Here is a 43,433-nt window from a genome sequence, read left to right as displayed (position 1 = left end):
AGAAGAAACTGCCCTTTTTTTTATTTTTTTAATCATTTCCTCAGGCCACTAAAAAAACCATGGGTTTATCAGTGGCCTCGGCTAGAGCAGGGGTGAGATCCCGGAGTGCAAATGCACGAGGAAGCTCACCAGCTCCCCACGGAAAGCGAAGTATATTTCAGGAACGGAATACCTAACACCGCATCCTAGGAGTTATAATGCTTTTGCCCTAGCCCATCCATAAAATGATTGAATTAATTCGATTAAATGGGCAGCTGTTCATGCTGAATGTCTTGTTAATAGAACAAATAGAAGCATTTCCAGATACAACAATTACGCTAGTCAGCGGAAAAAAAATTGTTGTTAAAAATGATTTGAAAGAAGTCTACTCACTAATTAACCAAAGGTACAAAGAAATTGGTCTTATATCGATTTATAAAGGTTTGGAGGGCTCATGATTGTTTAAAAATAAGCTCATTAATATCATGCTTATCATTTTAATTGCCTTAACTTTAATTGGTGTGATTACGCTGGTCTTGTTTAATCATTTTACAAATCAGCCTGAAGCCAATGCTGAGCCTACGATTGATGAAATTATTGCCCAGTCCTATGTAACTGAAGAAATTACGACAAACTTATTATCAAATGATTTTGTACGTACTCAGTTCCATATTCACGTAGATAGCAAAAAAGCGTTGCAAGAAATTCAGAAGCGTGATTTTCAAGTGGAAAACATTATTCTTAGAACGTTATCTGGTAAAAAATCTCCGGATCTTGCCGGCTCTGCTGGGATCGAAGAGCTTGAAGCAGAAATAAAGGAACAAATTAATCAATTATTACAAGAGGGCTCGGTTGTTCAAGTGTATACCACAAGCTGGGTCATTCAATAATCAACTCCCACTAAATCTATTATAAAGGTCGATAGATTTGCGGGATGATAGATTTATAAAGAAACGTTAGATAGCTGTTTTAAGGAATGGAGAGGTGAGGCTCTTGGCTGACATTTTATCGCAAGGTGAGATTGATGCTCTGTTATCGGCACTTTCTACTGGAGAAATGGATGCTGATGAACTCAAAAAAGAAGAGACGGAAAAGAAAGTTAAAGTGTACGATTTCAAACGAGCCCTGCGCTTTTCTAAAGATCAAGTTCGTAGTTTAACTCGTATCCATGAAAATTTTGCAAGATTGTTAACCACTTATTTTTCGGCTCAACTTAGGACGTTTGTTCAAATATCCGTGGCATCCGTTGATCAGCTGCCATATGAAGAATTTATCCGTGCGATCCCAAAAATGACCATCTTAAATGTATTTGAACCGTATCCGTTAGAAGGACGTTTATTGATGGAAGTGAACCCTAATGTAGCATATGCCATGCTGGACAGGTTATTAGGCGGGAAGGGCATCAGTATTAACAAAATAGAAAATTTAACTGAAATAGAAACGAGAATCATGTCACAATTGTTTCAACGTACATTAGACAGCTTTGAGGAAGCTTGGAGCAGCGTGGTTGAAATGGATCCTGTGATGGAGGAGATCGAGGTTAACCCTCAATTTCTTCAAATGGTTTCACCAAATGAAACGGTTGTTGTCATCTCCTTATCAACAACTATTTCAGAAACATCAGGCATGATTAATATTTGTTTGCCGCATGTTGTTCTTGAGGAAGTGCTCCCTAAGCTTTCTGTTCACTATTGGATGCAAGAGAAGAAGAAACAACATCAGCCAGGTGAAAAAGAAGCGATTGAAGCAAAAATTAAAAAGGCACCATTACTTATTCAATCAGAGCTTGGACGCTCGGAAATAACGATAAATGAATTTCTGCAATTAGGTGAAGGAGACGTCATTGAGTTAGATCAATTAATCAATGAGCCTCTTCTTGTAACGGTTGAAGGCGAGAAGAAATTCTATGCTCAGCCAGGGAAAATGAAAAATAAAATGGCCGTTCAAGTGACGGATGTAATTGAGGAGGCAGAAGATGATGAATGACGACATGCTGTCCCAAGACGAAATAAACGAACTGCTAAAAGGTATCGGTAATGATGATGAAACAAAAGAAGAAGAAACGAAAGAAGAAATTGAAACATCACCATCATCATCCACTTCGTTAAATGTAAATGATTATTTATCGGATATTGAACAAGATGCCTTAGGAGAGATCGGAAATATTTCTTTTGGCAGTGCTGCTACAGCGTTATCAACACTATTAAACCAAAAAGTAGAAATTACGACACCTACTCTTACTTTAGTAGAAAGCAAAGAACTGCCGGCCGAATTTCCACAGCCTCATGTAGCGGTTCATGTTGAGTATACTGAAGGTTTTGAAGGAATGAACCTGCTTGTCATAAAAACAGGGGATGCGGCCATCATTGCTGATTTAATGCTTGGAGGAGACGGCACAAATCCTGCTAGTGATCTTTCAGACATGCATGTGAGTGCAGTGCAAGAAGCAATGAACCAAATGATGGGCTCCGCTTCGACTTCAATGTCGACTGTATTTAATAAACGCGTAGATATTTCTCCGCCAGGCATTGATTTAATGGATTTAAAACATAATGTAGGCACGTCAAATGTGCCAGAAGATCAAATTTTAGTAAAAATCTCATTCCGTTTAAAAATCGGAGAGTTAATTGATTCAAATATTATGCAGCTCGTTACGGTTACATTTGCCAAACGTTTAGTAGATGATTTAATGAATCCAGCTCCAATAGATGGAGATTTCCTAGGTGAAGAGGTTATTCCAGAAATGCCTGCTAATGAGCCACCTGCCGAAAAGTCTGAGGTTCATTCACGCCGAAGCGAGATGCCGCAAAATGATCGATCTCATCATGTGGATCAATCTTTTGAACAACCAATCCATGAAAGAACTAGAGAACAACAGCATATTGGCTCTGGCATGCACGGAGGCAGGGAAGTAGATGTGCAGCCTGCAGCTTTCTCTCATTTTGAACCACAGCCTCTGTCAAACCATGAATCTAAAAACTTAAGTATGCTGTTAGATATTCCTCTTCAAGTAACCGTTGAATTAGGTCGGACGAAGCGCTCTATTAAAGAGATTTTAGAGCTAGGTCAAGGATCCATTATTGAGTTAGATAAACTTGCTGGAGAACCGGTTGATATTTTAGTGAATCAAAAGCTTATCGCTAAAGGCGAAGTTGTTGTTATTGAAGAGAGTTTTGGTGTTCGGGTGACAGACATTGTCAGCCAGGAAGATCGTATTCGTAATTTAAAATAATTGTTGGAAATGAGGAGACCGTAATGGCACACAAAGTATTAATCGTTGATGATGCAGCGTTTATGCGCATGATGATTAAAGATATTCTTACCAAAAATGGATTTGATGTAGTGGGGGAAGCGAATGACGGTGCTCAAGCTGTCGAGAAGTATGAAGAGCTATCACCTGATCTTGTCACGATGGACATCACGATGCCTGAAATGGATGGGATTACATCATTGAAAGAAATCAAAAAAATTGATCCAAATGCAAAAGTAATCATGTGTTCTGCAATGGGTCAACAAGCAATGGTCATTGATGCGATCCAAGCGGGGGCTAAAGATTTTATTGTTAAACCTTTCCAAGCGGACCGCGTGCTAGAGGCAATAAAGAAAACACTTGGATAATTGGATTAGGAAAGTAAATGAGGTGTCACCTAGTATGTGCAAGAAGGTGTTAGCTTCTCTCCTAGCAGCTTCTTTAGTTGCATTTACGGCAGGAGAGGCAGAGGCAGAAAGTCAAAATGAAAATCGGTCGGTTCAAGAAGCCATTCAGGAAGCTCGTGAAGGAATTAATCAAGAAGAGCCTTCAACTGAAATTCCGGACGAAGAGAATATCGAGCAAAGTGACCAGCAAGATAGTGGATCCTTGCAAGAAACCGAAGCAAGTGAGATGAATAACGAGCAAGACGAAATGATTGGTTTGACAGATCAAAATCCATTTTTAATGTTCATACAAATGATTGCAGCTCTCGTTTTTGTTGTCTTCTTAATTTATATGCTTCTGCGGTTTGTAAATAAAAGAACCCAGTCATTTAGATCGACTAAATTGCTGCACAATATTGGCGGTGTTCCTCTTGGCGGCAACCGCTCTGTTCAATTAGTAAAAGTAGGAGATCGTCTTCTTGTCGTAGGTGTAGGGGAATCCATTCAATTATTGAAAGAACTTGATGACCCAAAAGAGGTTGAAACGTTTGTTCAAATGCAAGAACAACAATACGAGCAATTTGAGCAGCCTCTTACAAAAGCATTAGGTAAGGTCAATCGTTTGTGGAATAGAGAGTCTCATTCTCCACCAGCTGCAAATGATAATCAAGAAGCTTTTAAGGCCTTATTAGGTAAACAGTTAAAAGACGTTTCAAAGTCTCAAAAAGAGATTCATGATGCAGTTAGGGAGAGAGATAAATGATGGTTGACCAACTTATAATGCCTGTTATTACTCAAATCCCGGGACTTGATCTTGATTTCTTATCAGAGGAGCCAGCGAACGTTGCTACGACCATTCAGCTGCTTATCGTGCTGACTGTCTTATCGCTTGCACCAGGCATTTTGATTCTAATGACCAGTTTTACAAGAATTGTGATTGTCCTTTCATTTGTCAGACAAGGCTTGGCCACTCAATCCATGCCGCCAAACCAAGTCCTGATTGGACTAGCTCTATTTTTAACGTTTTTCATTATGGCTCCAATATTTGCTGAGGTGAACGAACAAGCACTTACACCGTTTCTTGAAGGGGAGCTCACCCAAGAGCAAGCATTAGAGCAAGCAGCGGTGCCGATGAAAGAATTTATGGCCAAGCATACGAGGGAAAAAGACCTTGCCTTGTTTATGGGGTATGCTGGGATGGATCGTCCTGAGTCATTAGATGATATTCCGTTGACAGCCTTAATTCCTGCTTTCGCGATAAGTGAATTAAAAACGGCTTTTCAAATTGGATTTTTAATATTCGTTCCTTTTCTCGTAATCGATATGATTGTAGCGAGTGTATTAATGTCTATGGGGATGATGATGCTTCCTCCTGTTATGATTGCTCTACCGTTTAAAATTTTACTGTTTGTACTTGTAGATGGTTGGTATTTAATTGTTCAATCACTACTGCTTAGCTTCAGTTAGGATGTGTTCTTAATGAGTTCTGAATTTGTCATAAGCATGGCGGAAAATGGTGTCTGGACAGTACTGATTGTAGCTGGTCCGCTTTTAATCGTTGCATTGGGGTTAGGGCTTTTAGTTAGTATCTTTCAAGCAACCACCCAAATACAGGAACAGACATTAGCTTTCATACCTAAAATTGTCGGGGTCCTTGCATCACTTGTTATTTTTGGTCCGTGGATGCTTTCACAGGTAACAAACTTTGCTTACCAAATATTTAGCAATCTCCACCGGTTTATCGGATAATGGTTGAATTTATTAACCTTCTTCCGGCTTTTTTGTTAGTGTTTGTTCGAGTTCTTGCCTTCTTTTCGGTGCTGCCTATTTACGGCCACAGGTCCATCCCTACGACTCATAAAATAGGACTAGCTCTTATGCTTAGCTGGATTATGATCTTTACATTAGATACACCTGAGGTTTTAATTGACGCTACATTTTTCTTGCTTGTGATTAAAGAAATTTTAGTCGGGCTTAGCGTTGGGCTGATTGCGATGATTTTATTGTATGCCGTACAAGTAGCAGGCGGATTTATTGATTTTAATATGGGATTTATGATTGCTAACGTGGTCGACCCTCAAACAGGAGCGCAGTCTCCATTAATAGGTGGGTATCTATATACGTTTGCTCTATTATTCTTGCTTGCCGTAAATGGACATCATTTATTGTTAGATGGAATTTTTTACAGCTATCAGTTCGTGCCAATGGATCAAGTTTTTCTGCCGTTTGGACAAGAAAACATCGTCCATTATATCGCAACAACCTTCAATGCGATGTTTATCATTGCATTTCAGATGGCTTTTCCGATTGTCGGCTCTTTGTTTCTAGTTGATGTTGCACTTGGGATGGTGTCACGAGCTGTACCGCAAATGAACGTGTTCGTGGTTGGGATGCCGCTGAAAATTTTAGTCGGTTTGCCGCTTCTAATCGTTTATATGTCTGTATTTATTATGGTCGTACAAAAATTATTTGATCAAATGGTGCTCGCAATGCGAACGCTGCTGCAATTATTAGGAGGAGCATAATGGCTTTTCTACGGATGAATCTGCAATTTTTTGCAGATGAAAAAACAGAAAAAGCAACACCTAAAAAAAGGCAGGATTCAAGAAAAAAAGGACAGGTTGCTAAAAGTACAGATGTTAATACAGCTATTATTCTTCTTTTAGTCTTTTTATTTTTATGGTTTTTTGGAGGAGCCATCATAGGATCTACGTTGATGGATTTAATGAAGCATGTGTTTCAAACGTATCTATTAATGGATGTCACTCCAAGAAGTTTTGAAGCCATGTTTAAAGAAATTGTGATGGAAGCGGCCGTTGTGTTACTTCCAATTATGCTTGTGGCAATGGTTGCTGGGGTAGCGGCGAGCTACATTCAAGTCGGTCCATTATTTACAACTGATCCGCTTAAAATGAAGCTCAGTAAAATTGATCCCATCAAAGGATTTAAAAGAATCTTTTCTGTACGAGCTATTGTTGAATTGCTGAAATCCTTATTAAAAATAGCTTTTGCTGGTGTGGTCGTATTCGTTATTCTGTGGTTTAACTTAGAAGATGTGCTGTTGCTAAGTCAAAAAGCGGTTGCTGATGGATTTTATGTCATTGCCCAGCTGACCGCATTAATGGGTGTAGCTGTTGCTGTCTTGCTTCTGTTTCTATCAATCCCTGATTATCTCTATCAGAAATATGACCATGAAAAGCAAATTAAAATGTCCAAAAAGGATATTAAAGATGAGCACAAAAACATGGAAGGGGACCCGAGGATCAAATCAAAGCGTAAGCAAAAGCAAATGGAAATGGCGATGCAGAGAATGATGCAGGAAGTCCCTAATGCAGATGTCGTTATCACAAACCCGACTCATTATGCAATTGCCTTAAAATATGATGAGGAAAAAGCGGATGCTCCGATTATTGTTGCTAAAGGTGTAGATTATGTAGCCCAGAAAATTAAAGGGATCGCAAGTGAACATGACGTGGTGCTGGTTGAAAATAAGCCGCTTGCACGGGCTCTGTATGCCAACGCTGACATAGGAGAACAAGTGCCGGAAGATATGTTTAAAGCTGTAGCCGAGGTGCTTGCTTATGTGTATCGTTTGAAAAACAAGCAAGTGAATTAAATTTGTATGAAAGTTAGGAGAGAAGTTTTGTGAGGCCAAGAGACTTATCGGTATTACTGGGCGTTATTTTAATTGTCGTTATGCTCATTATTCCATTACCACCAGGGATACTGGACTTTTTAATTATTATAAATATTTCTCTTGCGCTCATTATCATTTTAGTTGCAATGAGTACAAATGATTCACTGCAATTTTCGATTTTCCCGACCTTATTATTACTCGTCACTTTATTCCGCCTAGGACTAAATGTTTCTACGACGAGGTCTATTTTAGGTAATGCAGAAGCAGGAAATGTTATCGACACATTTGGTAACTATGTGGTAGGCGGAAACGCCCTTGTCGGGTTTGTAGTCTTTTTAATCTTGATTATTATTCAGTTTGTGGTTATTACCAAAGGGGCTGAACGTGTATCAGAGGTTGGAGCTAGATTCACTTTAGATGCGATGCCTGGTAAACAAATGAGTATTGATGCTGATTTAAATGCAGGAATGATTTCTGATGCTGAAGCAAAAGGCCGTCGTGAGCGTATTGAAAAAGAAGCTGATTTTTACGGGGCGATGGATGGTGCGAGTAAATTTGTAAAAGGTGATGCGATTGCAGGTATTGTAATTGTTATCATTAATATGATTTTTGGTCTTGTTATTGGGATGATGCAGATGGGAATGGATCTTGGAACTGCAGCAACGACGTATACCCTTTTAACAGTAGGTGACGGTCTAGTCAGTCAAATACCAGCCCTGTTAATTTCTACAGCAACAGGTATTATTGTCACACGTGCCGCCTCAGATGGTAACTTGAGCCAAGATTTAACGAAACAATTATTTGCCTTTCCGAAAATGCTTTACGTAGCTGCAGGGACGATTTTCTTATTAGGGGTAGCAACACCGATTGATAAGTTTGTAACGTTTACGGTGGCTGCGCTGCTTGCCTTTGGGGCCTTTCAACTATCTAGGATAGAGAAGGGCTCCGTTGAAGAGGAAGAAACAGAAGAAACGGAAGAAGAAAAAGATGATATGAAATCACCAGAAAGTGTGGTTTCCCTTCTGCAGATTGATCCGATTGAATTCGAGTTTGGCTACGGTTTAATTCCGCTTGCGGATGCAAATCAGGGCGGGGATTTGCTTGATCGAGTTGTCATGATCAGAAGGCAGATGGCACTAGAACTCGGTATGATCGTTCCGGTTATTCGGATTCGTGATAATATACAGCTTCAGCCAAACGAGTACACGATTAAAATAAAGGGTAATGAAGTAGCAAAAGGTGACCTTTTACTCGACCACTATATGGCGATGAGTCCTGGTGTAGAGGATGAATCAATTGTTGGTGTGGATACAGTCGAGCCAGCATTTGGTCTGCCGGCTCTCTGGATTGGTGAAGAAATGAAAGAACAAGCGGAACTCTCAGGCTATACCGTAGTCGACCCGCCTTCTGTCGTTTCCACCCATTTAACAGAAGTGATCAAACGCCATGCCCATGAATTATTAGGTCGTCAAGAAACGAAACAGCTTGTTGAACATCTACAAGAAACGTATCCTGCTTTAGTGGAAGAAGTGACGCCAAATACATTATCTACTGGAGAAGTACAAAAGGTTCTGACCAATTTATTAAAAGAAAACATTTCGATTCGTAATTTGCCGATTATTTTTGAAACATTGGCTGATTACGGGCAGATGACAAAAGATATGGATCTCGTTACAGAGTATGTAAGACAGTCTTTATCACGGCAGATTTCTAGGCAGTTTACAACTCCAGGGGAACCTCTCTATGTCATCACGTTAAGTGGAAGTGTAGAAAAGAAAGTTGCTGATGGAGTTCAGCAGACCGAGCATGGAAATTTCTTGTCAATGGATCCTAATGTATCGCAGCAGATCTTAGAATCAGCTGCCGGTGAAGCTGACCGTCTTCAAGGAATGGGCCAAGTGCCTGTCATTCTTTGTTCCCCTGCTGTCAGAATGTATGTGAGACAATTATTAGAACGCTATCTTCCGCATGTGCCGGTCCTTTCTTATAACGAATTAGAAGCAAATGTAGAAGTTCAAAGTGTTGGAGTGGTGAATGCAGAATGAAAATAAAAAAATATACAGCAGCCTCTATGCACGAAGCTATGAAACTAATTCGAGCAGAACTAGGTGATGAAGCGGTTATTTTAAGTTCAAAAGAGGTAGAGTCGGGCGGATTTCTAGGCTTCTTTACAAAGAAGAAACTTGAAGTTGTAGCAGCCATTGACCCAATGCCTGACCATAAACCGGCAAATAGAAATGAGGTAAGAAGAGCACCTGCTGTCTCTCTACAAGTAGAGAGGAATATACAACCAACCGAGAAAGCAGGACGTTCTGATGAAGATCTAGTCAGAGAAGTGAATGAATTAAAAAAGTTGATAAAAGAAATAAAGCCTGCTCAACCGCTGCCTGAACAAGAATATCCTCTGCCCTTTCAAACAATAGAGAACCAACTAAAAGGGCAGGGAGTTTCACGCTCCATACGTGCTGAAATTTTAGGAACTCTCCTTAACGAATGGTATAAAAAGCCGGAAGAAGATAGAGATCCTAAAGCTTTACTGAATCAAACAGCAGAATGGCTGAAAAAAGAGCTGTCCATATTACCTGTAGGCGGCCTTCGCTTTGAAAAGAAAATCATTAATATTGTAGGCCCAACAGGGGTAGGCAAGACAACAACTATTGCGAAAATAGCCGCAGAATGTGTGTTGAAACAACACAAAAAAGTAGCTCTTATCACAACCGATACCTATCGAATTGCAGCGGTCGAACAATTGAAAACATACGCTAAGATTTTGAATATCCCGATAGAAGTCGCTTATTCAATAGAAGATTTTAAAAAAGCGAAGGACTTATATAAGCATTATGATGTGATTCTCGTTGATTCTGCAGGAAGAAATTTTAGAAATAAACTTTATGTTGAAGAGTTGTCTAAAGTCATGGACTTTACTGAAGAGGCAGAAACTCTTCTTGTTTTAGCCTTGACTTCTAAATATGAGGATATGAAGCAGATCATTGCTCAATTCTCCCTGCTTCCTATTAAACAAGTTATTTTTACAAAACAAGATGAAACCTCGTCATACGGTGCCTATATTAATGTTCCGCTAGAATTTGGCTTAGGTGCAGCTTATATTACCAATGGTCAAAATGTACCAGATGATATGAAAGAAGCAACGATCGAACAATTAATTGAACCCGTATTAAAGGAAGCTGAACATGAATGATCAAGCAGAAAGCTTACGACGCATTGTAAGTCATTCGGGAGGGCCGGGTGCTAAAGTAGTCGCTATAGTAAGTGGAAAAGGCGGCGTAGGGAAGTCGAATGTATGTCTTAATTTTGCTCTTAGTTTAATTAAACTTGATAAAAAAGTAGCTATTATTGATTTAGATATTGGAATGGGCAATCTTGATATCTTAATGGGAATGCAATCAAAACGAACGATTGTTGATCTGCTGAAGAGTGAATGGACGATTTGGGATATTATTGAGAAAGGTCCAGAAAATTTATCTTATTTAGCAGGAGGTTCAGGTTTTTCTGAATTGATAGAGCTTAAAACGGAGGACATGGAACGCTTCCTGACTCAATTAAAAGCATTAGAGACGGAATATGACTATATATTTCTTGATATGGGGGCAGGTGTGACAAAGGAAGGCTTGAAGTTTATTCTTGCCGCTCATGAAGTGATGGTTGTGACAACTCCTGAACCTACGGCTATGACCGATGCTTATGCCATGATTAAATACATCTATTTAGAAGATGAGACAAAAGAAATAATGGTGATTGTTAATCGATGTGAAACAAGCCGAGAAGGAGAACAAACGGCAAGTAACTTTAAAAGAGTAACAAAAGAGTTTCTAAAAAAAGAAATTAGTGTACTTGGAAGCCTTCCAGACGACCGCTCTGTCAGCCGAGCGGTCAAAGCACAAAAACCGTTCGTTCACTTCGATACAAAATCGAATATATCAAAAGCTATGAGGGAAATGGTTTTACGTTATACAGGTACAAAAAGACCTAAACCCAGCTATTCTTTTAGTCAACTTATTAGAGGACTAAAACGAAAAATAGTCGATTAATGAAAATGCACTTAATGATAATGAACAATAATGAATTATACAATAACGAAAATAAACAACGAAAAATAAACAACGAAATGATCAATAACGCGATGAAAGAGCGCAGGAAGACAGTCCATATGAAAGAGAGAGGTGATCATATGGTAGAGCAGATCAACGTTTTGGTAGTAGATGATTCTGCATTTATGAGAAAAGTAATCAGCGATATGTTGACTAAAGACCCCCATATTCATGTTGTAGGTACAGCAAGGAATGGAAAAGAAGCCCTCACAAAACGTGTGTCTCTTGCTCCGGATGTCATTACCTTAGATGTCGAAATGCCTGTAATGGATGGGATATCGACACTTAAACAATTAATGAAGCATGATCCTATTCCTGTGGTTATGATCAGCAGTTTAACAAAAGAAGGGGCTCTTCAAACGCTTCTTGCTATGGAGCTTGGTGCTGTAGATTTTGTTGCAAAAACGTCAGGAGCTATATCCCTAGATCTGCATGTGATTGAAAAAGAAATTGTGCAGAAAGTAAAGCTCGCGAGTCAAGCAAACCTCATGAATAACACAAGTAAGCGCCATATTCAGCAAATGCCTTCAAACCGTCCTTTTGTGATTAAGCACTCAACAAGCAGCAATAAAAAAGTTATTGCTATTGGAACATCCACTGGCGGACCTAAGGCATTAAAGGAAGTATTAACAAACCTGCCCAAAGAAATTGATGCACCGATTGTCATTGTTCAGCATATGCCAAGCGGATTTACACAATCTTTAGCCCAACGTTTAGATACGCTTTCTCACATTGATGTGAAAGAGGCCGCTAGCGGGGACATCCTTCGAAATGGAACTGCCTATATTGCACCTGGTGGTTCTCATATGGAAATAATGAAAACGGGTCAAGCGTATTCTATTCACCTGCATAAAGGTGACATGAGAAGAGGGCATAGACCTTCAGTGGATGTCTTATTTGAATCACTAGCGAAGTTTCCAGACTTACAAAAAATTGCCGTTATTATGACAGGCATGGGTTCTGACGGCAAAGCAGGTTTAGAGAAGTTAAAAGAAACCGGCCTGTGTTTTTCTCTTGCTGAATCGGTTCGTACATCGGTTGTATACGGGATGCCTAAAGCAGCAATCGAAGCACAGTTAATTGATGAAATAAGTGATCTTGATAACATAAGTGACCATATTATGCGTCAGCTTAATCATTTTAGGTGAAGGGGAGTTATCTATTGGGTGAATTGAGAGATCTAAATCAGCTTAAGCCATTTCATTTAGATGTGTTAAAGGAAATTGGGAATATTGGGGCTGGTCATGCAGCGACTTCGCTTTCTACATTATTAAAACGCAAAATAGATATGAAGGTTCCTAATGTTAGAGTGGTTCCTCTGCAGGAATTACCTGATCAAGTTGGAGGAGCAGAGGCTGAGGTAGCTGCTATTTTTTTGCGAATTGAAGGCGATGCACCAGGCAGCATGTTTTTTTTATCAGCGATCGACCAAGCCGAGCGCTTAATTCGATCACTTATTGAAAACGAGGATTTTCAATTAAAGCAGCCTCCGTTTGATCAAATTGGACTGTCTGCTCTTCAAGAAGTAGGAAATATCCTCTCAGGCTCTTATCTTTCATCGTTAGCAGACTTTACTAAACTTAATCTTCAGCCTACGGTACCTGGTTTAAGTATCGATATGGTCGGAGCAGTATTAAATTATGGTCTGATGTCTATCTCTGAAGTGAGTGACCATGCGCTGGTCATCGATACTCATATAACAGAAGCGGACAATGAGAGTGAAGAAACATCAGGTCATTTCTTTCTATTGCCAGACCCTGACTCATTTCAGGTGATCTTTAAAGCTTTAGGGGTGGACGTTGATGAGTGAGGTAATCAAAGTGGGGATGGCAGATCTAAAGCTTGCCGCACCGCCCAATACAATACGCACCTCTGGATTAGGGTCTTGTGTAGGTGTGGTCATCTATGATGAAATGACAAATATTTCAGGCATGGCCCATGTGATGCTCCCTGATTCAAGTCAATCAAAACAAGTAACTTTAAATACAGCAAAATATGCAGATACAGCGATTAAAGAATTGTTTAACAAAATGATCGCTGAAGGGGCACGATCTTACTCTCTTAAAGCCAAGATGGCGGGCGGTGCTCAGATGTTTACTTTCCAAAGCGGCAGTGATGTGATGAGAATTGGACCAAGAAACGTGGAAGCAGTTAAGCATGCATTAAAACAATTAAGGATCCCAGTATTGGCGAGTGATGTCGGGGGGAAAAGCGGGAGAACAATTGAGTTTGATCCTGTTTCAAAAAAGTTACATATAAGAACTGTCAATCAGGGGACGGTGGCCATTTAGAACACATTTAACGAAGTGAGTTTGATTGGGATGAATGGAATGTAGTGATAGGAGGGACAAATGATGGCACGTGTATCTACTAATGAAAATCAGAAAATTTGGGATAAGTGGTTAACAAGCCGAGACTTAGAAGCTTGTGATGAATTAATTCGTTTATACATGCCGATTGTGAACTATCATGTACAACGAATCTCTGTAGGCCTTCCTAAGAATGTCTCAAAAGATGATCTTACGAGCCATGGAATGTTAGGTTTATATGATGCGCTAGAAAAGTTCAATCCCAATCGCGATCTCAAATTTGATACATACGCATCGTTTCGTGTGCGTGGTGCGATAATAGATGGTTTACGTAAAGAGGATTGGCTTCCGAGGTCGATGCGTGAAAAAATTAAACGGGTAGAAGCATGTATCCAGCAATTAGAACAAGAGTTTGGAAGAAATGTGAGTGCAAAAGAAGTTGGAGTTAAGTTAGACATGCCTGAAGAAGAAGTCTATCAAATCATGAATGAACACTATTTATCTAATTTACTATCAATCGATGAACGAACAAATGATTCCGACCGAAGCGACTCAAATAACAGTGCCTCTTATTCTGCAACGCTTGTTGACAAACAAACAAAAACACCTGAAGAAAGCCTGATGTTTGAAGCGGTGAAAGAGGAATTAATAAAAGGCATCAATCGCCTATCTGAAAATGAAAAGCTGGTTATTAGTCTATTCTATTTTGACGAACTAACGTTAACTGAAATAGGCCATATTTTAAATTTATCGACATCAAGAATTTCGCAAATTCATTCAAAGGCACTTTTCAGGATGAATCAGCTCATCAACAAATAATCCTTACATGAAATCACTCGTTATTGGGGGCGGGTCAATGTTAGAAATGGATGATTATTTTAAAATAGACGTCTCAACCGATAAAATGCAGGCGCACTTGATCCAAACAAAAGAAAGAAATGAAGAGGATCATCTCACTAGAGACGAGTTAGAGGAATGGTTAAAAGAGTACGGTGTTACCCATGGTCTGATTGAAGAGTCCCTCCTATTACTTATAAATGGGGAAACGGTAACATCTCCTCTAAAAGTTGCAGCAGGGCGTCCGGCTGTGAATGGAAATCATGCCTATTTAAAAGCACTTTTCCATTCATATGAGACCACAAATGATGATGGCTTAGGGACAGTCAACCTGCGTGATGTTATCGATATTGAGTCAGTGACATCGGGAGAGAAGATCGCTTGTAAAATAGCAGCAACAGACGGGGTCAATGGAGTGAACATTTTTGGTGAAGAGCTAAAAGCAGTTCCTGGCAGAGACTTTGTTTTACGTAAGGGTAAAAATACTCGTGTGGATGAGACAGAACAAGCGGTCTATTCTTTAATAAATGGTCAAGTCAGTATGAGCGAGAAGCAAGTTCACGTGTATCCTATATTTGAAGTCAAAGGTGATGTTGACATGAAAATTGGAAACATCACCTTTGTTGGTAACGTTATCATAAATGGAAATGTACCAACTGGGTTTAGTGTACAAGCTGATGGAGATATAAGAGTAAGAGGAACAGTAGAGGGAGCACGCCTTCTTGCAGGGGGCTCGATCTATGTAGGAGCAGGAATTGTCGGGCAGCATAAAAGTTTTCTTAAAGCTGGGCAGGATATACAAACTACTTTTATCAATGAAGGGGAAGTAGAAGCTGATGGAACGATAGAAGTCACTCAAGCCATTTTGCACAGCTCAAGTATTGCCGGCAGGTCCATTATCTGTACAAAGGGAAAAGGAAATATTGTCGGAGGAACGGTATCTGCAGGAGAAGAGATCCGGGCTAAAACGATAGGCAATGCGATGCAGACAAAAACCTCGCTGTATATAGGAATGAATGCACGGCTTATGAATAAGCAGAAAGCAGCTGAGAGTAATCAAAAAAAGGCCCAAGACGAGTTGGTGAAACTAGGTAAACTGCTAAAAGTGTATATGGACAAGCATAAAACCAAGCCTCTTGCCGGAAAAGAGAAGATCTTAATGCTTAGAGTTCAGCATTCCTTTAGAGCTGCTAAAGAATTATTAGATCAATCAACTGACGAGCTTGAATCTTATGGAGTTTCAGAAGAAAGGCAGCGGCAGGGAGCCGTATATGTGCAGCAGACAATCTATCCGAATGTCGATATTCATTTTGGTAAGTACCGCAGAAAGCTTGTAGCTCCGCATCAATATGCTAGAATTTCTTTAATAGATCGTGAGATTACGATTGCAAGTCTTTAAGGAGATGACGACATGAGTATAAAGCCTATTGAAGTACAAGGTTCCTTTCCGCAATCTCAAAAGACAGGAAAACTTCAAGAACAAATGCAGCAAAGAGGCCAAGTTTCTCAGGAAATTATCGGTCAACAGCTAGAAGCGGAAGATCGTTTAAAGCGTAAGCAAGTAACGAAAACACAGGAGTCAGAGAAAAGTAAACTTCAAAAAGAGCGAGATCAAAGCAATAAAGATAAGAAAAAGAAGAATAATGAAAATGATCATAATCAAAAAGTTGCAAACAACCAAAGTGATGAGGTTGAGCCAAATAATTCTCATCCTTATAAAGGGAAATTTATTGATTTTTCGGGTTGACCATTCTATCGATCATGCTGTTTTGTCTTCATGTAAATGAAAGGAAAGGTTCTAGATGGTATATATATTAACGATCAGCTTGCTGCTGCACGGCTTAACGATCCTGTGGATGATGACATTAGCCAAAAAAATAAGCGTTGGGCCACCTTCTGGTCATACTGACAATGAAAAAGTAAAAAGGGAAATAGAGGATTTACTTTTTGCCTACACTTCTGAGATGAAAGAAGAGAATGAACGGCTGCTGCATGAAATAAAGCAGTTAAAAGAGGCGTCTTCTCCTGGGGGAAACAAAAGCAAAGGGGAAAAAAACGAGCAAGGTCAGTCAACCTCTCTTCAGCAAGATAAAAGGGATGGGGAAACATTTAAAAGCCGGGATGATCACCCTCAAATTAAGAAGCCTGTAAATACTGAGCAGGAAAAAGATCCGTTCCTAGACGGAAAATACAAAGACTATCTTCCACCTTCACCTTCATCTAATGAAGAATCAGCAGCGATTTTTGAGCAGTCTGACACGGCAAATGTATTGATGCTGTCAAAAAGAGGGCTAACTGCCGAACAAATTGCCAAACAACTTCAATTAGGCAAAGGGGAAGTAGAACTTATTTTGAAATTTTATCGCTAAAAAAGTTGGAATAACTTGCAACAAGGCATTGGATGTGGTATATTAATCCACGGTGTTAATCACACACGCCTCTAATTTAAGCGTTGGTGCTGCATTTGCAGTCTCGTTTAAAGATGATGAGAGCGGAGGACAAAAAAACCATTTATTGAAGGAGGTGTTTGATGTGGCAGTAATCTCCATGAAACAATTACTAGAAGCTGGGGTACACTTCGGTCACCAGACTCGTCGCTGGAACCCAAAAATGGATCGCTACATCTTCACAGAACGTAACGGAATTTATATCATTGATCTTCAAAAGACAGTGAAAAAAGTTGAGCAAGCGTACAACTTTGTACGCGACTTAGCAGCTGACGGAGGAAAAATCCTTTTCGTTGGTACTAAAAAACAAGCTCAAGACTCAGTGAAAGAAGAAGCTGAGCGTTGTGGCATGTACTACATCAACCAACGTTGGTTAGGTGGTACTCTTACTAACTTTGAAACAATCCAAAAACGTATTACTCGTCTTAAGAATCTAGAGAAGATGCAAGAAGACGGCACGTTTGATGTTCTTCCTAAGAAAGAAGTAATTCTTCTTAAGAAAGAAATGGATCGTCTTGAAAAGTTCTTAGGCGGTATTAAAGACATGCAAGGAATTCCAGATGCACTATTCGTTATCGACCCACGTAAAGAGCGCATTGCAATTGCGGAAGCTCACAAGCTGAATATCCCAATTGTTGCGATTGTAGATACGAACTGTGATCCAGATGAAATTGACTATGTAATCCCTGGTAACGATGATGCAATTCGTGCAGTAAAACTTCTTACTGGTAAAATGGCGGATGCAGTGATCGAAGCTACTTCAGGTGAGGAAGAAGAAGTAGTTGCTGAAGAAACAACTACTGCTTAATTTCATTTGATCAAAAAGGGTGGTGAAGGGGATGACCCTTTGCCACTTTTTTTTACGAAATAAGAACATGACATACATAAGGACAAGCTTTGATGTTTGTTCTCTTGGCATGTGTGACATACTGACAATTTAAGGAGGCGTTTTGACATGGCAGTAACAGCAGCAATGGTAAAAGAATTACGTGAAAAAACAGGCGCAGGTATGATGGATTGTAAGAAAGCTTTAACAGAAGTAGATGGAGATATGGAAAAAGCAATTGACCTACTTCGTGAAAAAGGTATTGCAAAAGCTGCTAAAAAAGCAGATCGTGTAGCTGCAGAAGGTCTTACAGTAGTTAAAGCTGAAGGAAATAAAGCAGTAATCGTTGAAGTTAACTCTGAGACAGATTTCGTTGCTAAAAACGAAAACTTCCAAAAGTTAGTTCAAGAATTAGCTGATCACGTATTGACTCAAACTCCGGCTTCTGTTGAAGAAGCAATGGGTCAACCTTTCAAAGGTGAAGGCCAAACTGTACAAGAGTACATCAATGCGTCAATCGCTAAAATTGGTGAGAAGATCTCTCTTCGCCGCTTTGAAGTAGTTGAGAAAACAGATGCTGACGTATTTGGTGAGTACCTGCACATGGGAGGTCGTATCGGAGTTCTTTCTGTAGTAGGAGACTCAACTGATGCTGATCTTGCAAAAGATATCTCTATGCACGTAGCTGCTATCAACCCTACGTACGTTTCTCGTGATGAAGTATCACAAGAAGAAGTTAACCGTGAGCGTGAAGTATTAAAGCAGCAAGCATTAAACGAAGGTAAGCCAGAGAACATTGTAGAAAAAATGGTTGAAGGCCGCCTAAGCAAATACTTCGAGCAAGTTTGTTTGCTTGATCAGCCTTTCGTTAAAGATGGCGATCAAAAAGTAGGTAAATATGTACAAAACAAAAATGCTTCTGTTAAATCATTCATCCGTTATGAAGTTGGAGAAGGTATGGAGAAGCGTGAAGATAACTTCGCAGAAGAGGTTATGTCACAAGTTAAAAAGTAATCCAGCTAAGAGGGGGCACACTGTGTCCCTTTTTTCAAGAGGTTGTAAGTAATGGTATATTTAATAATGTCCATAAAATAGATTGGCAAAATCATGCCTGAAATCTTTTATTGAGTATTAAAACGAGTGTTTAAGTAAAAGAAAAGTCTACACGTCTTGTGTTGATGGAGGTTGTCATGCAAAAATTTAATCGAGTTGTATTAAAGCTAAGCGGGGAAGCATTAGCAGGAGAATTAGGATATGGAATTGACCCCACAGTCATCCAATCTGTAGCTAAGCAAGTAAAAGAAATTATTGAGCTTGATGTAGAAGTCGCTGTCGTTGTCGGCGGTGGAAACATCTGGCGTGGAATGGCTGGAAGTGCTAAGGGCATGGACCGTGCTACAGCTGATTATATGGGAATGCTTGCGACAGTAATGAACTCATTAGCTCTTCAGGATAGTTTAGAGGATATTGGTGTTGAGTCGCGTGTTCAAACTTCTATTGAAATGAGACAGGTAGCTGAACCGTATATTCGCCGTAAAGCGATTCGTCATTTAGAGAAAAAACGTGTAGTTATTTTTGCTGCAGGAACTGGCAACCCATACTTCTCTACAGATACAACAGCTGCTCTTCGTGCTGCGGAAATTGAAGCAGAAGTTATTCTTATGGCTAAAAATAATGTAGACGGGGTATACAGTGCAGACCCTTCTGTAGATGAAAATGCTAAAAAATATTCAAGTATTTCTTATATGGATGTTTTAAAAGAGGGCTTAGCGGTGATGGATACAACAGCATCATCTTTATGCATGGATAACAATATTCCACTTGTAGTCTTCTCTATTATGGAAGAGGGCAATATTAAGAAGGCCGTACTCGGTGAAAAAATCGGAACTATTGTAAGGGGGAACTCATAATGTCAGCAGAAATTATGCAAGATGCAAAAGAGCGTATGACCAAAGCAATTGAATCATTAAACCGTGAATTAGCAAAGCTTCGTGCCGGACGTGCGAACCCTGCTCTTCTAGATCGTGTAACAGTTGAGTATTATGGTGCAGAAACACCACTAAACCAACTAGCTACTATTACTGTACCTGAAGCTCGCTTGTTAATGATTCAACCATTTGATAAAACTTCAATGAATGATATTGAGCGTGCGATTCAAAAAGCAGACCTAGGCTTAACACCTTCAAATGATGGTACAGTTATCCGTATTGCGATTCCTCCATTAACGGAAGAACGCCGTCGCGAACTGGTAAAGTTGGTTAAAAAGTCAGCAGAAGAAGGAAAAGTAGCTGTTCGTAATGTTCGTCGTGATGTGAATGATGACTTGAAGAAGCTGCAAAAAGACGGGGAAATGACAGAAGATGAACTTCGCCGTTATACAGATGATGTTCAAAAGCTGACAGATAAACATATTTCTGATATTGATGCAGTGGCAGATAAGAAAGAAAAAGAAATCATGGAAGTCTAAGCAGTTTCAAGGTAAAATAGATGATGTATAAGACCCTCTTATTTTATAGGGGGTTTTTTACACGTTCTTATTAGTATAGTTATGAGCTAGCTGTGATTAGGATATGCTGGTAAGAGCTTAACCTGCTTCAATTTAGATGGAGGGCATTTGAATGCTGGAAAAATTTTCGAAATGGAAATCAAACCTTACACCTACAAAAACAGACGGTGAATTAGAATTAGACCCGGCTGCCGTTCCTAGGCATGTAGCCATTATTATGGACGGAAATGGCCGTTGGGCAAAGCAAAAAGGACTTCCTAGAATTGCTGGACACCGTGAAGGAATGAAAGTAGTAAACAAAATTGTTCGTCGGGCCAATGAATTAGGTGTTGAAGTCTTGACATTATACGCATTTTCAACAGAAAACTGGAAGCGTCCTAAAACGGAAGTAGATTATTTAATGAAGCTGCCAGAACGCTTTTTAGGCATGGAGCTTCCTAAGCTTATGGAAGAAAACGTGAAGGTGCGTTTAATGGGAAGTCTTGATCACCTTCCTGAACATACGCTGCGTGCTGTTAATAAAGCAGTACATGAAACGAAAGACAATACAGGCCTTATTTTAAATTTTGCTCTCAACTACGGGAGTCGTTTTGAAATGGTAGAAGCAATGAAAGAGATTGCCCTGAAAGTAGAAAAGGGCGAGCTAAAGCCAAGTGATATTGACGAGAAGGTCATTGAATCAAACCTTATGACAGCAGATTTAAAAGATCCGGATTTATTAATTCGGACAAGCGGTGAAATTAGATTGAGCAATTTTATGCTTTGGCAGGTTGCCTATAGTGAATTCTGGTTTACCGATGTCCTGTGGCCTGATTTTAATGAAGAACATTTTACAGAAGCCGTTTCTGTATATCAAAAGAGAGCAAGGCGTTTTGGAGGAGTTTAGAGGGGGGCGTATTAAATGAAGCAAAGAATAATTACGGGTGTGATTGGTGCGATCGTTTTTCTTAGCATGGTCATTCTCGGAGGTTGGTTTTTTTCTATCTTCATTTCTCTCGTCGCCTCAGTGGCAATGGTAGAACTCTTAAAAATGAAAAAAATTGCACCTTTATCTTTAATGGGATTAGTTAGTCTTGCCTCAATGTGGCTGTTGCTTGTGCCTACATCTTGGTTTGATCAATTAATTCCAATTACATACACAAAAGTAGAAACGTTTATATTCTTAATTTTAGTCCTATTAATGTTTACGGTCTTAACGAAAAACAGCTTTACATTTGACGAGGTTGGCTTTGTCATCTTATCATCGGTTTATGTAGGGTTTGGCTTTCACTTTCTAATTTTGACACGTGATATTCCGGATATTGGAATGCATTTAGTATTCTTTGTATTATTTATTATTTGGGCAACAGATTCTGGTGCCTACTTTGCGGGAAGGTCTTTTGGGAAGCATAAACTTTGGCCTGATATTAGCCCTAAAAAGACGATAGAGGGGTCCATTGGCGGAATCCTTACAGCGCTCGTGATAGGCTCTGTTTTTTACAGCTTTTTCCCAATCTTCCCTAACTATTTAACAGCATTATTCATTATTTTAATCGCCTCTACCTTTGGACAGCTTGGCGACTTAGTTGAATCAGCACTTAAAAGACATTACGCTGTAAAAGACTCAGGAAACGTGCTGCCTGGACATGGCGGGATCCTAGACCGTTTTGACAGCTTGATTTATGTGATGCCTATTTTGCATTTACTGCAGCTGATTTAACATCTTTATGATATACATAGGAAAAAGAATGGTGATAATTTAGATAGTAGGTGAGTATGTTGAAGAAGATTAGTTTATTAGGTGCAACAGGTTCTATAGGAACACAAACTCTTGATGTGATCAAACACCATTCTGATCAATTTTCACTTATTGCGATGTCTGTTGGGCGTAACATAAACCTTGCGCTCGATCAAATCAATATGTTTAAACCATCGATTGTCTCTGTAATGACAAAAGAGGATGCACAAAAACTACAGCATCAAATATCTGATGAGATTAAAGTCGTATATGGTGAAGAAGGATTGATTGAAGTAGCTGCCAATAACGAAGCAGATATTTTAGTCAATGCAGTGATAGGCAGTGTAGGGCTCGCTCCTACATTAAAAGCAATCGAAGCAGGTAAGACAATTGCGATTGCAAATAAAGAGACATTAGTCACAGCAGGACATATTGTAACAGATGCGGCCAAAAAACATGAGGTGCCTCTCTTACCAGTTGATAGTGAGCATTCAGCTATTTTTCAAGCATTAAATGGTGAGAGTTCATCAGAGATTGATCGTCTTATTTTAACGGCCTCAGGCGGAAGTTTCCGTGACAAAACAAGAGACGAGCTTAATGGAGTGACAGTAGAGGAAGCTCTTAATCACCCTAATTGGTCAATGGGAGCTAAGATTACCATTGATTCGGCAACCATGATGAATAAAGGGCTAGAAGTCATTGAGGCGCACTGGCTGTTTGATATTGCTTACGACAATATTGATGTAGTCCTTCATAAAGAAAGCATTATTCATTCAATGGTTGAGTTTGTTGATAGAAGCGTCATTGCCCAGCTAGGGACACCAGATATGAAAGTGCCCATTCAATATGCGCTGACCTACCCAAACCGACTAGAAGCTTCTAACAGTGAACAATTAAATCTGTGGGAGATTGGAACGCTGAACTTTTCCAAACTAGATACAGAACGTTATCGCTGCATGAAGTTTGCTTATGAAGCGGGAAGAATCGGCGGGACGATGCCAACGGTTTTAAATGCTGCAAATGAAGAAGCAGTAGCTGCCTTTCTAGATGGTAAAATTACATTTCTAGACATAGAAGATCAGATTGAACAAGCTCTAGAGCGGCACGAAAAAATTAATCACCCGACACTTGATGTGATTAAAGAAGTAGATCGTGAGACGAGAAAGTTTATCCACTCGTTACGTAATTAAATAAAGTGGAGGTTAGTCATTTGAATACATTAATCTCGTTTATAGTAGTATTTGGCCTGCTTGTTTTTATCCACGAGTGGGGGCACTTGTATTTTGCAAAACGTGCAGGGATCTTATGCCGAGAATTTGCGATCGGTTTTGGTCCTAAATTATTTTCCTTTAAACGGAATGAGACTGTTTATACCATCCGTATGCTGCCGCTTGGTGGATTTGTTCGTATGGCTGGAGAAGACCCCGAAATGATTGATATTAAGCCCGGCTATGAAATAGGGCTTGTATTTAACGGCAGGCAGGAAGTTTCACAAATTATTATTAATAATAAATCAAAACACCCTGAAGCAAAGGTTGTGCAAGTAGAAAAGATTGATTTAGAGCACGAATTATTTGTTCAGGCATACGATGATGATGAACTTGTCCGCTATAAAGTGAATGAGAAAGCGGTTTTGGTTCAAGATGAGCAGCCAACACAAATTGCTCCTTGGAATCGTCAATTCGGCTCGAAATCAGTAGGGCAGCGTGCCTTAGCGATTTTTGCAGGTCCAATGATGAACTTTGTTTTAGCCTTTGTATTGCTAGCAGCACTTGCATTAATGCAAGGTATCCCAGTTGATCGTGCAGAAGTTGGGGAAATTATGGAAGGCGGTGCAGCTGAGGAGGCTGGACTTGTTGAAGGTGATCAAGTAACGAGTATCGAGAATACTCCAGTAGATACGTGGGAAGAGATGACAACAATCATCCAACAAAACCCAAATGAGTCTATTACGTTTACTGTTGTCAGGAATGGACAAACGGAATCCATTGCCGTAACTCCGAATGAGCGAGTCGGACAAATGGGTGATGCGGAAGGGTTTATAGGTGTAACACAGCCTCGAGAGTTTTCCGTCATTGGTTCTTTAACATTTGGTGTAACGCAAACATACTTGTTTATGACAATGATCTTTGAAGTACTTGGATTATTAGTTACAGGTCAGTTCTCGCTTGATTATGTAGCAGGGCCAGTTGGGATTTATAATTACACCGGTGAAGCCGCAGCTCTTGGAATTTTCGTATTAATGCAATGGGCAGCTGCCTTAAGTGTTAACTTAGGAATTATTAATTTGCTGCCGATTCCTGCAATGGACGGCGGACGGCTAGTGTTTATTGGGTTAGAAGGACTGAGAGGCAAGCCGATTGATCCGCAAAAAGAAGGAATGGTTCACCTTGTAGGGTTTGCTCTTCTTTTCTTATTAGTTATTTTTGTAACATGGAACGATATAAACCGTTTGTTTATGTAAAGTAGACACGGGTTGGATTGCATAGTTGATTAGGAAAGGATTTTGAATATGAGACAACGTTCACTTTTATTACCGACTTTACGTGATGTACCAGCAGATGCAGATATTATTAGTCATCAACTGATGCTACGTGCAGGGATGATTCGTCAAATTGCTGCAGGTGTATATAGTTATTTGCCACTAGCAAAACGAGTACTGCATAAAGTTGAATCTATTGTACGTGAGGAAATGGATGCTGCCGGAGCGCAAGAATTAACCATGCCGACGATGCATCCTGCTGAACTATGGCAAGAGACTGGCAGATGGGATAAAATGGGCGGAGAATTAATGCGCCTTAAAGATCGTCATGATCGTGACTTTGCGCTTGGACCGACTCATGAAGAAGTCATTACAAGCATTTTACGTGACAGTATCAGCTCTTATAAAAAGCTGCCTGTGAATCTATATCAAATTCAAACAAAATTCCGTGATGAGCGCCGTCCTCGTTTTGGACTGCTGCGCGGCAGAGAATTTATGATGAAGGATGCTTATTCTTTCCACGCAACACCTGAGAGTCTAGATGAGGCATATAAGGAAATGTATGATGCTTATTCAAGAATCTTCTCACGTGCAGGGTTGACATTCCGCCCTGTTATAGCTGATTCAGGTGCGATTGGCGGCAAAGACACACATGAGTTTATGGCGCTTGCTGATGTGGGAGAAGATACGATTGCTTACTCCGATGAGTCTGATTATGCAGCAAACATTGAGATGGCTGCAGTTAAGGTTAGCTATACTAAGCCGGCAGCAGAAGCAGAAGACTGTGCTAAGGTAGAGACAGGTTCAGCGAAGACGATTGAAGAAGTTTCAAGTGCACTTAGTATACCTGAAGATCAAATTATTAAAACATTGCTCGTTTCTATTGATGAGGAATGGGTTCTTGTATTGCTTAGAGGTGACCACGAATTAAACGACATTAAGTTAAAGCATGAACTGTCAGCAGGCGCGATCCGTTTTGCTGAAGCTTCTGAAGTAGCAGACATTCTTTCTGCTACTGTAGGTAATATTGGCCCAATCGGTGCAGACGGTGTGAAAATTATCGCAGATCACGCAGTTTCGGCAATGGTGAATGCGGTTTGTGGCGCAAATGAAGAAAACTACCACTTCACAGGTGTAACGGCTGATCGAGATTTCAAGGTTGATCAATATGCAGACCTGCGCTTTATTAAAGAGGGAGACCCTTCTCCGTGCGGCAAGGGAACCATTCGTTTCGCTCAAGGCATCGAAGTTGGACAAGTCTTCAAATTAGGAACGGTCTATTCTGAGGCAATGAATGCAACCATCCTTGATGAAAATGGGAAAACGCAGCCTATGATTATGGGATGTTACGGGGTAGGGGTTTCTCGTACTGTTGCTGCCATTATTGAACAGCATCATGATGAAAACGGAATCGTATGGCCGCCGTCAGTTGCCCCTTACGATGTTCACCTGCTCACGTTAAATAGTAAGAATGCTGAACAGAGCGAGCTATCTGAAGAACTTTACCAGTCGCTTAAGAAAGCTGGATTTGATGTACTTTATGATGATCGTCCTGAGCGAGCTGGAGTAAAGTTCAAAGACTCAGATTTAATCGGAATTCCGCTTCGTGTATCTGTTGGAAAACGCGCTGCTGAAGGTATCGTTGAAGTAAAGATCCGCAAGACAGGTGAAGTCATTGAAGTAGCTGTAGCCGATTTAGCTGAAGAACTTAAGACTCAGCAAAAAAAACTTGAAGAATTATATCAATAAATAAAAGATATATAAGGTGAGGTATCTCAATTAGAGGTACCTTCTCTTTTATGCAAGGTTTATTTAGCAGGGGGGAGAAAAATGTCTCAAGATGAACAGCTAAGAAAAGAGCGATTTCAATTACTCCTTTCACAATTACAATTCCCTGAAGAAGTAATACATGGGGTATTTAAGGATGGGAAGATTCGTAAATTAACGATTTTAAAAGAAAAACGAACATGGCATTTTCATATAGAGCTTCCTCTTTTAATTCCTGCTCATTTATATGAGCTGTTTGAACAAAAGTTAAAGGAAACGTTTACTCATATTGCGACAATCGGCTTTACATTTTATTATGACAGGTGTGAGCCAAGTCAGAGTGACTGGGAGCAGTATTGGCCGATGGTCGTTTCTCGTCTGCAAGCAGTATCCGATGGATTGCGTTCATTACTCTCAAATCAGAGCCCTCGTTTTGATGGGAAACGCTTGGAGATTAATGTACGCAATGAAACAGAAGCTGTCGCCCTAAAGCGAAAATTACAAGATCCCTTAAGGGAAAGTCTCGTATCACTAAGTCTTCCAAACGTGGGCTTTGAGCCTGCTATAAAAGAATCTAAACAAGAATTTCAAAAGTTTGTCGAGCAGCGCGAGCAAGAAGACCACTCTAAAGTAGTAGAAGCCATTTTAGAAAAGAAGAAAATGGAGCAAAAAAGTGATGAACTTGATGGGAAAGATCTTGTATTGGGCTATCCAATTAAGGATGATCCTATACCGCTTGAGGCCATTGTCGATGAGGAACGCAGAGTAACGGTTCAAGGGTATGTGTTCGACGCAGAAACTAGAGAATTGCGCAGCGGACGTACATTGCTCACCTTTAAAATTACAGACTATACTGATTCCATCATGGTAAAGATCTTCTCACGGGATAAAGAGGACATCCCGCTTCTTCAAGCTGTTAAAAAAGGCATGTGGATGAAAGTTCGCGGCGGTGTACAAAATGATACATTCGTTAGAGACCTGGTTATGATTGCTAATGACTTCAATCAGATTAAACCTGCTGAGCGTACTGATAATGCAGCTGAGGAAGAAAAAAGAGTAGAGTTACATCTTCATACGACAATGAGTCAGATGGATGGCATGACATCAGCCGGCAAATATGTTGAGCAGGCAGCCAAATGGGGTCACCCTGCTATCGCCATTACAGACCATGGGGTAGTTCAGTCTTTCCCAGAAGCATACGGGGCAGGAAAGAAACATGGCATTAAAGTGCTCTACGGGGTAGAAGCAAATATTGTCGATGACGGAGTTCCGATTGCTTATAACGAAGCGAATCGTGAGCTGATGACCGAGGAATACGTTGTTTTTGACGTAGAAACGACTGGGTTGTCTGCTGTTTATAATACAATCATTGAGCTAGCTGCTGTTAAAATCAAAAACGGGGAAATCATTGACCGGTTTGAATCATTCGCCGACCCACACGAGCCATTAACCAATACAATCATTGAATTAACAGGTATTACAGATGATATGGTAAAAGGCCAGCCTGAAGTGGGAGAGGTATTGAAAGATTTTCATGAATTTGTGGGGGATGCCACTCTAGTAGCTCATAATGCTAGTTTTGATATGGGATTCTTGAATGTAGGCTACCAAAAAATCGGGCTGGGAGACGCGAAAAATCCTGTTATCGATACATTAGAGTTAGGGAGATTCCTATATCCAGAGCTTAAAAACCACCGACTAAATACTCTATGTAAGAAGTTCGATATTGAACTCGTCAGTCATCACCGCGCAATCTATGATGCAGAAGCGACAGGGTATTTATTATGGAAGATGGTTCGAGATGCAAACGAGCGGAATGTCACTCATCATGACCAATTAAATAATCATATGGGGCAAGGTAATTTTACAAGACAGCGTCCGTCCCATTGTACGATCCTAGCTCAAACGCAAGAAGGCTTGAAAAATTTATACCAATTAGTTTCAATGTCTCATGTTGAATACTTCTTCAGAACACCTCGTATTCCAAGGTCGCAGCTGCAAAAACATCGTAAGGGATTGTTGATTGGTACCGCGTGTGATAAAGGAGAAGTGTTTGAAGGGATGATGCAAAAATCTCCTGAAGAAGTAGAGGAGATTGCGAAGTTCTATGATTATTTAGAAATTCAGCCTCTAGAAAATTATCAGCATTTAATTGAGAAAGAACTAGTTAAAAACGATGAATCGTTAAAAGAAATTGTTTCAAATATTGTTGAATTAGGCGAAAAACTTGATAAACCGGTTGTGGCAACGGGTAATGCGCATTATTTGAACAAAGAAGACGCGATCTACCGTAAGATTTTGATTGCATCGCAAGGAGGAGCGAACCCGCTGAATAAGCAGACGTTGCCCCCTGTTCATTTTAAAACAACCGACGAAATGATCGATGCCTTTGCCTTTTTAGGGGATGAGAAAGCCAAAAAAGTTGTCGTGGAAAACACACAAAAAGTGGCTGATTTAGTTGAAGAAATCCATCCTATTCCAGATCAATTGTATACACCGAAAATTGAGGGTGCGGATGATGAGATCAGAGAAATGAGCTATTCTCGTGCTCGTAGTATTTACGGGGATGATCTGCCGGAAATTGTAGAGGCGAGGATTGAAAAAGAATTAAAAAGTATTATCGGCCACGGATTTGCGGTTATTTACCTTATTTCACAAAAGCTGGTTAAAAAATCATTAATTGATGGATATCTTGTAGGTTCTCGTGGTTCTGTCGGATCTTCATTTGTTGCAACAATGACTGAAATTACTGAAGTGAATCCACTCCCGCCGCATTATGTGTGTCCTAACTGCCAGCATTCCTATTTCTTTAACGATGGTTCAGTTGGTTCAGGATTTGACCTTCCTGATAAAGATTGTCCTGAATGCGGCACGGCATATGTGAAAGATGGACAAGACATCCCGTTTGAAACCTTCCTTGGATTTAAAGGAGATAAAGTACCAGATATCGATCTTAACTTCTCAGGGGCATATCAGCCTAGAGCCCACCATTATACGAAAGAATTATTTGGTGAGGAGTATGTGTACCGTGCAGGAACAATCGGTACCGTTGCTGAAAAGACAGCTTATGGGTATGTCAAAGGATATCAAGGAGATCATGATCTGCATATGAGAGGCGCAGAAATTGATCGGCTTGTATCAGGCTGTACAGGAGTGAAGCGGACGAGCGGGCAGCACCCGGGTGGTATTATTGTTGTACCAGATTACATGGATATTTATGATTTCACACCGATTCAGTTCCCTGCAGACGATAAGACTGCTGAGTGGAAAACGACTCACTTTGATTTCCATTCCATTCATGATAATCTGCTGAAACTTGATATTCTCGGACACGATGATCCGACGGTTATACGAATGCTTCAAGACCTTTCAGGAATAGACCCGAAAACAATCCCTACCGATGATCCTGAAGTCATGAAGATATTCAGCGGTCCTGATGTGCTTGGAGTGACAGAAGATCAAATTTTGTGTAAAACAGGCACCCTTGGCATTCCTGAATTTGGGACGAGATTCGTTCGTCAAATGCTTGAAGAGACGAAGCCTAGCACATTTTCAGAGCTGGTGCAGATCTCAGGACTTTCTCACGGGACGGATGTTTGGCTAAATAATGCCAATGAGTTGATCTATAACGGTACATGTGAGCTTAAAGATGTAATTGGATGTCGTGATGACATTATGGTCTATCTTATTTACAAAGGACTAGAACCATCTCTTGCTTTTAAGATCATGGAGTTTGTACGGAAAGGTAAAGGCCTCCAGCCGGAATGGGTGGAGGAAATGAAAAAGCACGATGTGCCTGATTGGTATATCGGCTCATGTACAAAGATTAAATACATGTTCCCTAAAGCCCATGCAGCAGCCTATGTATTAATGGCTGTGCGGATTGCTTATTTCAAGGTGCATCACCCTATACTTTATTATGCTTCTTATTTTACGGTGCGAGCAGATGATTTTGATCTTGATACAATGATCAAAGGCTCAACTGCTATTAAAGCGAAAATTGAAGAGATTAATGCTAAAGGACTTGATGCTTCACCAAAAGAAAAGGCAGTCTTAACCGTTCTAGAACTGGCATTAGAAATGTGTGAACGAGGCTTTTCATTTAAGAAAGTGGATCTGTACGAATCAAGTGCCACAGAGTTTATTGTTGATGGGACTAGCCTGCTTCCGCCGTTTAACGCAATGACCGGAGTTGGTACAAATGCTGCCCTGAATATTGTGAAGGCAAGAGAGGGTGGCGAATTCCTCTCAAAAGAAGATCTGCAGCAAAAAGCACGTTTAACAAAGACTGTGCTTGAACATCTTGATGATCACGGCTGCTTAGCTGGCATGCCTGATTCCAATCAGCTTTCCTTATTCTAGTTTCCTTGTTCAACTATCAGGCGCAAAAGCTGATCTGACGCTATCTAGAGACACAGAGTAAGTTGCAAACAGCTAGAGAGTATGATATCCTTGTTATGGTAATACTTAGAATACGGAACCTAAAAAGAGTGGGGAAACCCACTCTTTCGTTTTCGTTTAGACCTATATTTATGAATCGTTTCTCTTAAATAACAGGATGTAAAGTAACCTTTATTTATATAGATGGGTAAGATCAAGGAGGGTATGAATTGAGTAAGAAAGTAACGGACATCGTAGCAGAATTAGTGACACCACTATTGGACGAGCTAAACTTAGAGCTAGTAGATGTTGAATTTAAAAAGGAAGGACCTAACTGGTTTCTTAGAGTCTTTATTGATTCAGATACAGGTGTTGATTTAGAGGATTGCGGGAAAGTAAGTGAACAATTAAGCGAAAAACTTGATGAAATGGATCCAATCCCACAAGCTTATTTCCTTGAAGTATCTTCTCCTGGGGCTGAGAGACCTTTAAAGAAAGTAAAAGATCTCGAAAAAGCAGTTGGGAAAAATGTTCATGTTACTACGTACGAACCAGTTGATGGAGAAAAGGCATTCGAAGGGATGCTTCAATCTTTTGACGGCGAAGTATTAACTATTGAAGTCAAAATAAAAACACGGAAGAAATCATATGAAATTCCGTACGATAAGGTAGCAAACGCTCGTTTAGCTATTATTTTCTAAAATGATATTTTTTGTGGAAGTTGAAAGGGGGATGTTCCATTCATGAATAGTGAATTTATGGATGCGTTAACGACATTAGAGAAAGAAAAAGGTATAAGTAAGGAAGTTATTATTGAGGCGATTGAGGCTGCACTTATTTCAGGGTACAAACGTAATTTCAGCCAGGCACAAAATGTTCGCGTGGACGTCAACCGCGATAACGGAAGTATCCGTGTATTTGCACGCAAAACGATTGTGGAGGAAGTGTTTGATGCACGTCTTGAAATCTCATTAGACGAGGCTAAATCAATCAACCCTAATTACGAAGTGGATGATGTCGTTGAGATTGAAGTGACACCAAAAGACTTCGGCCGTATTGCTGCGCAAACAGCTAAGCAGGTGGTCACGCAACGTGTACGTGAAGCTGAAAGAGGCATCATTTATTCTGACTTCATTGATCGTGAAGAAGACATCATGACAGGAATTGTGCAACGCCAAGACCATCGCTTCATTTATGTAGATTTAGGCAAGGTTGAAGCACTTCTTCCTTTAAATGAACAAATGCCCAATGAAACCTACAAGCATAATGACCGCATCAAAGCGTTTATTACAAAAGTAGAAAAAACAACAAAAGGACCACAAATTTTAATCTCACGTACACACCCTGGCCTCTTAAAACGTTTATTTGAGCTTGAAGTGCCTGAGATTTATGATGGAACTGTGGAAATTAAATCTGTCTCTCGTGAAGCTGGTGATCGTTCTAAGATTGCTGTACATGCAGAGAATCCAGAAGTTGATCCAGTAGGCTCGTGTGTAGGACCTCGCGGACAGCGTGTACAAACAATTGTAGATGAATTAAAAGGCGAGAAAATTGATATTGTCCGCTGGTCAGAAGATCCAGTTGAATATGTAGCAAATGCACTTAGTCCATCTAAGGTTGTCAAAGTAAACGTGAATGAAGAAGAAAAGATGACTCAGGTTATTGTACCGGATTATCAACTATCACTAGCAATTGGCAAGCGCGGACAAAATGCACGCTTAGCAGCTAAACTGACAGGCTGGAAGATTGATATTAAGAGTGAGTCAGAAGCAAGAGAGTTAGGTCTTTTAAATGAGGAAGACAGTTCTACTTCTGAATATGAAGACCCAGCAAGTGAAGAAGCATTTGTTCCTGATGTAGAAGATTACAACGAAGAGTAAGAAGAAGGAGACGGGGCCAATGAAACAGCGCAAAGTTCCTCTCAGAAAATGCATTGTTACTCAAGAAATGAGACCGAAGTCCGAACTTGTTCGGATTGTTCGTACGCCTGAAGGTGAGGTTGAGCTTGATCTTACAGGGAAGAAAAATGGGCGAGGTGCTTACCTTAGTAACAGTGAAGAATGCTTTATGGAAGCTAAAAAGAAAGACAGCTTATCTAGACACCTTCAAGTGAAACTTACCGAAGAACAGTACGATCAGCTAGAAATTGAGCGTAAAAAGGGGCGTAAGTAGATGACCTCAAAGCAGCCGAAGTGGATTTCACTTCTTGGGCTATGCGCTCGTGCAAGGCAGTTAGTAACTGGGGAAGAGCTCGTCATTAAAGATGTACGCAGCCGGTCAGTAAGGTTGGTACTGCTCTCAAATGATGCAGCTGAACAGACAAAGAAAAAGATATTGGACAAATGTGGCTATTATTCAATTCCAGTTCGAATTGTGAGCGATCGAACTACACTTGGAAATGCGATCGGTAAGGCAGAACGAGTGGTAGTGGGGATAAAAGATCCAGGATTCGCTAAGAAAATGACCGCATTATTGGACCAATAATTGTGGAGGTACGTATATGAGCAAAATGAGAATATATGAATACGCAAAAGAGAAGAACGTTCCTAGTAAAGATGTCATTGAAAAATTGAAATCAATGGATGTATCTGTTTCGAATCATATGTCCTACATTGATGATGCGGCTATTGCTAAATTAGAAGGCAAGCCGGCTCCTGCGAAGACTGAAGCAAAAAAAGAAAAGCCTGCAAAACCAGCAGGTAAGCAACAAGGGAAGGCTACTAATCATATGAATAATAATAATAATAACAACAACAAGAAAAAAGGCAATAACAGACCTAATCAGCAGCAAAATCGCGGTAAGCAGCAAAATAAGCGTCATGACAAACCACGTCAAGAGCCGCCAAAGCCAAAACCATTACCAGAGAAGATTACTTTTGTGGAATCATTATCAGTTGCAGAGCTTGCTAAAGCATTAGGCAAAGAGCCTTCTGAGCTGATCAAAAAACTGATGGCGCTTGGTGTGATGGCAACGATTAACCAAGAGCTTGATAAAGATACAATCGAGCTGATCGCGGGTGATTACGGAGTAGCGGTTGAAGAAGAGATTGTTGTAGATAAAATTGACCTAGATAGTTATGTGGAAGAAGAAAAAGAGGAAGACTTAAAAGAACGTCCTCCAGTTGTTACAATTATGGGTCACGTTGACCATGGTAAAACAACCTTGCTTGACTCTATCCGAAACACTAAAGTAACAGCAGGGGAAGCTGGCGGGATTACTCAGCATATCGGTGCCTATCAAATTGAAACAGACGGCAAACCGATTACATTCCTTGATACTCCTGGTCACGCAGCATTTACAACAATGCGTGCGCGCGGAGCTCAAGTAACAGATATTACGATTCTTGTCGTAGCGGCAGATGACGGTGTAATGCCGCAAACAAAAGAAGCAATCAGTCATGCCAAGGCTGCTGGTGTGCCAATCATTGTTGCTGTGAATAAAATGGATAAGGAAGCCGCTAATCCAGACCGTGTAATGCAAGAATTAACAGAGTATGAACTTGTTCCTGAAGCTTGGGGCGGAGATACGATTTTCGTTAATGTTTCAGCATTAAATGGTCAGGGTATTGATGAACTATTAGAAATGGTTCTACTAGTAGCAGAAGTGGCTGAATTAAAAGCGAACCCAGACAGAATGGCTCGTGGAACCGTTGTTGAAGCTGAGCTTGATAAAGGCCGCGGGGCAGTAGCTACTTTATTAGTACAAAATGGAACACTTAATGTCGGTGACCCCATTGTTGTAGGGAACTCATTTGGACGTGTTCGTGCAATGGTTAACGACTTAGGACGTCGCGTGAAAACCGCAGGACCTTCTGCTCCAGTTGAAATTACTGGACTTAATGAAGTTCCTCAAGCTGGTGATCAGTTCCAAGTATTTGAAGATGAAAAAACTGCCCGTCAAATTGGTGAAGCACGTATGAGCCGTCAACGCGAAGAAAACCGTGCTGAGAACTCTAAAGTCAGCCTTGATGATTTATTTAATCAAATTCAGCAAGGTGAAGTAAAAGATATTAATATCATTATCAAAGCGGATGTTCAAGGTTCGGTTGAAGCGATGCGCGGTTCATTAGAGAAAATCGATGTAGAAGGTGTTAAAGTAAATATTATCCATACGGGTGTAGGTGCCATTACAGAATCTGATATTATTCTTGCATCAGCATCAAATGCGATTGTTATTGGCTTTAATGTACGTCCTGATGGAGGAGCTAAGCGTACTGCTGAAGTTGAAAAAGTAGATATCCGCTTACACCGTGTAATCTATAATGCAATCGATGAAATTGAATCAGCGATGAAAGGAATGCTTGATCCTGAGTTTGAAGAAAAAGTCATTGGTCAAGTTGAAATCCGTACAACGTTTAAAGTATCTAAAGTGGGTACAATCGCTGGTGCTTATGTTACAGAAGGTAAAATTTCACGCGATTCAACTGTACGTTTAATTCGTGATGGGATTGTCATCTATGAAGGAGCTATTAATGCGCTTAAACGTTTCAAAGATGATGCTAAAGAAGTAGCAGCCGGTTACGAGTGCGGTATTACTCTAGAGAAGTTTAATGACATCAAAGAAGGCGATGTGATTGAGGCTTACGTTATGGAGGAAATCGAACGTAAATGATCATCGGTTCAGTCCGTTGCGAGCTTCTAATTTACGACGTGCATTCACTTAAAGAAAAACGTTCTGTGCTAAAAAGTCTTCAAACTAGATTAAAGCAGCGTTTCAACCTAGCAGTAGCAGAAACCAATTTTCAAGATGTATGGCAGCGTGCAGAGCTCTCGATAGTGACTGTTTCAAATCAGAAAGTGATTTGTGAGCGAGAGCTTGAGCGGGCACTTAAATTCATTGATATTGAATCAGAGGCTGAGCGCACGTTGACAACATATGAGTGGTTATAATCGTATAAACAGAGGTGAACAACTATGAGTAACGTTCGAGCACATCGTGTAGGAGAACAAATGAAAAAAGAGCTAAGTGATATTATTATGCGGGAGTTGAAAGATCCTCGTATCAGTTTTGTCACAATTACTGGGGTAGATGTAACAGGCGACCTGCAGCAAGCGAAAGTATTCATTACCGTTCTTGGAGACGATGAACAAAAAGAATCCACATTAAAAGGACTTTCTAAAGCAAAAGGATTTATTCGTTCGGAGATTGGAAAGAGAATCCGCCTGCGTAAAACACCAGAAATTACGTTTGAATTTGATGAGTCCATCGAATACGGAAATCGAATTGAAACATTGATTAATGATTTAAACAAATAACGACTTAAATAAATAAGTTCAGCGTTTTATTAGAATGCTGCTAAGAGGATAGGGGGCGCATGCTCTCTATCCTCTTTCGCCTTTGAGAATAAGAGCAAGGAGTACGATAATGAATAATATTGAAGGAATTTTACCGTTATTAAAACCTGCAGGGATGACATCTCATGATTGCGTCATGAAAATCCGCAGACTTTATCAAACAAAAAAAGTAGGCCATACAGGAACACTTGATCCAGATGTCGTAGGGGTCCTCCCTATATGTATCGGCAAGGCGACAAAGGTGGCTCAATACATGTCCGATTACTCTAAAACGTATGTAGGAGAAGTAACCATTGGTATTTCGACGACTACAGAAGATGCAAGCGGAGAAGTAGTTGAGACAAAGGATGTTAATAAGCCTTGGTCTAAAGAGGACATCATCGCCCTGTTAGACTCCTTTAAAGGAGAGATTACTCAAATCCCTCCGATGTATTCAGCGGTTAAAGTTAATGGTAAGAAATTGTATGAATATGCAAGAGCTAATCAAACGGTTGAACGGCCAAAAAGGAAGGTCAGGATTCATCGATTAGAGTTAACTAGCGATCTAATCTTAAATGAAACATCAAACACATTTTCTTTCTCTTTTGAAGTGGAATGCAGTAAAGGGACGTATGTACGAACACTTGCAGTTGATTTGGGAAAAGCTTTGGGATTTCCTGCGCATATGTCCTATCTAAAGCGGACAGCTTCTGGACCCTTCACAATGGAGGTATGCACCTCTCTTTCTGAGCTTGAAGAAATGGAGGGCGTAGATGAGCGTGTTAAAGTGTTAAGGCCGTTAGATGAAGCAATTGCTCATCTCCCTATGCTCATTGTAGATAAAGAGGTAGAACAGCTGATAAAGTACGGATCCGTTTTACAAGAAGAAAAAGGGTTAGATGAAATGCGGTTTACCGTATATAATGGACAAGGGGAATGCTTAGCCATTTATCAAAAGCATCCTACTAAGGCTGGATTAATTAAGCCGGAAAAAATGATCTGGACAAGTTAGTTTACCTGAAGTAAAGCAGAAAAAGGGGAATTATGATGGATACGATTTATTTGCATCACCCAATTGAAGCGAATACCTTAAAAAAACGTCCAATTGTGCTGGCACTTGGATATTTTGATGGGGTTCATATTGGACATAAAAAAGTAATTGAAACTGCCTGCAGGCAAGCTGCTAAGCTGGGTGTGGAAGCAGCTGTTATGACCTTCCACCCACATCCAAAAGAGGTGCTGCGAAAAGAAGCACACCCTATGCCTTACCTCACTCCGCTTCCGTTAAAGGAAAAGAAAATTGCTGAGCTTGGTGTGGATACACTTTATGTTGTTAACTTCACTAAAGAGTTTGCGTCTTTAACGCCTCAACAATTTGTTGATGATTATATTATTTCTCTAGATGCTGTACATGTAGTAGCTGGCTTTGACTTTACATATGGTTCTCTTGGCAAAGGGACGATGGAAACCTTAGTCTTTCATTCCAGGAATAAATTTGACCAAACCACTGTCAGCAAAGTAGAACAAGGCGACATCAAAATCAGTTCTACAAAGATTAGGGAGCTGATTGAGGAGGGCAGTGTAGAGAAGATTCCTGCTTATCTAGGAGAGCCTTACTATGTTTTAGGGGAAGTGGTCGATGGTGATAAGCGCGGCCGCACCATTGGTTTCCCAACAGCTAATGTAGCAGCAATTGACCGGATGAAGATACCTAAAACCGGGGTATATGCCGTACGTTTTCAAGTAAAGGGGGATTGGTACAACGGAGTATGTAATATTGGCTATAAACCTACGTTTAATCAAGAAAGAAAAGAGCCAACGATCGAAGTAAATATTTTTGAATTTAACCAAGATATTTACGGGGAACAGGCTGTGGTCGTTTTTGAACGCAGAATAAGGGCTGAGAAAAAATTTAATGAGATCAATGAATTGATCTCACAGATTAAAAAAGATAAAGAAGAAGCGATTGAATATTTTGCTGAAAAAAGCTGTTAAGTTTCTTGCATTCTGAAGCTGAACGTTGTATAGTAAGGGTTGTACTTCAGGTACACATCCGTTTCGTGGCAGAGCGACTCACCGACGCTTGCTAGGGAATAGGAGATTATTTAAAGGGAGGTGAATAGGATGGCATTAACACAAGAGCGCAAGAACGAGCTAATTGCTGAGTTCAAAACTCATGATACTGACACTGGTTCTCCAGAGGTTCAAGTAGCTATCCTTACTGAGCAAATCAACACATTAAACGAGCACTTACGTACTCACAAGAAGGATCACCATTCACGTCGTGGTCTTTTAAAGATGGTTGGTCAACGTCGTAACTTGTTAACGTATCTACGTAACAAAGATGTTACACGTTACCGTAACCTTGTTGACAAGCTTGGCTTACGTCGATAAGTTATGATGAAAGCGGGAAGATTTCCCGCTTTTTTCTACATTTATAAGTGTTGGAAAATGATCCCTACATCACATCGATATGTAGGGTCTTTACATAACAGAGCCTATAACCCCGAGATTTGCCATTGACTCTTTTATTTTTCACATAAATCGGTAATAATAAGAAAAGAATGAATAATTTTAGTGTACGAGAGGAGTACGCGTAATGGAACAAGAAAGACAAATTTTTTCAATTGACTGGGCAGGCCGTGAACTAACGGTAGAAACAGGTCAATTTGCTAAACAAGCAAATGGAGCAGTACTTGTTCGTTATGGTGATACAGCTGTATTATCAACAGTAACCGCTTCAAAAGAACCAAAAAACTTGAACTTCTTTCCGCTTACTGTAAACTACGAAGAGCGTTTATATGCAGCAGGAAAAATCCCAGGAGGCTTTATTAAGCGTGAAGGCCGTCCTAGTGAAAAAGCGATCTTAGCGAGCCGCCTAATTGATCGACCAATCCGCCCTCTTTTCCCTGATGGCTTCCGTAACGAAGTTCAGGTAATCAGTATTGTTATGAGTGTGGATCAAAACTGTTCGTCTGAAATGGCTGCGATGATCGGTTCATCTTTAGCATTATCGATCTCAGACATTCCATTTGACGGACCAATTGCCGGTGTTACGGTTGGACGTAAAGATGGCGAACTGATCATTAACCCAACAACTGAACAGCTAGAAGAAAGTGATATTGATCTAGTAGTAGCGGGTACAAAAGATGCAATCAACATGGTTGAAGCAGGGGCCGATGAGGTGCCTGAAGAAACGATGCTTGAAGCGATTATGTACGGTCACGATGAAATTAAACGCTTAGTGACTTTCCAAGAAGAAGTAGTACAAGCTGTAGGAAAAGAGAAAAAAGAAATCCAGCTTAAACAAGTTGATGCTGAGCTTGAGTCTGCTGTTCGCAATTTAGCTGAAGCAGATCTTAAAAAAGCGGTTCAAGTCCAAGAAAAGCATGAACGTCAAGAAGCGATTGATGCTGTGATGAAGCCTATTATTGAGAAGTATGAAGAAGAGCAAGAAGAGCTTGTAGGCGATGTACGAGAAGTTCTTCAAAAAGTAGTAAAAGAAGAAGTCCGCCGTTTAATTACGGTTGAAAAAGTGCGTCCAGATGGCCGTGCGATTGATGAGATTCGTCCCCTAGCTTCACAAGTTGATCTATTGCCTCGTACACATGGATCAGGTCTTTTTACAAGAGGACAAACTCAAGCGTTAAGCATTTGTACACTAGGTGCACTTGGCGATGTGCAGATTCTTGACGGACTTGGTATTGAAGAGTCTAAACGCTTTATGCACCATTACAACTTCCCGCAATTTAGTGTAGGGGAAACAGGACCGATCCGTGGACCGGGCCGTCGTGAAATTGGTCACGGTGCTTTAGGTGAACGTGCCCTTGAACCGATCATTCCAAGTGAAAATGACTTCCCATACACAATTCGTCTTGTGTCAGAAGTTCTTGAATCAAATGGTTCAACTTCTCAAGCGAGTATTTGTGCAAGTACTTTAGCAATGATGGATGCTGGTGTACCTATTAAAGCACCGGTAGCGGGTATTGCGATGGGTCTTGTCAAACAAGGAGATCACATTTCCGTTTTAACTGATATTCAAGGTATGGAAGATGCTCTTGGAGACATGGACTTTAAAGTAGCTGGTACTAAAGAGGGCGTAACGGCTCTGCAAATGGATATTAAGATCTCTGGTATTAACCGTGAAGTTCTTGAGCAGGCTCTTGAACAGGCTAAGCGCGGCCGTATGGTTATTTTAGATAATATGTTATCTGCAATCAGCGAATCTCGCAGTGAGTTATCTGAGTATGCTCCTAAAATCATGACAATGCATGTGAATCCAGATAAGATTCGCGATGTTATTGGACCAAGCGGTAAGATGATCAACAAGATTATTGAAGAAACTGGTGTCAAAATTGATATCGAACAAGATGGTACAGTTTACATCTCTTCAGTAGACAGTAAAATGAACGAACAAGCTCGTAAAATTATCGAAGACATTGTTCGTGAAGTTGAAGTTGGTCAAACGTACCTTGGTAAAGTAAAACGTATTGAAAAGTTTGGAGCGTTTGTTGAGCTGTTTAAAGGGAAAGATGGCCTTGTTCATATTTCTCAACTAGCTGAGGAACGTATTAATAAAGTAGAAGATGTCGTAAGTATTGGCGATGAAATTTTAGTTCGGGTAACTGAAATTGATAACCAAGGACGAGTGAACCTGTCTCGTAAAGTCATCTTAAAAGAAGAAAAAGAAAAACAAGAACAAGCAGGAAAATAAGATGAAGGAGACAAGGATGATCTTGTCTCTTTTTTAGTCGTTGCAGATTGACTTTACTTCCTTAGTTAAATAAGGGTATTAGGAAGCTTGTTCTATCAACCTTCTTTATTGCATAGGATGCCAATAGAAGGAGGATTGATTAGAATGAAAAAGTTTGTATCTGTGTTATTTCTAGGCTTCTGTTTACTGGTTATTTCTTTTGGAGCGGTGCAAAATCCGTTCTCTTTGCAATACATAAATGAATTAAAGCAAGATACAATGACGGTTATGAAGCAGCAAGATCCTCTTTATGAAGAAATTAAGATGAATAAAGAACAATTTGAAGAAGATGCGATAGATGCTAGGGTGGATCCGGTCTGGAAGGCTCTCCCTGGCTACAACGGGTTAAAGGTTGACGTTGGTGCCTCCTATGATAAGATGAAGAAGCTGGGAACATTTAATGAAGATAGGCTTGTATTTAAGGAAACAGCACCAGCGGTTCATTTAGAGGACCTGCCTCCTACACCTATTTATAAAGGGAATGAAAATAAGCCCATGGTCAGTTTTTTAGTGAATGTGGCATGGGGAAATGAGTATATTCCTGAAATGTTAAAGGTGATGAAGGATTATGGTGTGAAGTCGACCTTTTTTTTAGATGGATCTTGGGTTAAAAACAATCCAAAAATGGCTACAATGATACTAGAACAAGGTCATGAAATAGGAAATCATGCATACTCGCATCCTGATATGAAATCACTAACTACCGAAAGAGTAAATGAAGAATTACAAAAAACAAATGATGTCATACTTGCTACGTTAGATGTTACACCTAAGTGGTTTGCCCCGCCTAGCGGAAGTTATTCTCAAAGAGTGGTAGATCAAGCTCGTGCTCATGGAATGATGACCATCCTATGGTCAGTTGATACTGTAGATTGGAAAAAACCACATCCTGATGAAATGGTCAATCGTGTTCTAAATAAAGTACATCCTGGAGCGATGGTATTGATGCATCCAACCGAGCCTACAGCGGCCGGGCTCAAGGAGATGATCGAAGGGATTCAAGCGAAAGGGCTTGAACTTGGTACGGTTTCAGAATTAATGAGTGAGACAAGAATTCATAATGGTGTAACCCTGGATGACTAATTTTAGGGGGATATAGTTTGATACAAAAGATTGAATTAGATAATGGTGTACGAATTATGGCAGAGGCAATTCCGACGGTTAGGTCTGTTTCTATCGGAGTATGGATAGGAACAGGTTCTCGTTATGAAGAAGTGCATGAGAATGGTATTTCCCATTTTTTAGAGCACATGTTCTTTAAAGGGACAAAGAAGCGTAGTGCAGCAGATATTGCCGAGGCATTTGATAAAATCGGCGGGCAAGTGAATGCATTTACGTCAAAAGAATATACGTGCTATTATGCAAAAGTGCTGGATGAGCATGCGCCGATTGCTGTAGATGTATTATCGGACATGTTCTTCAACTCTGAATTTGAGGCGAAAGAGCTTCAAAAAGAAAGAAATGTCGTGCTTGAAGAAATAAAGATGGTGGATGATACTCCTGATGATATTGTACATGATCTCTTAAGTAAGGCGGCTTATGGTGAACATTCATTAGGTTATCCTATTTTAGGAACACAAGATACTCTTAAAACATTCGATGAAGAGGCGCTTCGTTCTTACATGGACCGTTACTATACTGGAGACCATGTGGTCATTTCTATTGCAGGAAATATAACGGATGAGGTCATACAATCGATTAAAGATATTTTCAAAGAGGTTAAACCTACAAGTTATCAATATGAAGCCAGTGCACCACGCTTTCAATCAGAGTTGATTACACGTAAAAAGGAAACGGAACAAGCACATCTATGTCTTGCTTATCCTGGTTTAGAAATTGGCAATAAAGATGTCTATTCCTTAATTCTGCTAAATAACTTACTAGGAGGCAGCATGAGCAGCCGCCTGTTCCAAGAAATTAGAGAAAAACGTGGATTATGTTATTCCGTATTTTCTTACCATTCCTCTTATCAAGACAGCGGTATGTTGACAGTCTATGCAGGTACGGCATTAGAGCAATTAGATGAGCTGGTAGTTGCCCTTAACCAGACAACAAGCCGCCTGTGTGAAGCAGGAATGAATGAAAAAGAACTTCAGAATGGGAAAGAACAATTAAAAGGAAGCTTAATGCTAAGTTTAGAAAGTACAAATTCAAGAATGAGCAGAAACGGTAAAAATGAGCTGATGTTAAAGCGTCATCGCACGTTAGACGATATTTTAGCTGAGATCAATAATGTTACATTAGAAAATGTTAATCGTCTTGCTCAAACACTGCTTTCCACTGAACCTGCCATTTCACTTATTAGTTCAACCGGAGAGGTTCCTAAATCGTTAAGAGCCTAAGCGAGATAGACCAGCTATATATAGCTGGTCTATTTTAATTTCCGTTCTCATACACTATCATAAACCCCTAGAGAACGGAGGGAGAGCATGCGGCTAAGTGAGATCAGCAATAAAGAAATCATTGATTACCAAAAAGGAGAACGCATGGGAATCCTAGGTCAGACAGACCTTCTGATTAATGAGGAAACGGGAGAAATTGAAGCGTTTATTGTGCCGACTATGAAATGGTTTGGATTTGGTAAAAAAGAAAAAGAAGTGACTGTATATTGGAATCAAATTAAAAAGATTGGTCAGGATATGATTATCATAGATATGGGGTTTCCTGATTAACACACTGCAGATAGGCAGTGTGTTTTTTGTTCGCCCAGCATGGGCGAACTCTAACGGGTGAAAGTCCCGAGTACGACCCTGTAGCGGTAAGTACATAGCCAA

General features: G+C 40.2%; 44 protein-coding genes. All 44 read left to right on the top strand.

The features are described from left to right. The first annotated feature begins 224 nt into the window (after positions 1–224). The 44 genes from A33I_RS09205 to A33I_RS08990 all read left to right on the top strand — a co-directional run bounded on the left by A33I_RS09205 (position 225) and on the right by A33I_RS08990 (position 43,331). Positions 225–437, top strand: coding sequence for a flagellar FlbD family protein (locus A33I_RS09205; protein WP_022628166.1), 213 nt, complete (start codon positions 225–227; stop codon positions 435–437). After that, positions 438–869 (top strand): flagellar basal body-associated protein FliL, encoded by a 432-nt coding sequence (gene fliL / locus A33I_RS09200; RefSeq protein WP_012959380.1) that lies wholly within the window; start codon positions 438–440, stop codon positions 867–869. A gap of 103 nt (positions 870–972) precedes the next feature. Further along, complete coding sequence (fliM, locus tag A33I_RS09195) at positions 973–1,965, top strand: flagellar motor switch protein FliM (RefSeq protein WP_022628165.1); 993 nt, start codon at positions 973–975, stop codon at positions 1,963–1,965. Next, a complete protein-coding gene (gene fliY / locus A33I_RS09190; protein ID WP_022628164.1) occupies positions 1,955–3,211 on the top strand; it encodes a flagellar motor switch phosphatase FliY in 1,257 nt (418 codons plus the stop codon). The genes fliM and fliY overlap by 11 nt, the downstream gene beginning before the upstream one ends. 23 nt (positions 3,212–3,234) lie before the next feature. Continuing rightward, positions 3,235–3,597, top strand: a complete 363-nt coding sequence (locus A33I_RS09185) for a response regulator (RefSeq protein ID WP_012959377.1) — start codon at positions 3,235–3,237, stop codon at positions 3,595–3,597. A gap of 34 nt (positions 3,598–3,631) precedes the next feature. After that, a complete protein-coding gene (locus A33I_RS09180) occupies positions 3,632–4,378 on the top strand; it encodes a flagellar biosynthetic protein FliO (RefSeq protein ID WP_022628163.1) in 747 nt (248 codons plus the stop codon). Beyond that, entirely contained in the window at positions 4,378–5,082 is a 705-nt protein-coding gene (gene fliP, locus A33I_RS09175) for a flagellar type III secretion system pore protein FliP (protein WP_031311532.1), read from the top strand. Before A33I_RS09180 ends, fliP begins: the two co-directional genes overlap by 1 nt. Positions 5,083–5,094: 12 nt before the next feature. Then, positions 5,095–5,364, top strand: coding sequence for a flagellar biosynthesis protein FliQ (gene fliQ / locus A33I_RS09170; protein ID WP_012959374.1), 270 nt, complete (start codon positions 5,095–5,097; stop codon positions 5,362–5,364). Next, entirely contained in the window at positions 5,364–6,140 is a 777-nt protein-coding gene (fliR, locus tag A33I_RS09165) for a flagellar biosynthetic protein FliR (RefSeq protein WP_022628161.1), read from the top strand. Before fliQ ends, fliR begins: the two co-directional genes overlap by 1 nt. Next, positions 6,140–7,231 carry a flagellar biosynthesis protein FlhB gene (flhB, locus tag A33I_RS09160; protein WP_012959372.1) on the top strand — a complete coding sequence of 364 codons (1,092 nt, stop codon included), beginning with the start codon at positions 6,140–6,142 and terminating at the stop codon, positions 7,229–7,231. Before fliR ends, flhB begins: the two co-directional genes overlap by 1 nt. A 29-nt stretch (positions 7,232–7,260) precedes the next feature. Continuing rightward, on the top strand, positions 7,261–9,297 hold the full coding sequence (flhA, locus tag A33I_RS09155; RefSeq protein ID WP_022628160.1) for a flagellar biosynthesis protein FlhA: 2,037 nt from the start codon (positions 7,261–7,263) through the stop codon (positions 9,295–9,297). Next, on the top strand, positions 9,294–10,451 hold the full coding sequence (gene flhF / locus A33I_RS09150) for a flagellar biosynthesis GTPase FlhF (protein WP_022628159.1): 1,158 nt from the start codon (positions 9,294–9,296) through the stop codon (positions 10,449–10,451). The genes flhA and flhF overlap by 4 nt, the downstream gene beginning before the upstream one ends. Beyond that, complete coding sequence (locus tag A33I_RS09145) at positions 10,444–11,301, top strand: MinD/ParA family protein (protein ID WP_022628158.1); 858 nt, start codon at positions 10,444–10,446, stop codon at positions 11,299–11,301. The genes flhF and A33I_RS09145 overlap by 8 nt, the downstream gene beginning before the upstream one ends. 119 nt (positions 11,302–11,420) lie before the next feature. After that, positions 11,421–12,509: a protein-glutamate methylesterase/protein-glutamine glutaminase gene (locus A33I_RS09140; protein ID WP_022628157.1), complete on the top strand. Its 1,089-nt coding sequence runs from the start codon at positions 11,421–11,423 to the stop codon at positions 12,507–12,509. A 23-nt stretch (positions 12,510–12,532) separates the two neighbouring features. Then, positions 12,533–13,171 (top strand): chemotaxis protein CheC, encoded by a 639-nt coding sequence (locus A33I_RS09135; RefSeq protein WP_041203470.1) that lies wholly within the window; start codon positions 12,533–12,535, stop codon positions 13,169–13,171. Beyond that, a complete protein-coding gene (locus A33I_RS09130) occupies positions 13,164–13,652 on the top strand; it encodes a chemotaxis protein CheD (RefSeq protein ID WP_022628155.1) in 489 nt (162 codons plus the stop codon). Before A33I_RS09135 ends, A33I_RS09130 begins: the two co-directional genes overlap by 8 nt. A 63-nt stretch (positions 13,653–13,715) precedes the next feature. Next, positions 13,716–14,489, top strand: a complete 774-nt coding sequence (locus A33I_RS09125) for a FliA/WhiG family RNA polymerase sigma factor (protein WP_022628154.1) — start codon at positions 13,716–13,718, stop codon at positions 14,487–14,489. 37 nt (positions 14,490–14,526) lie between these two features. Then, on the top strand, positions 14,527–15,906 hold the full coding sequence (locus A33I_RS09120; RefSeq protein ID WP_022628153.1) for a DUF342 domain-containing protein: 1,380 nt from the start codon (positions 14,527–14,529) through the stop codon (positions 15,904–15,906). A gap of 12 nt (positions 15,907–15,918) precedes the next feature. Beyond that, positions 15,919–16,254, top strand: coding sequence for a hypothetical protein (locus A33I_RS09115; protein ID WP_022628152.1), 336 nt, complete (start codon positions 15,919–15,921; stop codon positions 16,252–16,254). 55 nt (positions 16,255–16,309) lie between these two features. Then, on the top strand, positions 16,310–16,876 hold the full coding sequence (locus tag A33I_RS09110) for a DUF6115 domain-containing protein (RefSeq protein ID WP_022628151.1): 567 nt from the start codon (positions 16,310–16,312) through the stop codon (positions 16,874–16,876). A 163-nt stretch (positions 16,877–17,039) separates the two neighbouring features. Continuing rightward, a complete protein-coding gene (gene rpsB / locus A33I_RS09105; RefSeq protein ID WP_031311530.1) occupies positions 17,040–17,762 on the top strand; it encodes a 30S ribosomal protein S2 in 723 nt (240 codons plus the stop codon). 147 nt (positions 17,763–17,909) lie between these two features. After that, on the top strand, positions 17,910–18,794 hold the full coding sequence (gene tsf, locus A33I_RS09100; protein ID WP_022628149.1) for a translation elongation factor Ts: 885 nt from the start codon (positions 17,910–17,912) through the stop codon (positions 18,792–18,794). Between the two features lie 176 nt (positions 18,795–18,970). Then, complete coding sequence (gene pyrH / locus A33I_RS09095) at positions 18,971–19,690, top strand: UMP kinase (RefSeq protein ID WP_022628148.1); 720 nt, start codon at positions 18,971–18,973, stop codon at positions 19,688–19,690. Then, positions 19,690–20,247 (top strand): ribosome recycling factor, encoded by a 558-nt coding sequence (gene frr, locus A33I_RS09090; RefSeq protein ID WP_022628147.1) that lies wholly within the window; start codon positions 19,690–19,692, stop codon positions 20,245–20,247. The genes pyrH and frr overlap by 1 nt, the downstream gene beginning before the upstream one ends. 151 nt (positions 20,248–20,398) lie before the next feature. After that, entirely contained in the window at positions 20,399–21,172 is a 774-nt protein-coding gene (locus A33I_RS09085) for an isoprenyl transferase (RefSeq protein WP_022628146.1), read from the top strand. A 15-nt stretch (positions 21,173–21,187) separates the two neighbouring features. Continuing rightward, a complete protein-coding gene (locus A33I_RS09080; RefSeq protein ID WP_022628145.1) occupies positions 21,188–21,985 on the top strand; it encodes a phosphatidate cytidylyltransferase in 798 nt (265 codons plus the stop codon). Between the two features lie 59 nt (positions 21,986–22,044). Then, a complete protein-coding gene (locus A33I_RS09075; RefSeq protein WP_022628144.1) occupies positions 22,045–23,193 on the top strand; it encodes a 1-deoxy-D-xylulose-5-phosphate reductoisomerase in 1,149 nt (382 codons plus the stop codon). A gap of 20 nt (positions 23,194–23,213) precedes the next feature. After that, entirely contained in the window at positions 23,214–24,467 is a 1,254-nt protein-coding gene (rseP, locus tag A33I_RS09070) for an RIP metalloprotease RseP (RefSeq protein ID WP_022628143.1), read from the top strand. Positions 24,468–24,515: 48 nt separating this feature from the next. Next, positions 24,516–26,234 (top strand): proline--tRNA ligase, encoded by a 1,719-nt coding sequence (locus tag A33I_RS09065; RefSeq protein WP_022628142.1) that lies wholly within the window; start codon positions 24,516–24,518, stop codon positions 26,232–26,234. An 81-nt stretch (positions 26,235–26,315) separates the two neighbouring features. Beyond that, the gene (locus A33I_RS09060; protein ID WP_022628141.1) at positions 26,316–30,614 is read left to right on the top strand and encodes a PolC-type DNA polymerase III; all 4,299 of its coding nucleotides are present in this window, start codon (positions 26,316–26,318) and stop codon (positions 30,612–30,614) included. 248 nt (positions 30,615–30,862) lie between these two features. After that, positions 30,863–31,333 (top strand): ribosome maturation factor RimP, encoded by a 471-nt coding sequence (gene rimP, locus A33I_RS09055; RefSeq protein ID WP_012959351.1) that lies wholly within the window; start codon positions 30,863–30,865, stop codon positions 31,331–31,333. Positions 31,334–31,375: 42 nt separating this feature from the next. Continuing rightward, positions 31,376–32,512 (top strand): transcription termination factor NusA, encoded by a 1,137-nt coding sequence (gene nusA / locus A33I_RS09050; RefSeq protein ID WP_022628140.1) that lies wholly within the window; start codon positions 31,376–31,378, stop codon positions 32,510–32,512. Positions 32,513–32,531: 19 nt separating this feature from the next. Then, complete coding sequence (gene rnpM / locus A33I_RS09045; protein ID WP_022628139.1) at positions 32,532–32,804, top strand: RNase P modulator RnpM; 273 nt, start codon at positions 32,532–32,534, stop codon at positions 32,802–32,804. Continuing rightward, positions 32,805–33,116 carry a YlxQ family RNA-binding protein gene (locus tag A33I_RS09040; protein ID WP_012959348.1) on the top strand — a complete coding sequence of 104 codons (312 nt, stop codon included), beginning with the start codon at positions 32,805–32,807 and terminating at the stop codon, positions 33,114–33,116. A 16-nt stretch (positions 33,117–33,132) separates the two neighbouring features. Continuing rightward, positions 33,133–35,244 carry a translation initiation factor IF-2 gene (gene infB, locus A33I_RS09035; protein WP_022628138.1) on the top strand — a complete coding sequence of 704 codons (2,112 nt, stop codon included), beginning with the start codon at positions 33,133–33,135 and terminating at the stop codon, positions 35,242–35,244. Continuing rightward, positions 35,241–35,522: a DUF503 domain-containing protein gene (locus A33I_RS09030; protein WP_022628137.1), complete on the top strand. Its 282-nt coding sequence runs from the start codon at positions 35,241–35,243 to the stop codon at positions 35,520–35,522. Before infB ends, A33I_RS09030 begins: the two co-directional genes overlap by 4 nt. 24 nt (positions 35,523–35,546) lie before the next feature. After that, a complete protein-coding gene (rbfA, locus tag A33I_RS09025; RefSeq protein ID WP_022628136.1) occupies positions 35,547–35,888 on the top strand; it encodes a 30S ribosome-binding factor RbfA in 342 nt (113 codons plus the stop codon). 109 nt (positions 35,889–35,997) lie between these two features. Beyond that, complete coding sequence (gene truB, locus A33I_RS09020; RefSeq protein WP_022628135.1) at positions 35,998–36,918, top strand: tRNA pseudouridine(55) synthase TruB; 921 nt, start codon at positions 35,998–36,000, stop codon at positions 36,916–36,918. A 35-nt stretch (positions 36,919–36,953) separates the two neighbouring features. Continuing rightward, positions 36,954–37,901: a bifunctional riboflavin kinase/FAD synthetase gene (gene ribF / locus A33I_RS09015; RefSeq protein WP_022628134.1), complete on the top strand. Its 948-nt coding sequence runs from the start codon at positions 36,954–36,956 to the stop codon at positions 37,899–37,901. 129 nt (positions 37,902–38,030) lie between these two features. Further along, the gene (gene rpsO, locus A33I_RS09010; RefSeq protein ID WP_012959342.1) at positions 38,031–38,300 is read left to right on the top strand and encodes a 30S ribosomal protein S15; all 270 of its coding nucleotides are present in this window, start codon (positions 38,031–38,033) and stop codon (positions 38,298–38,300) included. 205 nt (positions 38,301–38,505) lie between these two features. Beyond that, positions 38,506–40,620 carry a polyribonucleotide nucleotidyltransferase gene (pnp, locus tag A33I_RS09005; RefSeq protein WP_022628133.1) on the top strand — a complete coding sequence of 705 codons (2,115 nt, stop codon included), beginning with the start codon at positions 38,506–38,508 and terminating at the stop codon, positions 40,618–40,620. Positions 40,621–40,764: 144 nt separating this feature from the next. Beyond that, positions 40,765–41,742, top strand: coding sequence for a polysaccharide deacetylase family protein (locus A33I_RS09000; protein WP_022628132.1), 978 nt, complete (start codon positions 40,765–40,767; stop codon positions 41,740–41,742). Positions 41,743–41,759: 17 nt separating this feature from the next. Then, complete coding sequence (locus tag A33I_RS08995) at positions 41,760–43,001, top strand: M16 family metallopeptidase (RefSeq protein WP_022628131.1); 1,242 nt, start codon at positions 41,760–41,762, stop codon at positions 42,999–43,001. A gap of 87 nt (positions 43,002–43,088) precedes the next feature. Then, complete coding sequence (locus A33I_RS08990; RefSeq protein ID WP_012959338.1) at positions 43,089–43,331, top strand: YlmC/YmxH family sporulation protein; 243 nt, start codon at positions 43,089–43,091, stop codon at positions 43,329–43,331. The last annotated feature ends 102 nt before the right edge of the window (positions 43,332–43,433 follow it).

It is taken from the genome of Alkalihalophilus marmarensis DSM 21297 (genome assembly GCF_000474275.2).
Classification (GTDB): domain Bacteria; phylum Bacillota; class Bacilli; order Bacillales; family Bacillaceae_D; genus Alkalihalophilus; species Alkalihalophilus marmarensis.
Note: the sequence above shows the minus strand (reverse complement) of the source record. Positions and strands in the feature narration are given on the sequence as shown.

Bases quoted from the DNA above. Each gene is read 5' to 3' on its own strand.
- A33I_RS09205 (WP_022628166.1), top strand. From the start codon at position 225: ATGATTGAATTAATTCGATTAAATGGGCAGCTGTTCATGCTGAATGTC.
- fliY (WP_022628164.1), top strand. From the start codon at position 1,955: ATGATGAATGACGACATGCTGTCCCAAGACGAAATAAACGAACTGCTA.
- A33I_RS09185 (WP_012959377.1), top strand. From the start codon at position 3,235: ATGGCACACAAAGTATTAATCGTTGATGATGCAGCGTTTATGCGCATG.
- A33I_RS09180 (WP_022628163.1), top strand. From the start codon at position 3,632: ATGTGCAAGAAGGTGTTAGCTTCTCTCCTAGCAGCTTCTTTAGTTGCA.
- fliP (WP_031311532.1), top strand. From the start codon at position 4,378: ATGGTTGACCAACTTATAATGCCTGTTATTACTCAAATCCCGGGACTT.
- fliQ (WP_012959374.1), top strand. From the start codon at position 5,095: ATGAGTTCTGAATTTGTCATAAGCATGGCGGAAAATGGTGTCTGGACA.
- fliR (WP_022628161.1), top strand. From the start codon at position 5,364: ATGGTTGAATTTATTAACCTTCTTCCGGCTTTTTTGTTAGTGTTTGTT.
- flhB (WP_012959372.1), top strand. From the start codon at position 6,140: ATGGCTTTTCTACGGATGAATCTGCAATTTTTTGCAGATGAAAAAACA.
- flhF (WP_022628159.1), top strand. From the start codon at position 9,294: ATGAAAATAAAAAAATATACAGCAGCCTCTATGCACGAAGCTATGAAA.
- A33I_RS09145 (WP_022628158.1), top strand. From the start codon at position 10,444: ATGAATGATCAAGCAGAAAGCTTACGACGCATTGTAAGTCATTCGGGA.
- A33I_RS09140 (WP_022628157.1), top strand. From the start codon at position 11,421: ATGAAAGAGAGAGGTGATCATATGGTAGAGCAGATCAACGTTTTGGTA.
- A33I_RS09130 (WP_022628155.1), top strand. From the start codon at position 13,164: ATGAGTGAGGTAATCAAAGTGGGGATGGCAGATCTAAAGCTTGCCGCA.
- A33I_RS09125 (WP_022628154.1), top strand. From the start codon at position 13,716: ATGGCACGTGTATCTACTAATGAAAATCAGAAAATTTGGGATAAGTGG.
- A33I_RS09120 (WP_022628153.1), top strand. From the start codon at position 14,527: ATGTTAGAAATGGATGATTATTTTAAAATAGACGTCTCAACCGATAAA.
- A33I_RS09115 (WP_022628152.1), top strand. From the start codon at position 15,919: ATGAGTATAAAGCCTATTGAAGTACAAGGTTCCTTTCCGCAATCTCAA.
- A33I_RS09110 (WP_022628151.1), top strand. From the start codon at position 16,310: ATGGTATATATATTAACGATCAGCTTGCTGCTGCACGGCTTAACGATC.
- tsf (WP_022628149.1), top strand. From the start codon at position 17,910: ATGGCAGTAACAGCAGCAATGGTAAAAGAATTACGTGAAAAAACAGGC.
- pyrH (WP_022628148.1), top strand. From the start codon at position 18,971: ATGCAAAAATTTAATCGAGTTGTATTAAAGCTAAGCGGGGAAGCATTA.
- frr (WP_022628147.1), top strand. From the start codon at position 19,690: ATGTCAGCAGAAATTATGCAAGATGCAAAAGAGCGTATGACCAAAGCA.
- A33I_RS09085 (WP_022628146.1), top strand. From the start codon at position 20,399: ATGCTGGAAAAATTTTCGAAATGGAAATCAAACCTTACACCTACAAAA.
- A33I_RS09080 (WP_022628145.1), top strand. From the start codon at position 21,188: ATGAAGCAAAGAATAATTACGGGTGTGATTGGTGCGATCGTTTTTCTT.
- A33I_RS09065 (WP_022628142.1), top strand. From the start codon at position 24,516: ATGAGACAACGTTCACTTTTATTACCGACTTTACGTGATGTACCAGCA.
- A33I_RS09060 (WP_022628141.1), top strand. From the start codon at position 26,316: ATGTCTCAAGATGAACAGCTAAGAAAAGAGCGATTTCAATTACTCCTT.
- nusA (WP_022628140.1), top strand. From the start codon at position 31,376: ATGAATAGTGAATTTATGGATGCGTTAACGACATTAGAGAAAGAAAAA.
- rnpM (WP_022628139.1), top strand. From the start codon at position 32,532: ATGAAACAGCGCAAAGTTCCTCTCAGAAAATGCATTGTTACTCAAGAA.
- A33I_RS09040 (WP_012959348.1), top strand. From the start codon at position 32,805: ATGACCTCAAAGCAGCCGAAGTGGATTTCACTTCTTGGGCTATGCGCT.
- infB (WP_022628138.1), top strand. From the start codon at position 33,133: ATGAGCAAAATGAGAATATATGAATACGCAAAAGAGAAGAACGTTCCT.
- A33I_RS09030 (WP_022628137.1), top strand. From the start codon at position 35,241: ATGATCATCGGTTCAGTCCGTTGCGAGCTTCTAATTTACGACGTGCAT.
- rbfA (WP_022628136.1), top strand. From the start codon at position 35,547: ATGAGTAACGTTCGAGCACATCGTGTAGGAGAACAAATGAAAAAAGAG.
- truB (WP_022628135.1), top strand. From the start codon at position 35,998: ATGAATAATATTGAAGGAATTTTACCGTTATTAAAACCTGCAGGGATG.
- ribF (WP_022628134.1), top strand. From the start codon at position 36,954: ATGGATACGATTTATTTGCATCACCCAATTGAAGCGAATACCTTAAAA.
- rpsO (WP_012959342.1), top strand. From the start codon at position 38,031: ATGGCATTAACACAAGAGCGCAAGAACGAGCTAATTGCTGAGTTCAAA.
- pnp (WP_022628133.1), top strand. From the start codon at position 38,506: ATGGAACAAGAAAGACAAATTTTTTCAATTGACTGGGCAGGCCGTGAA.
- A33I_RS09000 (WP_022628132.1), top strand. From the start codon at position 40,765: ATGAAAAAGTTTGTATCTGTGTTATTTCTAGGCTTCTGTTTACTGGTT.
- A33I_RS08990 (WP_012959338.1), top strand. From the start codon at position 43,089: ATGCGGCTAAGTGAGATCAGCAATAAAGAAATCATTGATTACCAAAAA.